Source organism: Bacillus cereus group sp. Sample62 (assembly GCF_036851315.1).
Classification (GTDB): domain Bacteria; phylum Bacillota; class Bacilli; order Bacillales; family Bacillaceae_G; genus Bacillus_A; species Bacillus_A wiedmannii.
The window spans coordinates 597,672-655,342 of sequence record NZ_JAFLPK010000001.1; the positions used below are offsets into that span (position 1 = coordinate 597,672).

A 57,671-nucleotide genomic window follows, 5' to 3' on the forward strand; every position below is an offset into this window, starting at 1 on the left:
TGGAATGCGAGAAGAAGAACTAATTAAAGAAGCTGCAAAATATAGTATTAAAATATATCCTGTTTCTACGTACTATAAAGACGGTACTGCGCCTGAAAATGTAGTTTTACTTGGGTTTGCGATTTTATCAGAAGACGAAATTGCGAAAGCGATTCAATTATTACATAAGGCATGGTATACAAGAAAGTAAAAAACATCCTCCAAGCATGAGGATGTTTTTTATTATTTATTTTCATCTAAGAATAAGACCATATGCTCTTCGTCCCAATACTGTCCGTTATATTTCAGTGAACGTTCTTGTACACCGAATGTTTTAAAACCTAATGATTCATAAAGTTTCTTCGCACCATCGTTGCCAACAACAACATCAAGCATAACTTGTTCTACTTCTAAAGATTTAGCAAGTTCAAGACATTCTTTAATAAGTGCTTTTCCTGCTCCAAGTCCGCGTGCTTTTGGAGACACATATACAGAACCGATTTTAGCTTTATGTTCTTGTTTTACATATGGTTTCGTTTCCAGCGTTGCAACTCCGATTAATTGTCCATCTTTAAATGCACCTAGCGTATAGTTTTCATCTTGTGCTAATTTTTGTGCTTTATATTCAATCGCACACTCTTTATTAATAATATCTTCATAAGAAGAGCTGAAAGCTTCAGGGTTTTGCTTTAATCCTTCTACACGAAGTTCTAAGTAAATTTCTGCTTCGTCTTTTGTTAATACATGGATATCCAATTATATCACCCTCCAAATCTTTGCAAATGTACCTTTATTTTATATTGAAATAAGAATAATTTCAAAAGCTTAGCTTATATTAGCTGATTTTATGAACAAAATAACACCAGTAGTGTTTACTACTACTGGTGTTTTCACACGCATCTTATTCAAAAGGTAGCTCGATTCTAAAGTTTGTTCCTACTCCTAATTGGCTTGTTACTAGGATGGAACCGTTATGCAATTCTACAATTTCTTTTGCAACAGCTAGCCCGATACCTTTTCCTCCAGTAGCTCTCGTTCTGGATTTATCAACACGATAAAAACGATCAAAAATATGTGAGATATCTTCTTCAGGAATACCTTCTCCTTCATCGTCTACATTTATTGTAAAAGAATCTGTTTCCGTGAGTACACGTATCGTAATAGATGTGTTTTCTAGCGAATGTTGATAAGCATTGTGTAATAAATTTAACATAACTTGTTCCATACGTCTTTCGTCTATGCAAACTTCTAAATCATCTTTGCAATATACATGGAGTTGCATTTGTTTGTTAGTTAATGTTGTTTTTGTTTTTTCAACCATGCGTTCTAAAAATGGTTTAAGGATCACTTTTTGTTTTTTTATAACAAACTGATGTTGTTCTAATTGCACTAGCATAAATAAATCTTGGACGAGATCGGTTACACTATCTGTTTCATCCTCAATGATCTGTAAGTATTCTTCACGCTCTTCTTTCGTTAAAGAATCCCTCTTTGCTACCTTCGCATAACCTTTCATGTAGGTCAATGGAGTTAATAGTTCATGGGCAACACTAGCGAGAAATTCATTTCGTTCTTTTTTCATATAAGTCAGTTCACTAGATAAATCTTCAATCGTTTTTGCTAAGCTGCCAAGCTCATCATTCCGTTTAATCCCTAATTGAATTGGTGTATTTAATTTTGACATTTTTTCTGTTGCCCTCTTCATTTTTATAAGCGGTTCTGTAATAACACGAGAAAAAACAAAGACAGAAATAGTCGTTAAAATAATTGTCAAAACACTAATGATAAGAAATTGATTCATGAGTTTAAGTAACATATTTTCTAAGAAAGATGTCTTTAATAACATATACAACTTACCTTGAAATCCTTGAAGTTCCAGCGGGCTTACCGTTGTGATGAATTTTGATTTTTTCCAGTTCTTTTCGACGATTAATCCGCCTTTTGGAATAGGTTCTGTTTTACAAGTAAGTTGTTTCTGCATTGCCTTTGTTACGGGTTCTGAAGTGGAAATGACTTTGCCATTATCGTCCGTTATAATGATAGCTATATCAGAGTTAGCAATTGCTTCTGATTCGACTAAGTGTTCAGCTTCAGTGTTGATATCAAACTCGGGGTATACAGCACGTTTAGGCCGTTTACTGTGTTCAGCGCTTTCTGTGAGTTTCTTTTCTTTAGAATATGTATTCCACTTGGCGCGGTTTTTAATCATGCTACTATAGCGATTACCCTTTTCTAAAAGAGCAAGTGTTTCTTCCTCAATCCGCATTGTTGAAATGCTTTTGTAAAAAGATACAAAAGCAATTGTTTCAATACATAAAGCTAATATTAAAAAGTATGTCCCAATTTTAAGTGAAAGTTTACTCATTTTCTCACCATACCTTATTTCATATAAAGGGTCAGTGGTATACTATTGTCCACTGACCGAAGTAATTATTCACTTTTCCATTTATATCCGACTTTATAAACAGTTTCTAAGTAATTTTCAACTGGAAATCCTTTTTTACGTAATTTATCGCGGATATTGCGAATATGTGAATCGATTGTTCTATATTCAATGTCTGTTTCATAACCCCAAATTTTTTCAATCAAATCATCTCGGCTATAAGCACGGTTTGTATTTAGTAAAAATAGTCCAAGTAACGAAAACTCGATAGGCGTTAGTGAGATTTTTTCATCATATACTGTGACAGTATGTTTCGTTTTATCCCACTCGATACCATTGAAGCTAACAAATCCATCTTTCTTTGTACGGCGTAATATAGCCTCAATGCGTGCAACTAATACATGCTCATCAAAGGGTTTTGTAATATAGTCATCCGCGCCCATAGTGAGGCCTTTCACCATATCGTAATTTTGATTACGAGCTGTTAGCATAATAATTGGAACGTTGGAAATTTGACGGATTTGATAGCAAGTATCCCATCCATCCATATTCGGCATCATAACATCTAACAAAATAATATCGAAGTCTTTTTGTTCTATTAACTTTAGTGCTTCAAGACCAGAGGTAGCTTTCATACAAAAATAGCCACGAGGACTTAAGAACAAATCTAATAATCGTAACATGCGTTCTTCATCGTCTACTAATAAAATTTTAACCATAATCTTGTGCACCCCAAACTTTTCATTCTACTTGTATAGTTTACATGAAAATAATAAAAAACTCTTTTTATGTGATTGAGTCGAAGAGTTATTTTTCGCTTAGAGTAATTGACATAAAAAATGCACTAGTTTTGCACAACTATTTTTTATAATAGAAAACGTAGCGACACAAAATACCCTATGTTGCGACATAACGTCATGTCATTTTATTTATAAAATGACAATTCCATTCTATTGTGTATGTGAGATAGAGAGGGTTTTCGTATTCACCTCGCATCGGATAAGAAAAATTTCCTATCTCACACTTTTTTTAAAAGGAGATCATACACATGAATCCAAAAGAAGAAATTTCAAAAAAAGAAAAGCAAGATCGTAATACGGTTGTCATGTGCATTGCCGTATCTATGGTTATTATTATAAGTTGTGTAAATAAAATTTTGGGGATTTTATAATATAAAAAAGCTTATTGCTTCTTAAGAAGCAATAAGCTTTTTTCGTTATTAGGGGAATAGTTCTATATAATAAACCAAGGTAAAATTGCTAACCCAGAAGTTACAATTGCTGTAGTAAATATTAAAAGCATAGCTCGTTTGTTTTGTTTCATGTCACATTCTCCTCTACCTATCAATTGAATGCTATACGTTCATTTCATAATTGATGCCTTACTAATTAAAGTTTCACTTTATACTTTTAGTATAAGGAATGGAAAGGTTTGGTACGATCGATAAAGGTGACATGAAGATTACATTGTTGTAATGAAAAAAGCACCTTTCTTAATCAAAAGGTGCTTTTAACTATATTGAAGTATTAATCATTTAAGAATAGAACCATATGTTCCTCGTCCCAATATTGACCGTTATGTTTTAATGAACGTTCTTGTACGCCGTAAGTTTGGAAACCTAATGACTCATATAATTTTTTTGCCGCATCGTTACCAACTACAACATCGAGCATAAGTTGTTCTACATGTAATTTATCGGCATTTTCAATAATTGCTTTAATTAGAGCTCGTCCTGCTCCAAGGCCACGCGCTTTTGGGGAAACAAAAACGGAACCGATTTTAGCTTTATGTTCTTGTTTAATGAAAGGCTTTGTTTCTAAAGTAGAAATGCCGATTAAATCGTTATCTTTGAAGACCCCTAGAGTATACTTATCCGGATTGCTTAATCGTTTTGCCATAGCAGCTACAGGATCCTCATGTTTAAGAACATCTTCATAAGAAGAGCTAAAAGCTTCCGGGTTCTTCGTTAAACCTTCCATACAAACTTTTAAATATATTTCTGCGTCCTCTGTCGTTAATAAGCGAATTTCCATAGTTATAACCTCCTTGGTCGATTTCAAATCAAATAAATCCATTACTTCTATAAGATTGTGTATGCGTTTTGTTAACAGTCTCTTTTAATTTGTAAAAGAATGAAAAGATATATGCTACAATGTTTTGTTTTTAATATGTAATGAAATTATATATTAACTTCATTAACTATTCAAGTGTTTAATATATTACATTTTTATAACTAAAATAACTCCTCAACCGAGGAGTTATTTTAGTTATTCGATTGATAACCATCAATTCGATGTGGATGTGTGTAAATATTGCAAGATTCATTTCTAATAAATCCTACGACTGTAATGCCTAAATCATGAGCGAGTTGTAATGCTAATTTTGTTGGAGCGGATTTAGATAGAACCATTTCACATCCGATTTTTGAAACTTTGAGTAAAATTTCGGATGAAATACGCCCACTAAATGCAATGATTTTTCCTTTAACAGATATATCGTTGCGCAAACAATGGCCATATATTTTATCTAATGCATTATGTCTTCCGATATCCATTCTTGATAGGAGGATATTGTTTCGATCACATAGCGCGGTATTGTGAACCCCGCCGGTTTGGCGAAAGGTAGTGGAAGATTGTTGTAAAGTATTCATTAAGTAAAAGCATTCTTCAGGAGTAATTTTTACATGTATATCATGTAAATCTTTTGCTTTTGCTGCATCGTTAACGAAAATAAAACCTTGTCTACCTTTTCCGCAGCAAGAAGTGATGTATCGTTTATTATATAAAGTTTGATAGAGTGGATTTACTTTTGATGATGTTACATGGACAATTCCGTTATCTTTTTGCACCCATAGCTCTTCAACATCTTTATAGGAAGCAATAATGCCTTCAGAAATTAAAAAACCAATTACCATATCTTCAATATAATTTGGTGTGCATACAACTGTTACATATTCTTCACCATTTAATTTAATAGTAATAGGAGATTCTGTAACAATCTCATCCAGTTGTTTTGAAAATGTACCAGATTGATAGCGTACAATTGTATAAGTCTCTTGCGTAGGCCCCATATTTAATTCCCCTTTTATATGTATTTCTCTCCCATATTTATCATAAAACAATGGGGAAATAAAAACACCTATTAGCAAGGAAATCACAGATTATTTTGGTTATTATTGTATATGTACGATATAATAGAACCGTAGAATAGTGATATTTTCAAGCTTTCGTAGTTATACCTTATAACATCTAGAATCGACTTCATAAGAAAAGTATTCGGGCAGAGCGTTTCAAAAATATGTACAGTAATGCGATTTTGAAAACGGATTCATAATTGTGTTGTACAGTTGGTTGTAAGGAGAGGGGAAACTATGGCAGAACAGACAGTCCGTGTAACCGTGGATGGTAAAGAATTTTCCACATCGGGTGAAAAGACGATACTACAATTATTTAACGAGAGTAATTTGGAACATCCTCAAATTTGTCATGTACCAGAAGTAGATCCAATTCAAACTTGTGATACGTGTATTGTAGAAGTAAATGGGAAGTTATTACGTGCTTGTTCAACGAAATTAGAGAACGGTATGCATATCGAAAGACAGTCCCAGCGTGCAAAAGAGGCACAGACTGAGGCAATGGATCGAATATTAGAGAATCATTTATTGTATTGTACCGTTTGTGATAACAATAATGGTAACTGTAAAGTCCATAACACGGTACATATGATGGGAATCGAAGAACAGAAATATCCGTATGAGCCGAAAGTAAGTGCTTGTGAAGTGGATATGTCACATCCGTTTTATCGGTATGATCCAAATCAATGTATTGCTTGTGGACAGTGTGTAGAAGTATGTCAAAACTTACAGGTTAATGAAACTATATCGATAGACTGGAACTTAGATCGTCCACGTGTTATATGGGATCATGGTGTAAGCATAAATGACTCATCTTGTGTGAGTTGTGGGCAATGTGTAACAGTATGTCCATGTAATGCGTTAATGGAAAAATCAATGTTAGGTGAAGCTGGATTCATGACAGGATTAAAACCAGATGTGTTAGATCCGATGATTGATTTTGTAAAGGATGTAGAGCCTGGATATAGTAGTATTTTGGCAGTTTCAGAAGTAGAGGCTGCGATGCGTAAGACGAAAGTTAATAAAACAAAAACAGTTTGTACATTTTGTGGTGTCGGTTGTTCCTTTGAAGTATGGACAAAAGATCGTCATATATTAAAAGTACAACCTGTTTCAGATGCACCTGTTAATGGTATTTCCACATGTGTAAAAGGTAAATTTGGATGGGACTTTGTAAATAGTGAAGATCGAATTACGAAGCCATTACTTCGCCAAGGAGATATGTTTGTTGAAGCTTCATGGGAAGAAGCATTAGAAGTTGTTGCTTCTAACATGCAGCATATTAAATCTCAATATGGCAGCGATGCATTTGGATTCATTTCTTCATCGAAAGTAACGAATGAAGAAAATTACCTTATGCAAAAACTAGCTCGACAAATATATGGAACGAATAATGTAGACAACTGTTCTCGTTACTGTCAGTCGCCAGCGACAGATGGTTTATTTAAAACTGTCGGTATGGGCGGGGATGCTGGAACAGTGAAAGATATAGCTGAAGCAGGACTTGTCATTATCGTTGGTGCGAATCCAACAGAAGGACATCCTGTACTTGCGACGCGTGTAAAACGTGCTCATAAATTACACGAGCAAAAACTAATTGTAGCAGACCTCCGTAAACATGAAATGGCAGAGCGTGCGGATTTATTTGTTCATCCGAGCCAAGGAACGGATTACGTATGGCTTGCTGGTATTACGAAATATATTATTGATCAAGATTGGCATGATAAAAAGTTCATAGCTGAAAACGTAAAGAATTTTGATGAATATAGCAAAATGGTAGAGAAATATACGCTGGACTATACAGAGAAAATTACAGGGATTTCGAAAGAAAATCTGAAAGAAATGGCTCGTATGGTATATGAAGCAGATGGTACTTGTATACTTTGGGGAATGGGCGTAACTCAAAATACAGGAGGAAGTACGACGTCCGCTGCAATTTCAAATTTACTACTTGTTACGGGTAACTATCGTCGTCCTGGTGCAGGTGCATATCCATTACGAGGACATAATAACGTACAAGGTGCTTGTGATATGGCAACATTACCAAACTGGCTTCCAGGTTATCAAGCAGTATCAGATGATACGCTTCGTGCTAAGTTTGAAAAAGCATATGGTACAACTATTCCGAAAGCGCCAGGATTAAATAATATTGCAATGTTACTTGCGGCAGAAGAAGGAAAACTACGTGGTATGTATGTCATGGGTGAAGAAATGGCTTTAGTCGATTCAAATGCGAACCATGTACAACATATTTTATCGAATTTAGACTTCCTCGTTGTTCAAGATATGTTCTTATCAAAAACAGCTCGTTTTGCTGATGTTATTTTACCGGCAGCACCAAGCTTAGAAAAAGAAGGAACGTTTACGAATACAGAGCGCCGTATTCAAAGATTATATGAAGTATTGAAACCGCTTGGTGATTCCAAACCAGATTGGTGGATTTTGCAAAAAGTTGCTCGTGCGCTGGGCGGGAATTGGAATTACGAAAGTCCGAGTGAAATTATGGACGAAATCGCATCACTTGCACCGTTATACTCTCAAGCGACGTATGACCGTCTAGAAGGATGGAATAGTTTATGTTGGGGTAGTCATGATGGTAGCGATACACCGTTATTATATGTAGACGGATTTAACTTCCCAGATAAACTTGCTCGTTTATCATTAGATGAATGGGTACCACCGGTTGTAGCACCAGATGAGTATGATTTACTTTTAAATAATGGACGCATGCTCGAGCATTTCCATGAAGGGAATATGACGAATAAGTCGGCTGGTATTTTATCTAAAGTATCTGAAGTATTCGTTGAAATTTCACCGGAACTTGCTATAGAGCGCAATGTGAAAGATGGTGGTCTTGTGGAATTAGCATCACCATTTGGGAAAATTAAAGTACAAGCGCTTATTACAGATCGTGTAACGGGGAAAGAGCTATATTTACCGATGCATGCAACGATAAATGAAGAAGCGATTAATATTTTAACTGGGACGGCAACAGACATTTATACGTGTACACCGGCGTATAAACAAACGATGGTGAAAATGCGTGTATTACGTGAAAAAGGAAACCGCCCGTTACCATCTTCGAACCCGCGAGATAAAAAGCGTAATCCGCAAAATGGTGTTGAAATCGAGCAAAAGTGGCAAAGAAAACAATACGTATCACTTGTGGACTAGGGGGCGGAGATAGTGGCGAAAGAAATTACGTTAATAAAAAAGAAAGTTGTAACAGAGGAAGAACAGAAACAGCAATTAGCAGATGAACTTCTAAATGAGCTATCTAATAATCGTGAAGCAGTAGAAGAAACGATGCAGCTTTTAGCACAGTTGCAGAAGGCTGGGATATTAGATGCAGCGATTAGTTTACTTGCTGCGAAGGAAGATGTTTCAAAAATCGCTGTGGAGCAATTAAATCGTGAACCAGTTAAAAATGCACTCAACAATATGATGGGAGCGGGGGAAGCGCTATCCGCAGTTGACCCAGAAGTAACAAAGCAAATCACATCGAGTTTAGTTACTGGATTGCAATTTGCTACAGATGAATTAAATAGTGGTAAAAAAACAAAAGTGATGGATTTCTTTAAAGTGTTAAAAGATCCAGATATCAATAGAGCCATTACATTCGGTTTTAGCTTCTTGAAAGCATTTGGACAAGGGTTAGAGAAAAAATAGAGTAGATGAAAAAAGTGATGGGGAGTAACCATCACTTTTTTCATTGTATGTATAAGAGTGTTCATGTTAAGCGGAATATATTATTATTAAAAAGATGGATTAGAAATGGAAATGTGGAATCCATCTCAAATATCGTTTTAGAATGTGGAGGAATATATGCAACACCGTAAAAGACTATCTATACCAGGAGTAATTGGACATTCCTTTCAAACAGTTAGATTTGCTTTTTGGAATGTATTAACCTTTCAACTTGCTTATAAATTATTAGCAGCGATTGTATTTGTCCCGCTATTTGGGATCATTTTTAATAAGTTATTGTATTTTGGTGGTTATGCAAATGCGACGAATGATGAATTATTAGCGTTTTTAAAGACGCCATACGGCATATTGGCAATCGTAATTTTATCATTGTTAGCACTGTTTCTTATCTTTACGGAATTTGCGGTGCTTATTATTATTTCGTACTTTGCTCATAAAAGGCAAAAGGTGAGATTACGTCCGATTTTGTATAAAACAGTAACGTATTTACCTTCCCTTTTTACATATTGCTTACCAGGATTTGTTTTGTACGCAGTTGTGTTATTACCACTATTAAGTACGGGGTATAAATCTGCATTGATTCCTGAGATTCAAATTCCTAATTTTATTACAGGTGAACTATTTAAGACAACAATGGGTCAAGTTGGATATTATACTTTCTTTGCTGTAGTTGCCTATTTGAATCTTCGTTGGATTTTTGTTTTACCTATTATTGTTTTAGAGGAAAAGCCGTTCCGCACCGCAGCACGAAAAAGTGCAAACTTAGTAAAAGAAAGCTTTTTTAAAGTATTATTCTTTTTAGTAGGTTTTTTCATATCTGTAGGAATTGTCTTTCTTTTATTTATAGGAATTTATTTACTTTGTCTGTGGGGAGTATATGAATTTACAAACCCAGCAGGGACATTTGCATTATTAGCGGAATCAACAATGTCTGTGTTTTTAACGAGTACATTGTATTTATTTAGCTTTATCGTGACACCATTTTATATTATGGCGATTACGCGATTGTATTTACAAAAGGTTCCAGTTGAAGATGTTTTATTAGAAGAAGGATTAGATTATTCGAAAACGAAAGCAGATAAATGTTTCTTCCAAAAACATCGTTGGAAATTTATTGGCGTATATATCGTAGGAATTATTACTGCGGGAATGGTTGTTGCCTTCATTGTGACCTTTATTACAAACACATATAAAGAACCAATTATTATGGCTCATCGTGGTTATATTTCAAAAGGTGTAGAGAATACGAAAGAAGCTTTGCAAGGGGCTATTGATGCGAAAGCAGATTATGCTGAAATTGATGTACTGCAAACGAAAGACGGTGAACTAGCAGTTATACATGATTTGAAGCTAAAACGTCTTGCAAATGCTAATGTTCATGTGTCAGATTTAACGATGGACGAGTTAAGACAGCTTACCCTTAGTCAAGATGGGTTTTCAGGACAAATCAGTACACTTGATGAGATCATTAAGCTGTCAAAGGACAAAATCAAACTTAATATTGAAGTGAAGCTTCATGGTGGCGAAAAAGATTTCGTAAACAAAGTATTAAAAGTGATTAAAGATAATGAATTTGAGAAACAATGTGTCATTCAAACGCTACACTATCCGCTTATTAAAGAGTTTAAACGTGCAAATCCAAATATAAAAGTAGGATATATACTGTATGCAAGTAGAGCCAACTTAAAGAATGTGAAAGCTGATTTTTATGTAGCGGAAGAATACATGTTAAATAAGAAATTAGTAAAAGAAGCAAGGAAGTTAAATAAGCCAATTTACGTATGGACGGTAAACGATATGGAAAGTTTAAAGGGATATTATAAGTTAAACGTAGATGGTATCATTACCGATTATCCTGAAGATGCACGTGAAACAATTAAGATGTTAAAAGAACAAGAAGCGGAAGAAAGTGATCTGTTTGATAAAATTAGTGAAACAACAGATGATTTATTTTCCAAGTTATTTATAAGTTATCCAGCTGCTGGCTAAATGCCCGCAGCTGTTTTTTGTATGAAAAGAATATATCCCTAAAGTATTGTGTAAATTAATAACTGTATATGTATACGGCATCCTTGGGGTTTCTTACATTGTTACATTATTGTCGAATAATAAATGAATGCTGCTTATTTTTAAGGAGTATAATAAAAATAGAGTGATAGATAATGGAATGGAGCGAAGATGCTAATAGAATCAATGTTCCATATATTTACACTATTCTAAATATATAAACTTTAAAAAAATGATATGTTAGCGTTTTCATAACTTTTAAGTTATGCTAGAATAAGGACATAAGTTATTAATTATTACAAAAAGAAAAAAGACTTTCTTTTTTCTGTTAATTATAAGGGGGCATTTCATTATGCGTATTGGGGTACCAGCAGAAATTAAAAACAACGAAAACCGTGTGGCAATGACACCAGCAGGTGTTGTACATTTAATTCGTAACAATCACGAAGTATTCATTCAAAAGGGTGCAGGTCTAGGATCTGGTTTCACAGATGCTCAGTATGTTGAAGCAGGAGCGAAAATTGTTGATACGGCTGAAGAAGCTTGGAACATGGAAATGGTTATGAAAGTTAAGGAACCAGTTGAAAGCGAATACAAACACTTCAGCGAAGGTTTAATCTTATTCACATACTTACACTTAGCTCCAGAACCAGAATTAACAAAAGCGTTAATTGAGAAGAAAGTTGTTGCGATTGCATACGAAACAGTACAATTAGAAAACCGTTCTCTACCATTACTTGCACCTATGAGTGAAGTAGCTGGTCGTATGGCTGCACAAATTGGTGCACAATTCCTTGAGAAAAACAAAGGCGGTAAAGGTATTTTACTTGCAGGTGTTCCAGGTGTTAAACGTGGTAAAGTAACAATCATCGGTGGTGGACAAGCTGGTACAAATGCTGCTAAAATTGCAGTTGGACTAGGTGCGGATGTAACAATCATCGACTTAAGTGCAGAACGTCTTCGTCAATTAGATGACATTTTCGGAAACCAAGTAAAAACTTTAATGTCTAATCCTTACAATATTGCAGAAGCTGTAAAAGAGTCTGATCTTGTAATCGGTGCAGTATTAATCCCAGGTGCAAAAGCGCCAAAACTTGTAACAGAAGAAATGATTAAATCAATGGAACCAGGTTCTGTTGTTGTAGATATCGCGATTGACCAAGGTGGTATTTTCGAAACAACTGACCGTATTACAACTCATGATAACCCAACTTACGAAAAACACGGCGTTGTTCATTATGCAGTTGCAAACATGCCAGGTGCGGTTCCACGTACATCAACTCTTGCATTAACAAACGTAACAGTACCATATGCAGTACAAATTGCTAACAAAGGCTACAAAGAAGCTTGCCTAGGCAACTCTGCATTATTAAAAGGTATTAACACATTAGACGGCTATGTAACATTCGAAGCAGTTGCAGAAGCTCACGGTGTAGAGTACAAAGGTGCTAAAGAATTATTAGAAGCAGAAACAGTATCTTGCTAATAGAAGCATTATACAAAACAAAATCGAACAATATATAAACCAACATGATAAGAGCTAAGAGTGAAGATCTCTTAGCTCTTCTTGGCAAAAGGGGGCATACATCGTGGCCAACCTATTTAAAAAGAAATCCGTTACGCAATTGTTAGGGGAAAGTAAAAGTAAAACTTTAACGAAAACACTAGGGGCATTCGACCTAACAATGCTAGGGATTGGTGCGATAATCGGTACAGGAGTTCTAGTATTAACAGGATTAGTAGCAGCAAGAGATGCTGGTCCAGCAGTTATTTTTTCATTCATGATTGCAGCAATTGTTTGTGGATTTGCAGCTTTATGTTATGCAGAGGTTGCATCTACACTTCCTGTTTCAGGTAGTGTGTACACATATTCATATGCAACAATTGGTGAGTTTGTTGCCCATTTAATGGGATGGACATTGTTATCCGTATATGTCGTAACAACTGCCGCAGTAGCTGGCGGATGGACGGGTTATTTCAATAACTTAGTGAGTGGATTAGGACTTGAAATTCCTAAAGCCTTGTTAACGATTCCATCGCAAGGTGGTATGGTGAACTTACCCGCAATTATCGTTACGTTAGTGATAACTTGGTTATTATCACGAGGTACAAAAGAAAGTAAGCGTGTGAATAACATAATGGTATTAATTAAAATTGGTATTGTTGTTTTATTCATTGCAGTTGGTGTATTCTACGTGAAACCAGAAAACTGGATACCATTTGCACCTTACGGTTTAAGTGGAGTGTTCGCAGGGGGAGCAGCAGTATTCTTTGCTTTCTTAGGATTTGATGCATTAGCAACTTCTGCTGAAGAAGTAAAAAATCCGCAACGTGATCTACCAATTGGTATCATTGCTTCGCTAGTTATTTGTACAATCATTTATGTTGTAGTTTGTCTCGTTATGACAGGTATGGTTTCTTATAAAGAATTAGATGTACCTGAAGCTATGGCATATGTGTTAGAAGTTGTAGGACAAGATAAAGTGGCTGGTGTAATTGCTATTGGAGCTGTAATTGGTATTATGGCTGTAATTTTCGCTTATATTTATGCAACAACTCGTGTATTCTTCGCGATGAGCCGTGACGGTTTATTGCCAAAATCTTTCGCGAAAATTAACAAGAAGACTGAAGCACCAACATTTTCAGTTTGGTTAACAGGAATTGGTAGTGCTTTAATTGCTGGATTTATCGATTTAAAAGAATTGTCGAATTTAGCGAATATTGGAGCGTTATTAACATTCGCCATGGTTGGTGTAACTGTTATCATTCTTCGTAAAACGCATCCGAAATTACAACGTGGATTTATGGTACCACTTGTACCGATCTTACCGATCATTTCAGTTGCATGTTGTCTATTCTTAATGGTAAATTTACCGTTAAAAACATGGATATACTTCGGTGTTTGGTTAGCAATTGGAGTAGTTGTATACTTTGTTTATTCGAAAAAACATAGTCATTTAAAAGACGATGGAAGTTCGCAGGATAATTTAGAACAAGCTAATTAAAAGCTTAATTAAAAGGGATATAAGTATAGTAAGCCTTGTGCGTCTAGGGAACGCGCAAGGCTTTTTTCTTGTGTGCAAAATGTACATCCTTTTTTGTATGAGAATGTAATGGATGCGGAAAATATGTGTACGTCTTATTAAAATGTGAACAAAATGTTCGAAAAAATGTATGAGATTTCATTGACACATATGAATAGACGCTCATATAATAAAAGTATAAGATATATGAATGATTGTTCATATGTTCAAATGAAGAGGTGAGCTATAATGGCTGTAAATAAAGTAGAAACACCACAAGAGACATGTTCTCAAACGATAATTCATGAAGAAGTTGTTGATCAAGTAAAACAAACAATTCCAACTGATGAAAGTTTAAGTAAAGTAGCAGAATTATTTAAAGTATTAGGCGATCGTACACGGACGAGAATATTACATGCATTATTTGAAGCTGAAATGTGTGTTTGTGATTTAGCTTATTTATTAGGAATGACACAATCATCTATTTCACATCAGCTTCGTGTGTTAAAGCAAGCGAAACTTGTAAAGAATCGTAAAGAAGGAAAGGTCGTTTATTATTCGTTAGCTGACCAGCACGTAATTCATATCTTCGAGCAAGCGTTTGAACACGTAAACGAGGAAGAATAAAAAGAACGCGAGGAGGGAGAACGATGGCTGAAGCATTAGTGAAAAAGAAACTGGTGTTAGAAGGTTTAGATTGTGCGAACTGTGCAATGAAAATTGAAAAAGGCGTTGGGAATATAGAAGGAGTAAATTCTTGCTCTGTAAATTTCGCGACAAAAACAATGGTTTTAGAAACAGCACAAAATAAAGAAAGTGAAGTTGTTACAGAAGCAAAACAACTCGTTACAAAATTAGAACCGCATATTAAAGTACAAGAAGAACAAAAAAATAAAGTTGCAAAAGAAGTATTTATATTAGAAGGTTTAGATTGCGCGAACTGTGCGATGAAGATTGAAAATAAAGTGAAGGAAATGCCGGCTATTTCAGCAGCAACTGTTGATTTCGTATCAAAGAAATTAAGAGTTGAAGTAGCGAATAAAAGAGAATTAGAAGCGACTGTAGCAAATATAACAAATGTCGTTCAAAAGTTAGAACCAGATGTAAAAGTTGTTCGTGAAGAAAAGGGTGGTCATGACCACGGACATAATCACGATCATGGTGAAGCAAATGTGAAAAAGATGGTAGGACGATTAGTGGTCGGCGGAATTTTGACAGCAATTGCTGCATTAGCTGGCTTACCACAAATGATAACAATTCCGTTATTCGTCCTTGCGTATTTATTGATAGGCGGAGATATCGTTTGGAGAGCGGTAAGAAACATAACTCGCGGCCAAGTGTTCGATGAGAACTTCTTAATGGCAATTGCAACACTAGGAGCTTTTGCGATTCAACAATATTCAGAAGCTGTTGCGGTAATGCTATTCTATCAAGTAGGGGAACTATTCCAAAGTATTGCGGTTAATCGCTCCCGAAAGTCAATTACTTCATTAATGGATATCCGTCCTGATTATGCGAATGTGAAGGTTGGAAATGAAACGAAACAAGTATCACCAGAAGATGTACAAATCGGCGATTATATTATCGTGAAGCCTGGTGAGAAAGTACCATTAGACGGAAAAGTAGTTGAAGGAGCATCAATGGTAGATACTTCAGCATTGACTGGTGAATCTGTACCACGTGAAGTCGAAGTTGGAAATGATGTATTAAGTGGTTTTGTGAACCAAAATGGTGTATTAACAATTGAAGTGACAAAAGAATTTGGTGAATCAACTGTATCAAAAATTTTAGATTTAGTTCAAAATGCAAGCAGTAAAAAAGCGCCAACAGAAAACTTTATTACGAAGTTCGCGCGTTACTATACTCCAGTTGTAGTTATTACAGCTGCAATCATGGCGTTTATTCCACCACTTATTTTAGAAGGAGCTACATTCTCAGAATGGATTTATAGAGCTTTAGTGTTCTTAGTAATCTCTTGTCCATGTGCGTTAGTTGTATCTATTCCTCTTGGATTCTTTGGAGGAATTGGTGGTGCATCTAAAAGTGGTGTGTTAATAAAAGGAAGTAACTATTTAGAAGCTTTGAATGATGTGAAATATATTGTTTTTGATAAAACAGGAACATTAACAAAAGGTGTCTTCAAAGTTACAAAAATGAAGCCAAGCGAAGGTATTGCAAATGAAGAATTATTAGAGTATGCAGCATTTGCTGAAGTGTATTCTAATCATCCAATTGCACAATCTATTCGAAAGGCATATGGAAAATCAATTGATGAAAAAATAATCGATGATTATAACGAAATTTCTGGTCACGGTACAGTCGTAAAAGTACAAGGAAAAGAAATTTTTGCAGGTAATGCTAAATTAATGAGAAAAGAAAACATTACATTTAAGCAACCAGAAACGGTAGGTACATTAGTTCACGTTGCTGTAGATGGGGAATATGCAGGTTATATCGTTATCTCTGATGAGGTAAAAGAAGATTCAAAACAAGCAATTCAAAAATTAAAAGAACTAGGTATTAAGAAGACAGTCATGTTAACGGGTGATGCAAAATCGGTTGGTGAGGCTGTTGGTAAAGAATTAGGTTTAGATGAAGTTCACGCAGAACTATTACCGCAACAAAAAGTCGAAGAGATTGAAAAAATTGATGCGGCGAAGAACGGAAAAGAAAAAGTTGCTTTCGTTGGTGATGGTATTAATGACACACCGGTATTAGCAAGAGCAGATGTTGGTATTGCGATGGGTGGTTTAGGATCAGATGCAGCGATTGAGGCGGCAGACATTGTTATTATGACTGATGAGCCTTCAAAAATTGCGACAGCTTTAAATATTGCAAAACGCACACGACGCATTGTATGGCAGAATATCATCTTTGCATTAGGGGTAAAAGGATTAGTTTTATTACTTGGTGCTTTTGGTATTGCAACAATGTGGGAAGCTGTCTTCTCAGATGTTGGTGTGACACTACTTGCAGTTTTAAATGCAATGCGTGTACTACGAGTGAAAGATTTATAAAAAAGAGGACGCAACCTGCGTCCTCTTTTTTATGTTATTTTGTTGAAATTGACTCAATAAAATAATAACAAATATTATTTTGTAAATAAATAACGTAATATTAAAATTTACAAATAAAAAATATTTTTCTTACTATTTTAATATATTTTTCACAAAGATACATATCGTATTGAAAAAACAGAGAAGGAGAAGCTTCTCTGTTTTATTTTTGTATATTTTTTTCAACTTGCTCTCGAACAGTTTGAATGTAATTCATTTTATGATCCCAGCATTCTTGACTTAAATCGACAGGGTACTCTTCGGGATTTAAAGTTCGCATATATTCTTCCCAAAATAGTGCGAGACTCTGTTCATTATATTTTTGAATATCTAATATGTCTGGTAGTTCATATGTTCTTTCGCCGTTAACGAAAATGTCTTTATGCAGTTCGCGAGCTTCAAAGTTTGTTACAAATTTACTTATATACGTGTGAACAGGATGAAACATTTTTAAACGTTCTTCTTTTCCTGGTTCTTCAAAATCTAATGCAATATAATCGCCTTCTGCATGATTGTTAACTCGATTGATAATGCGATAAATTCGTTTCAGTCCTGGAGTGGTAATTTTTTCAGGGTTAGATGAAATTTTAATTGTATCATTTAACTTTCCATCAGTATCTTCAATCGCAACTAGTTTATAAACGGCCCCTAACGCTGGTTGTTCAAAGGACGTAATTAATTTTGTTCCAACGCCCCATACATCAATTTTTGCGCCTTGAGATTTCAAATGCATAATTGTGTATTCATCTAAATCGCTAGAAGCAATAATTTTTGTATGTGTAAATCCAGCTTCATCTAGTAGTTTTCTTGCCTTTTTAGATAAATAAGCCATATCACCACTATCAAGGCGAATGCCGTAAAAATCGATACGATCTCCAAACTCTTTCGCGACGCGAATTGCATTTGGAACACCTGATTTTAAAGTATCGTATGTATCAACGAGAAAGACACATTTTTTATGAGTTTCAGCGTATTTCTTAAACGCGACATATTCATCGCGATACGCTTGGACGAAAGAGTGAGCGTGTGTGCCGGCTACAGGTATTCCGAAGCGTTTTCCAGCACGAACGTTACTCGTAGACGAAAACCCACCAATAAAGGCAGCTCGTGTGCCCCAAAGAGCTGCATCGAACTCGTGGGCACGTCTTGTACCGAATTCTAAAAGTTCATCATTATTTGCAGCGTGCTTCATACGAGCAGCTTTTGTCGCAATTAATGTTTGGTAATTCACGATGTTTAAGAGGGCAGTTTCAATAATTTGTGCTTCACCGAGCGGTGCATCAACACGTAATAAAGGCTCGTTATTAAATACCACTTCACCTTCTTGCATACTTCGAACGGTCCCAGTGAATTTCATATTTTGTAAATACTGAAGGAATTCTTCTTCAAATTGTAATTCTGCTAAATAAGCGATATCGCTTTCCGTAAAGCTGAAGTTTTCTATGTACTCTACAATCTTTTCAAGGCCAGCAAAAACAGCATAACCGTTCTCGAATGGAAGTTTTCGAAAGTATAAATCAAACACCGAGCGGCGATTATGAATGCCATCTTTCCAATATGTATAAGCCATATTAATTTGATATAAATCTGTATGTAAGGCATAGCTATCGTCTTTATAATAAGTCATCGCGAAAACACCTCCATAATTTGGTTATAGTATACCAATTTTTCACCGCTCGTAGCAAAGAAAGGATATGAAGGTAGAGTCAAGAGGGAAAAAAATGAAATAATGCATATTTTTTAGAAAATTAACATTTATCAATTTATATTTCTCAAGATTTTATGTATTATTAGAGTAATGGGGGTAATGAGAATGGAGGAGGACAATGCAACAAACATTAGAAAAAATAGGCAAACAAGTCTTTTATAAACGGCTACAGCAAAAAATGACACAAGAAGAATTATGTCAGGGCATTTGTTCTGTCTCATACTTAAGTAAGATCGAAAATGGGAAAATCGAAGCATCAGAAGAAATTCTACAATTGCTCTGCACAAGGTTAGAAATTGCCGTGACGGATTTGAGAGATGTAGAAGAAGATGTGAAGGGGAAGCTGGAGGATTGGCATAAAGCTATCGTCCATTTAGAAAGAGAACGAATTGAGCAAATATATGCTGATTTACAAGAAGAAATTGAGCAAGTAACTGATTTTGAAATTATGAATTATTATGAGCTATTATATGTACGTTATCTTATGATTAAGCGTGATATTGATAACGGAGTGGAAAGATTAAATAAATTAAAAAAAGGGTATAAGAAATTATCTCAGTTTCAAAAAATGTTATTCACATATAATGTTTCGTTACTAAATTGTTTACAAAACAAATGGAAGATAGGATTAGAGAGTTTAATTGAAACAGAAAAAATGGCGAAAGAGCTAAATTATCATGAGAATGGTATTTACTATAATTTAGCATTGGCATATAGTCACTTAGAAAATCCCTATAAAGCTATGCATTTCGCTAACATTGCAATCGAGGGATTCCGTAGTGAATATAAATTCCGTAATGTGATAAACTGTCAATTTATTATAGCGATTTGTTTTGTAAGGCAAGGGCAGTACAAAGAGGCTTTGGATATGTACAATAGCATTTTACGTGAAGCGAGTTCGTTTTCTGAAAATGAGGTAATTATGAGTATCGCTTTAAGTAATATTGCCGAAGTCTATGGTAACCAAAAACAATATGAAAAGGCTAAAGAATTCTATTTAAAAAGTTTGCAATATCATCAACATGAAGATGATAATTACTTAGATACTTTATATCATACGGCATTACAGTGTATTCATTTAAAACAAATGGATGAAGCGAACCAGTGGATAGAAAAAGGTATCTCTATTGCTCAGCGACACGAAAAGTATAAAAGGGTATTATATTTACTAATTATTTTACAATATAAATATTTCCGCACATCGGATGAATATAAGAAATTTCTAGAATTAGAGGCTATACCATTTTTTAAAAGTGAAGGTAATTTAGTGTATTTAAAGCAAGTATATTTAGAAATTGCGAATTATTTCGAAGGGATCCGTAATTTCGAAGAGAGTAGTCGTTATTATAAAGAAACTATTTCGCTATTGGAAAAAGGAGAGGAGAAATAATATGAAAAAGGTGATGTTTTTAGGACTTGTTGTTGGAGTTGTATTTTTGACGCAGTTTATTGCACAGTATTCGTCAAGACCAGATGTTTTAACGCAAGGAACACAAATAGTTGAAACGATTGAATCGTAAAAAAACCCCTTTCCAATCGGAAAGGGGTTTTTTCAATATTTGTTCTCCAAAATCCTACAAAACTTGAGAAAATAATTATTTGAATTTTTAGTATATTAATAGTGGAAACATAGTGCTACGATAAAACTACTCTTTTTCAAAAAAATTTTTTATTAGGGGGAAGGTTCATGAAAAAGAAAAGTTTAGCGTTAGTGTTAGCGGCAGGAATGGCAGTTACAACGTTTGGAGGGACAGGCTCTGCGTTTGCAGATTCTAAAAATGTGCTCTCTACGAAGAAGTACAATGAGACAGTACAGTCACCGGAGTTTATTTCTGGTGATTTAACTGGAGCAACTGGCAAGAAAGCAGAATCTGTTGTGTTTGATTACTTAAACGCAGCAAAAGGTGATTATAAGTTAGGGGAAAAGAGTGCGCAAGATTCTTTCAAAGTGAAACAAGTGAAAAAAGATGCTGTAACTGATTCAACAGTAGTACGTTTGCAACAAGTTTATGAAGGGGTACCTGTATGGGGTTCTACTCAAGTAGCCCATGTGAGTAAAGATGGCTCTTTAAAAGTATTGTCTGGAACAGTTGCGGCTGATTTAGACAAAAAGGACAAGCTGAAAAATAAAAATAAGATTGAAGGCGCAAAGGCAATTGAAATCGCGCAGCAAGATTTAGGTGTAACACCGAAATATGAGGTAGAACCAAAAGCGGACTTATATGTATATCAAAATGGTGAAGAAACAACATATGCATACGTTGTAAATCTGAACTTCTTAGATCCAAGTCCAGGAAACTATTACTATTTCATTGAAGCAGACAGCGGTAAAGTGTTAAATAAATTTAATACAATTGATCATGTGACGAATGATGATAAGTCTCCAGTTAAACAAGATGCTCCTAAGCAGGAAGCAAAGCCAGCTGTAACAGGAACAAATAAAGTAGGAACTGGTAAAGGTGTATTAGGAGATACGAAGTCGCTTAATACAACATTATCTGGATCATCTTACTACTTACAAGACAATACACGTGGGGCAACTATTTTCACATATGATGCGAAAAACCGTTCAACATTACCAGGAACATTATGGGCAGATGCAGATAATGTTTTCAATGCAGCGTATGATGCAGCGGCAGTAGATGCTCATTACTATGCAGGTAGAACATATGATTATTATAAAGCTACATTTAATAGAAACTCTATTAATGATGCAGGAGCACCGTTAAAATCAACTGTGCATTATGGAAGTAAGTATAATAATGCATTCTGGAACGGCTCACAAATGGTATACGGAGATGGTGATGGTGTAACATTCACTTCATTATCTGGTGGTATTGATGTAATTGGTCACGAATTAACGCATGCGGTTACGGAAAATAGCTCGAATTTAATTTATCAAAATGAATCAGGAGCACTAAATGAAGCAATTTCTGATATCTTTGGTACTTTAGTAGAATTCTATGATAATCGTAATCCGGATTGGGAGATTGGTGAAGATATTTACACGCCTGGTAAAGCAGGAGATGCGCTTCGTTCTATGAGTGATCCGGCGAAATATGGTGACCCAGACCATTATTCTAAGCGTTACACTGGTTCAAGTGATAACGGTGGGGTTCATACGAACAGTGGTATCATTAACAAACAAGCTTATTTATTAGCAAATGGCGGTACACATTCTGGTGTAACTGTAACTGGTATTGGTAAAGATAAGTTAGGTGCAATTTATTACCGTGCAAATACACAATATTTCACGCAATCTACTACATTTAGCCAAGCTCGTGCTGGTGCAGTACAAGCTGCAGCTGATTTATATGGTGCGACTTCTGCGGAAGTAGCAGCAGTGAAGCAATCATTTAGTGCTGTTGGTGTAAACTAAGGGTTTAAGAGAGTATTATTAATAAAATACTTCAAAAATAAAGAAGGAGCATATGCTCCTTCTTTATTTTTTTCTCCATTTTTTCCACAAATAAAACAATCCAACACACCCCGCTATTGTTACAATCCACTTCGCTTCATTCGTTCCATTCATGACATGATAGGCAGAATATACTTCGATTAACAAAGCCGGTATTTTCCCTATTGTGCTGGCAATACTGAAAGAGAGTAGTGACATTTTGCCTAGAGCGGCAAATAAAGTAACGATACTTGATGGGATGAAAGGTATGAATCGAAACGATAGAACGAGTAGAAAGGCTTCTCTACCTTCTACATAAAGTAGGCGTTCTACCTTTGGATACTTATTTACTTTGTTGTGAGTGAATTTCTGAAGGCCTATACGATAAATATAAAACGAGATAATAGCCCCTAATGCCTCACCAGCGATCGAAATAATAGTTCCGTTTGTTACACCAAAGAGCTGTATGTTAATAGCGGTCAAAAAAATACTAGGGATAAAACCTAGAAGACTGATGATGACGTTAATTAAGATACTAAGTGGAATTGCGATTGAATAATAGTCTGTTAAGAAGTTTTGAATTGTTTCAGCCATTGTTTAAAATCCTTTATCTTTTTTTGCATTACACCATATTTCTATTGTGTAGGCAAGTGCAAATTTACATAATGTAGGAAACTGTTGATAAAACACCGTTTATATACCTTATTAGGGTATTGGGTATATAAAATGAGGGGTATATTTTTATGGTTTAAAAAACACCAAACGAACCCCATATTTACAGGGTTCGTTTGGTGTTTTAAGTGGTGTTTTAAGTCGGGAAATAATCAGTAAAATATAGGGGTATATTTCGGAGGGGGTCCAAAATAGTAGTTTGATGAAACTAGGGTGGTAATATGGCAAAATTGATGAGGAATTTAAAAAGTGTATATGTTTTTTCGTTGTGAAATTGACTTTTAGTGAAGTTACGATAATAATCATGGAAGAGGTGATATGATGAAACGAATAAGTAGTCTTTTCTTGAGTAGTTTATTGGCATTAATGCTGATCTTAAGTGGATGTGCAGGAAAAGAACAAAAAACAGAGAAACAAACAGGGAATCAATCGACATCAGTAGAAAAAATTAGTGATAATATTTTAGATGAAATGGAAGGGCCACCTAAAAATGGTCATACGATTGAAAGACATGTAGGAAAATCAGAAGAGGATTTGAAGAATCGCTTGAAGACAGATAAAGTATCAGCGGCAAGTACATACTATGATAAGGAAACAGCGACGAAAGCTGTAAAAGATAGTTTGAAGCAGCATGAGAAGGAAATTCAAGATTGGTTAAAAAATTCTAAAGAGGCTCGTCTCGTATTAAATACAACTCATTCATTCCCAGTTGGAAAAACGGTAATAAAGAAAAATATGAATGTAAAAGACAAGTTAGTAAAAACTGTTACTGTTTTGGCGAGAGATAAGTCAGGAGATTTAGGATATAAGATCATTACTTCTTATCCATCTGATAAATAAGAAGGGGGAGTAAATATGTATACGACATTACAATATTTTCTCAAATCGTATTGTACGTTAAGTATCCATGAGGATGAAATAGTAGGCGTGATGGAAGAGTTTATAGAGCAAGAAGATGAAGAAATTGTTTTGAAATTACGCGATGAATTATTATATATGAAGAAAAAAAACGCTTGGGAAGAGGCGTGCGTATTAGCTGCGAAGCAAGGAAATCGCATGTGGTCTTTAGAAGAAACGAAAGACCATCTTGAAGCTTTTTTACTATTATTGCAAAAGAAAGAGGCGTGAATAGATCACGCCTCTTTTGTTTGCAAATTTGATAGTGTCTCATTGTGTTGGGGCACTTTTATATACGCTTTTTGAAATTTGTCTATTTGATACTACTTCACCGTTTTGTGTTACTTTTTTATACGTAACCGCTGTTATTTTATCACCAGTTCTACTAACTACTTGAGAAGAAACTTCAACATTTTTACCAGTATTTGTACCAAAAATGCGAGTAGTAATACTACCGCCATTTGAAAATGCTTGAATATAAATATGATTGCCTGTATTGTTTTTAAATTTTAAATCCGGACCATAATCTGCCACTGCTGCATCTTGCCCAAGTGGTAAATAATTTACGGGCATAGAATGATTGCTTCGAGAAACAATTCCTAAATCTGCTCTTAAAGCTGCGCTATATAAAGTGCTACTAACTTGGCAAACGCCTCCGCCTGCACTTTGTATAACTTTACCTTGTGAAAATACTGCTGCGGATTTATAACCATGGGCAGCATCCGTTACGCCAACACGGCCATTAAAACTAAACGTTTCATCAGGTGCGACAATAACTCCACTTAAAGTATTAGCTGACTTATTTACGTTATAGGACTGGTTTCCATTCCGACCAGCCATTGGAGTTGAATATTCAGCAATTACTTCTTTAATCCCCATTTTCTGTATATCTTCTGTAGAACGCTCAGGTTTTAAGAGTGTAACTGGTAATGTAACGTCCGATGAGCCAGAAGTAATGGCTTGCTGCGTTAAATCAGTTAGTTTTCCTTTATCAATTTTTTCTCCATTTTGACTTTGGCTAATATTTACTGTAGAGCCTTCAACACTTAATTCTGCATTAACAGGATTTTTTAATGTGTCATTATATTTATCCTTCATAAAGCTTTCATAAGCAGTTGTATTTAATTGAGCTGTTAATTTATAGTCACGTTTTAATTCACCGCTTTCGGCCTGCTTCCGCATTTGGTAACGATTCATTGCGCTTCCTTCTTGTTCTTTAAAGATTTTGTCGATAATATCTTTTTCTTTATAATTTATCCCTAAATCTTTCCATGTGTACGTTTGTTTATCATTTTGGAATATGTAGGTAAGAGATTTTTGATCTAATTCAGTTACCTTTTGATTAATAATTGCTTGAATATCTTTTTTATTTTTTCCATCGAGAGAAATACCTTCAAATGTAGTATTTGGTAATGCAGTAGTATCTAATTGATTATTTAGTTTGGATACATATTGATATCCACTAACACCGCCTACACAAAGTAATATGCCTCCAGTAATTGCAGAACCGATCAGTATTTTACTTAGCTTCATTTATTTCCCCCCAGAAATTTTTGTATAAATATATGTATTACATTTTTTGTATAAAAATGATGAAAATAACATTATGTACGTACTAGTATACTATTATTTCCACTATGTGTGTAATGTTTTTATAAAAAATGTTACACTGTTGTAATAATTGTCTCTTTTTGTCACAATATGTACGAGAAATATGTTGAAAATTATAATAAAAAGGCTGTCTAGAAAGATCTAGCAGCCTTTTTATTATAATTTTTTATGTTCATTTTTATTCGTAACACCGAGATGTTCTTGTAGTGTTGTCGAAATATTATTGACGCTTGTTTCATTTGGAACGTAATAATAAATACCACCTATATATTTATCAGTACCTTCTACTTGCATTTTGTCCATTTTTAAATTGGAATCCATTGAATTTTTGGCAATTGTCATCATATCATCAAAAGTTAAATTTGTTTTTAAGTCTTTATCGACAGCGTCTAATAGGCCACCGATTTTATTAATAGAATTAAGAGAAAGTGCTTTTGCAGCAATAGCTTCTAAAACAAGCTGTTGTCGTTGACCGCGCATATAATCACTGTCGATATGACGAGTTCTAGCTAGCGCTAATGCCTCTTCTCCATTTAAATGTTGACGTCCTTTTTTTAGATGAATAGCATCTGCTTCGTCTTTACTATTTTGTTCTGAAAACTCAACTGGAACATCGACAGTAATACCACCAAGAGAATCGACAATTTTGATAAACGATTTAAAGTTGAATTTTACATAGTAATCAACTGGAACATCTAAAAATTTCTCCACTGTATCAATTGTGCTATCCACACCACCGAATACGTGCGCATGTGTAATTTTATCGTATTTATCACGTGATTTAATGTAGACACGTGAGTCACGTGGAATACTCACAAGTTTAACAGATTTATCGTTTTTATTAATTGTTGCAAGTAATAGCGCATCCGTACGAGTTGCTTTTCCATAACTCTTGTCCCTAATATCACTTTCATCAACACCCATAATAAGTACGGAAATGTTGTCAGTCATAGGTTTCACGGCTTTTTCACGTTTGCTGGATTTATCCCCGCGGCCCAGTTCAGAATAAGCATTACTTAATACAGACTTTGCTTTACTGTATATATGGAAGGAGTAACCTCCTGCTCCAAGTGCTATAATCAGTAATGGAATAAGAAGGAACCAGAGTAGGCGTTTTTTCTTTGAGTGTCCTTTTTTGGCTCGGGTATCTTTGTTCATATCGGATTTCATCATTTTTCTCCTTTAAAACTATCAAAGTGTATACATCTAGAAGCGCATTCAAACACATAAAAAATATTGTACGCTAAATAAAAGCGATTGTACATGTATAAAAAATAGATGTCTTGATTATTTATAAGACACCTATTCATTATTGTATACAAAAGATAGGGATAAGAAAATGATAAAATTTTACCTAATTACAACATAATGCTTACGATAATTGCAGATAAAATACTAACGAGAGTAGCTCCATATAGTAATTTAAGGCCAAATCTGGCAACGACGTTTCCTTGTTCTTCGTTTAACCCTTTTACTGCACCTGAAATAATACCGATAGAAGAAAAATTGGCAAAAGAAACGAGAAAAACAGAAATGATCCCCACTGTACGGGGAGAAAGGCTATTAGAAATTTTACTAAGGTCCATCATTGCTACAAATTCATTCGTTACAAGCTTCGTTGCCATAATGCTACCAGCTGTGACAATTTCAGAACTTGGTACACCGATAAGGAATGCAACAGGCGCAAATACGTAACCGATTAATTGCTGGAAAGTAATGCCGAATATAATGAAAAATAGGTCATTAATGCAGCTAATTAATGCGACGAATCCGATGAGCATAGCGCCGACAACAATAGCTACGCGAAAGCCATCTAGAATGTATTCTCCAAGCATTTCAAAAAAGCTTTGCTTTTCGCCTTTAATTTCTAAAATATCTTCGTCATCTTTAACGTCGTAAGGATTGATGATGAGTACGATAATAAAACCACTAAATAAATTGAGAACGAGTGCGGTTACTACATATTTAGGCTCGATCATTGTCATATAGGCACCTACGATAGACATAGATACGGTTGACATGGCAGAAGCACAAAGTGTATAAAGACGGTGTTTTGGAATTTGAGCTAATTGCTTTTTAACTGTAATAAAAACTTCTGATTGGCCGACAATGGCAGAGGCGATAGCGTTGTAAGATTCTAATTTCCCAAGACCATTTATTTTGCTAAGGAAGTAACCAGTCCAATGAATAAAAAATGGTAGTATTTTGAAATGTTGTAGTATACCAATTAAGACGGAAATGAAGACAATTGGTAATAATACAGTAAGGAAAAATGACATTTCACCTTTATTGGCAAGACCGCCAAATACAAAGTTTATACCATCAGCAGCGTAATCGAGTAGCTTTGTAAACAGACTGGAAATGACCCGAATAAGTATGAGGCCGATTTCTGTATTTAATAATAAATAGGTTAAAATCAACTGTATAATAAGCATGATGAAAATTGGTTTAAATTTAATATGTTTCTTATTGTTGCTAGCAATATAAGCAAGGAAGAAAACAACGATAAGTCCCACGAAAAAAGTAATAAATTTCATAGTAAGCCCCCTAAAAGAGATATTCTGCTATATATGTTTTTCATTTCAAGGGAGAATATGCATCTTTGGTAAAGAAAGGAATAGAGAGAGCATGAATATATGTAGAGTGCACCACGTTGCAATTATTTGTTCGAATTATGAACTGTCAAAGGATTTTTATACTCGGATATTAGGTTTTAAAGCGATAAATGAAGTATATAGAAAAGAACGAGATTCTTATAAGTTAGATTTATGTGTAGGGGAAGAGTATCAAATTGAATTATTTTCATTTCCTAGTCCACCTGAGCGCCCAAGTTTTCCAGAAGCAGCTGGACTTAGACATTTAGCATTTGCTGTTACAAATATAGAAGAAGCTGTAAACCATTTAAAACAATGCGGTGTGGAGACTGAAGCGATACGCACGGATGAACTTACGGATAAAAAATTTGTCTTTTTCCAAGATCCTGATGGCTTGCCTTTAGAATTGTATGAGACTTGAAATTGGTGAATTTTATATAGGGTTGCTTTCAAATAAATGAAGAAACTAAAGTGAAACTTCTTTTTTAAAGGAGGTGTAACTTTAGCTAAGAAAGCTAAAGGACATATGTGGATATTTTAAAATTACTGATGGTAGCCATCCTTATTGCGTTAACAGCATTTTTTGTGGCTGTGGAGTTTGCAATTATTAAGGTGCGTAGCAGTCGTATTGATCAACTCGTTAGTGAGAAACGACGAGGAGCATTAGCAGCAAAAAAGGTAACTTCGAATTTAGATGAATATTTATCAGCATGTCAGTTAGGTATTACAATTACTGCTTTAGGGCTTGGGTGGTTAGGCGAGCCGACTATAAAACATTTACTCGAGCCGTTGTTTTTAAAACTACACCTATCTCCTGCAATTGCAAGTACAGTTTCATTTATTATTGCCTTTGCAGTTATTACGTTTTTACATGTTGTCATTGGTGAACTTGCTCCGAAGACGCTCGCTATACAAAGGGCAGAGCAAGTTAGCTTATTATTATCGAAGCCAATTATTTACTTTTACCGAGTAATGTATCCGTTTATTTGGGCTTTAAATGGTTCTGCAAGGCTTGTAACAGGGTTATTCGGATTACATCCGGCTTCGGAACATGAAGTAGCTCATTCGGAGGAAGAATTACGATTAATCTTATCTGAGAGTTATGAGAGTGGAGAGATTAATCAAAGGGAATTTAAATATGTAAATAATATTTTTGAATTCGATAATAGAGTCGCAAAGGAAATTATGGTACCTCGTACGGAAGTTGTAGGTTTATATGAGGACGAACTATTTGAAACACATATTAAAATAATCGCACAAGAAAAGTACACGAGATATCCCGTATTTGGTGAAGATAAAGATGAAATTATTGGGATGGTTAATGTAAAGGATTTATTTATTCGTTATATGGATGGTAATCGAGATGAGGAGTGCTCGATTACACCATATACAAGGCCAGTTATTGAGGTGTTAGAAAATATCCCTATTCATGATTTGCTATTACAAATGCAAAGAAAGCGAATTCCATTAGCTGTATTATATGATGAATATGGTGGTACAGCGGGGATCGTTACACTAGAAGATATTTTAGAAGAAATTGTTGGAGAAATCCGAGATGAATACGATGAAGATGAACACCCGCCTATAGAGCATATAAGTGAAGGGTGTAAAATTGTAGAGGGAAAAGTGCTTATTAGTGAAGTAAATGATTTATTCGGCATACATTTAATCGCTGATGATGTAGATACAATTGGTGGCTGGATTATGGTACAAAAGCAAATCGTTGCTGAAGGAGATATTATTGAAAAACACGGCTTTTCTTTTAAAGTTCTTGAAAAGGATGTGCATCAAATTAAACGAGTGGAAATAAAGAAGGTAGAAGAATGATTTTCTATAAATTTTTATAAAAGGTATATATAGAAAAATAAATGTTTGCGCTTTCAAAAAAGGTGCTATATAGTGAAGGTGGATACTGAAAAATTCTTTTAAATGATACTCGTGTTTTTAGAGGCGAATTTTTTAGATAAGGATTTAGAATGAAAAGTATAGGTGATGAAAATGATAGCAACGAAGGATATACGTATAGAGAAAGATTTTTTAGGTGAAAAGGAAGTACCGAGTGTAGCTTATTATGGGGTACAAACATTACGTGCTGTAGAAAACTTCCCGATTACAGGATATCGCATTCATCCGTCACTCATTACGGCAATGGCAATTGTGAAAAAAGCGGCGGCACTTGCAAATATGGATACTGGTTACTTAGCTAAAGACATTGGAGATGAAATTGCAGAAGCAGCGCAAGAAATTGTTGATGGAAAATTCCATGATCAGTTTATCGTGGACCCAATCCAAGGCGGTGCTGGAACTTCTATTAATATGAATACGAATGAAGTAATCGCTAATCGAGCATTAGAACGTATGGGATATGAAAAAGGCGAGTATGCGAAAATTAGCCCAAACACGCATGTGAACATGGCTCAATCAACGAATGATGCGTTTCCAACGGGAATTCATATTGCAACTCTTATGATGTTAGAGGAACTTCTTATTACAATGGAAGAACTTCATGCTGCTTTCCGTGCAAAAGCAAAAGAGTTCGACCACGTCATTAAAATGGGGCGTACACATTTACAAGATGCTGTTCCGATTCGTCTTGGACAAGAATTTGAAGCGTATAGCCGAGTGCTTGAACGTGATATAAAAAGAATTAAACAGTCTCGCCAACATTTATATGAAGTGAACATGGGGGCGACAGCTGTTGGTACGGGATTAAATGCAAACCCTACGTACATTGAACAAGTGGTTAAACATTTACGAACATTTAGCGGATTCCCACTTGTTGGTGCAGAGCATTTAGTTGATGCAACGCAAAATACAGATGCATACACAGAAGTATCTGCGGCATTAAAAGTATGTATGATGAATATGTCTAAAATTGCGAATGACCTTCGTATTATGGCATCTGGTCCACGTGTTGGATTGGCAGAAATTCAATTACCAGCTCGTCAACCAGGTTCATCTATTATGCCAGGGAAAGTAAATCCTGTTATGGCAGAAGTAATTAATCAAGTTGCTTTCCAAGTAATTGGTAATGATCATACAATTTGCTTAGCATCAGAAGCAGGACAATTAGAGTTAAACGTAATGGAGCCTGTACTCGTATTTAATTTAATTCAATCTATTAGTATTATGAATAACGGATTCCGTGTATTCCGTGAATATTGCATTAAAGGAATTACAGCAAATGAAGAATTGTTGAAGCAATATGTTGAGAAAAGTGTTGGGATTATTACAGCAGTTAACCCTCATATTGGTTACGAAGCAGCATCTCGTATTGCACGTGAAGCAATTGAAACAGGAAAATCTGTTAGGGAGTTATGTTTAGAACATGGTGTACTGACAGAAGAAGAATTGGATATTATTTTAGATCCATTCGAAATGACGCATCCTGAAATTGCTGGAGCTTCTTTATTAAAGAACAAGAAAATGTAATGTGAAAAAACACCGATCCATTTGGATCGGTGTTTTATTTTTAAAAGATATTAAATACAGCGTTTAATTGAAGTAAGCTAATAACAGCTAAGAAGATTAAACTGTATTTCATTGCTGTTTTAAATAAGGCAGATTCTTGACCAACTAGTCCAACTGCTGCACAAGCAACTGCTACAGATTGTGGTGAAACCATTTTCGCCATTGTACCACCTACTACGTTTAAAGCAACGAGTGTAGAAGGAACGATGTTTAATTGATCTGCAGTTACTGCTTGAAGTGGTGCGAATAATGAACCACTTGATACTACTGATCCTGTAATGAATACGCCAATCCATCCTAAGATTGGAGAAAGAACTGGGAATGCATTACCAGTAGAAGAGAATGCAAGTCCAAGTGTAGATGACATACCAGAGTAATTCTCTACGTAAGCTAAAGCGATAACGCTACAAATTGTATATACTGGAGCTTTTAGTTCCTTCATTGTTTCAACTATTAGTTCTTTAATCATCTTACCCTTTACGCGGTAAACGATAAGTGAAACGATAATTGCTAATACGATTGCAGTAGTTGTAGAAGAGAATACATCAAACTTGAAAACAGCTGCGAAAGGTGTATCAGCTTTTGTAATTGGTGTAGTTTTCATAACAGCATTATGAAGACCAGGGAACTGAATGTTAAATACTAAGTTTGCTAGTGCGCCATCCGGAGCAAATAAAGCTTTAATTGGTTTTAAATTAAAGATTGTTACGAATGCAGTTAAGAATACGAATGGAGACCAAGCATATAAAATTTGATTGAATGTATGAGATCCTTTTTCTTCTTGTTTTTCTTCTTTAGTAGAAGATTTTGGCTGCCAAACACGTAAGAATAGTGCAAGAGAGACCATACTTACAACAGCTGCGAAAATATTAGTAAGTTCTGCACCTAAGAAGTAAGTTACAAGGAACTGAGTAATGGCGAAAGAAAAACCACTTACAAGAATACCTTGCCAAGTTTCTTTAATACCTTTAATTCCATCGACCATTGAAACAAGTAAGAAAGGTAAAATAATGCTAATGAAAGGTAAAATAAGAACAGTTTGACGACCGATAGTTAATGCATCGAGTTCAGTTAATTGTGCTGGTACTGTAACTGGGATACCCATAGCACCCATAGCACCACCAGCGATGTTAGCTACTAAACAAATACCTGCTGCTTTTAATGGATTAAAGCCCATACCTACAAGTAGTGCAGCTGTAATAGCAACTGGAACCCCTAGACCAGCTGCGCCTTCTAAGAAAGCACCGAAAGAATAAGCAATTAATAATACTTGTAAACGTTGATCATTTGTAATGCTTGAAATACTATCACGAATGATGTTGAATTGCTCTGTTTTAACAGTTAATTTGTAAAGGAAAATTGCTGCGATAACGATAGTACAAATTGGATAAAATCCAGATAAAACACCGAATCCGGCAGATGCTACAGCTACAGTTGCTGGCATTTTATAAACAAATATAGCAAGAATAATAGCGACAATCACACTGTAAAGACCAGCGATATAACTTTTCATTTTCAGTCCCATTAAACAAATGATGAAGCAGAAAATTGGAAGTGCTGCGATTAGTGCAGATAACCAAATATTGTTTAATGGGTCATAAATTTGTGTCCAAGTACTCATAATAATGACAACTCCTATCTATTTTATGTGAAGAAATTCACATTATTTGTGAAACAATTCACAATCAACTTACATGCTTAGTATATTCTCCTTCAACACTATTGTCAACGTAAAAAAGTATAATTATTCCATAATAGTGTTAAAAGGAATACTTTGTTCATAAAGTAGACAAAAAGCGCACTCGAATAGATTTGAGTGCGCTTTTTGAAGTTATTTCCATATTGTTTTATTTGTTCGTATATCATTAATCCTATATGTTAGATGACGTCTTTGCATTAAGTATATAGGATGTTGAAATTTGATAGGTGTCACATGCTGGTCTGAGTTGATCTAGTAAGAAAGAGAAAGTAAATGCATTTAATAGGAAGTTTTGAATAACAGTCTGAGCAAGTACAATACGAATTAAAACAACAATAAGTTAATTTTTAATATTACATTATCTTTTTTACTGAAAATTCCTTTTAGCATAACAAAGAGGTTAAATATGGTTCAACTACGTTACGAGAGGTTATCAATTATGGACGGTATTTTACAATATCATTACTGTACGTTTCAATGAGGTGAAAATATAACAAAAAGCTTGATAAAACAACGTTTGCAAGCAAAGTATTTGCAGCCTGTTGTTTTGCTTTTTCGTTATATCATATAGTATAATATTCAAAATCAGCAAGGATTTATTCCTGAGTTCTTTGCTGGTTAAGATGGAAAAAATTTTCGGCTTTATAAGTTGATAAAGTTATGTCGTAACAGGAAATATAAGAACAGATATATAAATAAATAAAAAGAAAATAAAAACGAAAATGAGGGGAACTTTATGAGCCAAAATCAATTCGAATGTCGTATTTCAGAAGAAGATGTACAAATGTTAAGAGCGTTAGCGCATCCGTTGCGTCTACGCCTAGTAATGGAACTAATGCAACGTGGAACATGTAATGTAACACAATTACAGGAAGTATTAGAAATTCCGCAATCAACAGTTTCACAACATTTAACGAAATTAAAACAAAATAAAGTAGTGCGCTTTGAACGACGAGGATTAGAAGTGTATTATCAAATTCATAATGATAAAGTAAGTGAAGTTGTAAAAACATTATTTTCTTAAAATTTGAATATTATGGAAAAAGACGTGTAGGATATACGTCTTTTTTTATTTGTCAGAAAGGTGATATAAGAGTAAATGTTAGTATGTAAGGAAGAAAAGGCTATCAATTAACATGTTGCTATATGGAATATATTCTAAAGGGAAAAGAAAAGATAGAAAGGAGTGTAGTAAGGAAAAGGAGGAATAGTAGTATGGATGTAAAACGTGCGAAACAGATTTTATCTTCTTCAAGTAGAATTGACGTTACATATGAGGGCGTACCAGTATGGATTGAGAGCTGTGACGAGCAGAGTGGAGTTGCTCAAGTGTATGATGTATCTAATCCTGGAGAAAGCGTTCACGTGAACGTGACGGCCTTAGAGGAGAAGTAATAGAAAAGACGCTTCTAAATGTTTAGAAGCGTCTTTTTTGTGTTATTCCATCATACTTGCAACTTTTTTAGAGCAGAGAAGAAGTACAAATCCTAGGACGATAACGATAATACCAATACTTGCAAATACTTCAAGATAGCCTAATGATTGTGTAAAGGAAGCAAGCTTACCAGCTAACCAGTTAGCCATACCTGAACCAGCTAACCATACCCCCATTAGTAATGATGCTAATTTAACAGGTGCAATTGCACTTACCATTGATAGACCGATTGGTGATAAGAATAGTTCGCCAATTGTATGGAACATATAAGTGATAACGATGAATAATAAGTTTGCTTTAACAGTTATATCAGCTTCACTACTTCCAGTTTTTAGAACCGCTAATGTTAAAACAAGGTAACCTATACCTAGTAAAATCATACCAAATGCCATTTTTGTTGGTATTTTTAAATCGCCACGCTTTGATTTAGAAAGTTTTAACCATAACATAGATACGAATGGTGCAAGTAGTACGATGAACGCTGGATTAACGGATTGGAACCAAGATGTTGGAACTTCCCATCCGAAAATTGTACGATCAACAAATTTATCTGTATAAAGTGTTAAAGAACTACCAGCTTGTTCAAAGCCTGCCCAGAAGAATACTACGAAACAAGTTAAAATTACAATTGCCCAAGTGCGATTTTTTTCTTGTTTTGTTAAAGGTTTCTTTTCGATTGCAGGTTGATTTTTTGTTTTTTTACCAACAACTGTTGTTCCTGCTGTACCAAGATAGCGAGGAGCTAATAAGTTGAAAACAATTTGTCCAATAATCATACCGATACAAGCTGCTAAGAATCCGTATTTATATCCCATAACCATAACGCCATCAACGCTTGTTTTAAAGAAATCTTCTGCTAAAAATCCACAAATAAGTGGAGCGAAGAAAGCACCTACGTTAATACCCATATAGAAGATAGTAAATGCACTGTCACGACGTGAATCATTTTCTTTATACAATTCACCTAACAGTGTAGAAATATTTGGTTTGAAGAATCCATTACCAATAACTAATAGTACTAATCCAAGGAATAGTCCTGTTTTTGTATTCATGGAGAATAGTACAAAGTTACCAATCGCCATAATAATTCCGCCGAGAGTAATGGCATGACGTCTCGTAATATAATGATCAGTTAGCCATCCGCCTATAATTGGCATGAAATATACTGCCGCTGTAAAAGTACCATATAATTGCACTGCGAATGCCTTATCAAATCCTAATCCGCCACTAACGGCAGCTGTTGTTAAATAAAGAACTAAAAGGCCACGCATTCCATAATAACTAAATCTTTCCCACATTTCTGTTAAGAACAACAAATATAATCCTGGTGGATGTTTTTTTGGTGATTGTTGTTCCCCAGCTTTTTCTAATTTTAAAGCTGCATCCATTTTTGTTTCCCCCTAATCCTGTATAACGGATATTTATGTAATTATTTTAATTCACAAAATATTTAGAAGTCAATAGAATTATATGGAAATAGAAAGAAAATTTCTAAAAAAGTTCTATTTTTCTTCAACCGTTACTGTATTTTTCCCTGAAAACCATATAATAAGCGTTTTCAAATGTAATAATTGAATTCTAAAAGAAAATAAAATAATGATTAATCAGAAAATTTAGATTAAAATATTTATTCTAATATAGAGAAAATATATTTTATTTACTTTTTTAATATAACATATTGGGAATAAAAATACAAAACGAAATAATATGACATTTACGTGAAATAGAAAATAACCAGCTCCATAGAAGGGGAGCTGGTTAGAAACATATTATTTAACAAAGCGTTTTTCGATATCATCTAATAGTAGGTTAGCGGCCATTACACCACCAGCTGTATTCCAAATAACGTCGTCAACTTTGTATGCTTTACCATTTTTTACTGCATTTAAATTTCTAAATAGAGGATCATTGATATATTCTTTTTCTAATTCAGAGCCTTTTTTCTCGTTTCCTTTATCGAATGTGAAGTAGAATAATACATCACCATCCATTGCTGAAATACGTTCTTTAGAAACGTTACGTTCTGCAAAGTCATCTTTATTTTGATCACCAGGACGTTTAAATCCAAGTTCTTTTAAAATAACACCAGAGAATGTATCGCCATGATAAATACGAACATCACCAGGCATGAAGCGAACCATAGAGATTTCTTGATTTACTTTATCGCCTAGTTTGGATTTTAAATCTTTCATACGTTTATCGTAATCAGCTAAAACCTTTTGCCCCTCTTTTTCTTTATTTAATGCTTTTGCATAAAATTTGAAGTTATCTTTCCATTCACCACGTAGAGTTTCAGAGAACACAGTAGGTGCAATTGCTGTTAGTTGCTCGTACACTTTTTCGTGACGCATTTTGTTACCGATAATTAAGTCTGGTTTTAAAGAAGCGATTGTTTCCACGTTCACTTGTCCTTCATCACCAACAACTTTTACATCTTTCATTTTATCTTTAATATGTGGATACCATGGGTCACCAGTCCAAGATTTTACAGCTCCAACTGGTTTCACACCTAATTCAAGTAAAGCTTCAGTACCTTCATTTGTTAAAATAACTACACGTTTTGGATTAGCAGGAACTTCTGTTTTACCCATAGCATGTTCCACAGTGATCATTTCTTTTTTCGTATCTTCTTTTGATTCTTCTTTCGTATTTGACTTTCCACAAGCACTTAAAAGTAATGAAAAGGCTAGTAAAAATACAAATACTGTAAACGATTTCTTTTGCATGAATTTCATTATGTACCCCCTACATACTGAGAAGTTTTTTCAATAGCAAGCATGATATTAAGCCTTTATCTTTTGATTGTCAATATATATGGTTGAAAATAATTCTCATTTCCGTTGACAATGAGAATTAAGTTGAAATACACTTACAACGTATCATTATACATTGAAGGGGAAACGCTGCATGTTATTAAAAACAAATCGAGCAAAATGGATTGGATTATTTGTTGGGATCATTGCAGTTATTATTTGTATTTGGGGAAGTATTATTTTCGGATATACAAATACGAGTTGGAAATTAGCGTTAGATGCTTTTTTCCATTTTAATGGTTCCAATGAACATATTATTATTCAAAATGTGCGCCTTCCAAGGGCGTTAATTGCAGCTAGTGTTGGTGCTAGTTTAGCCATTGCAGGTTGTCTTATGCAAACTTTAACGAAGAATCCGCTTGCTTCTCCAGATTTTATTGGATTAAATTCAGGTGCTGCTTTCTTCATAGTTGTAGCAATTGTGATTTTTTCCGTGACATCATTATCAGCTTTCACGTGGATTGCCTTTTTAGGGGCAGCAATTGCAGCGGTGCTTGTATTTGCTTCTAGTTCTTTAGGAAAAGAAGGGACAACGCCTTTGAAGTTAACATTAGCAGGGGTCGCAATTAGTGCGTTATTTTCATCATTAACACAAGGATTACTTGTTTTAAATGAAAAGGCGCTTGAAGAAGTATTATTTTGGCTTGCTGGATCTGTGCAAGGAAGAAAGTTAGAGATTTTACAATCTGTATTCCCATATTTATTAATAGGCTGGATTGCATCTATTATGATGGCAGGGAAAGTAAATACATTGATGATGGGGGAAGACGTCGCGAAAGGGCTTGGACAACGAACAATTTTAATGAAATCATTCGTGTTACTTATTATTGTCCTGTTGTCTGGTGGTTCAGTTGCGGTTGCTGGTCCAATTGGATTTGTTGGAATTATTATCCCGCATTTTGCCAGATTTCTTGTTGGGGTCGATCACAGATGGAGAGTACCATATAGCGGCTTGTTAGGTGCAATACTACTAATCTTGGCTGATATAGCAGCAAGATATGTCATTATGCCACAAGAAGTACCAGTAGGGGTTATGACAGCATTTATTGGTGCACCGTTCTTTATTTATATTGCACGTAAGAGAGGGCTTAGCAAATGAAGAAGTATATTCCGTTTCGTATAGGAAAAGGCGGGCTCTCGTTTTTAATGTATAAACGAGCTTGTCTCGTCTTATTCAGTTTACTAGTTGTTTTAATAGGATTATTTTTTACGAGTGCAGGTATGGGAGACATGAAAATTCCTCCGTATGATGTATGGCAAGCGATTACTGGAAATGGCGATGCGATGTCCAATATGGTTGTAAATAAGTTTCGTATGCCGCGTATTTTAATTGCCATTCTTGTAGGAATCGCACTTGCTGTAGCAGGATGTATTTTACAGGGGCTCGTTCGAAATCCACTGGCTTCTCCTGATATCATCGGGATTACAGGTGGTGCAAGTGTTGCAGTTGTATTATTTCTAGCTATATTTAGTGATAAAAATAATGCGCTAACCGTAAGCATTCATTATATGCCGTTAGCAGCCTTCGCTGGGGCAACGATTGTAGCGCTTTTTGTATATTTATTTGCATGGAGAAATGACGGATTATCACCGATTAGTCTTGTTTTAATTGGTGTTGGTTTTTGGGCATTAACGAAAGCGGCAACGACTTTGTTTATGTTGTTAGCGCCAATTTATCAAGCGAGTCAAGCGAATGTATGGATTACAGGTACTGTTTACGGTTCTTCATGGCAAAACGTTATGGTGCTTGCGCCGTGGGTTCTCATTTTAACGGTAATATCATTTATAGCTGCTAGACATTTAAATGCGCAAGAGCTAGGGGATGATATTGCGGTAGGACTTGGTGTTCCTTTAACGAAGTCACGCGTATTCATGTTATTACTGAGTACAGGTTTAATTGGTGGCGCAGTTGCCTTCGCCGGAGGAATTGGGTTTGTCGGTTTAATGGCACCTCATATTTCACGAAGACTAGTTGGTTCTTTATACGGTGCATTACTCCCAGTTGCGGCTATTGTTGGTGCAATTTTAGTACTTGCTGCAGATTTAATCGGGCGTACAGTTTTCACACCACTTGAAATTCCAGCAGGGGTATTTACATCAGCAATTGGTGCACCTTATTTTATTTATTTACTTTATAAAAGTCGGAATTCATAAAGGGAGATGAATATGCAAAAAGCATTGGAGACGAAACGTTTGACTCTGTCTTATGGTGAAGCAATTATTATTGATGAGTTGAATTTAGAAATTCCAAAAGGCGAAATTACAATCTTTATTGGTTCTAACGGTTGTGGAAAATCAACTTTATTACGTTCACTAGCTAGATTATTAAAGCCAACAACTGGTGACATTTTGTTAGATAATCAAGCCATTCAAAGTATGCAAACGAAGCAAATTGCTCGTCAAATGGCAATTTTACCGCAAGGACCGCAAGCGCCAGAAGGGCTTACAGTATTGCAACTTGTAAAGCAAGGACGTTATCCATATCAAACGTGGCTGAAGCAGTGGTCAGAAAAAGATGAAGAAATGGTACAAAAAGCACTTGCAGCAACAGGTATGACAGAATTTGCTGAGCGTGATGTGCATGCTCTTTCAGGTGGACAACGTCAACGTGCTTGGATTGCAATGACGCTTGCACAAGATACAGATATTATTTTACTGGATGAGCCTACTACATATTTAGATATGACTCACCAAATTGAAGTGCTAGATTTATTATTCGAATTAAATGAAATAGAACAAAGAACAATTGTTATGGTATTACACGATTTAAATTTAGCATGCCGTTATGCAGACAATATTGTAGCCATCCAAGATAAACAAATATATGCACAAGGTAAGCCGGAAGAAGTAGTAGATGAGAAGCTAGTACGTGATGTATTCCGAATGGAATGTCAAATCAGTACGGATCCGTTATTCGGGACACCACTTTGTATCCCGCATGGAAAAGGCAGACGTGTACGTAAAGAGGTTGTTCAGGCAATGAGTTAATGAAAAAAGACGATGAGGGTTCATCGTCTTTTTTTATTTTCGGCAAGAGAATAAGAGGAAGAGGGGAATACGTAAACGTCGTTCATATTCTTCTTCATCTTGAAAACAGTTTCGATTTGGTGTAGCTTCTTTTAAGTTTGTAATTGTAAATCCGGCTTGTTGTAACAATGTAAAATATTCTTCCGTAGTCCGGTGATATTTAATAACTTCTTGATCAATCCATGGCTCAACTCGTTTTCCCGTTTTGAAATAATCATCGACGAGCCAACTAGTTCTTTTACCACTCGTTTGCAAGCTTTCAAATGAAGAAGTAATAACAGGGTGTTGAACACTAAAAGTAAAGGTTCCATTTGTTTTTAAAGCTTCGTACACATTTTGAAAAATGATAGGAAGATGTTCAATATAATGTAAGGCGAGTCTAGACGTTACTAAATCAAAAGTAGAAGGAGGGTATGTGTAGTCTTTGAGGTTTAAACAATGGACGGTTCCATTTTTATTTTCTAGTTGTTTTTTAGCTTTTTCATACATAAGTTCGGAGCCTTCAATACCAGTGTAAGAGTGGCAGCCATTCTCTAATAATTCCTCGCCGAATTTAGCGTCACCGCATCCTAGATCGAGGATTTTCTTTCCTTTAACATCACCAATGAGTTGAAAGAAGGCTGGTTTTTCAAGTGATTCATTTGGGCTATTTTCTCGGTATCTTCGTTTCATATATTGTTCAAAAAATGCTTCGTTATTATATACATCAGATTCAGTAAATGCCATGATTGAAGCCCCCCTTAAATATTTTTTTTATTCTACCAAATATGAAAAGTAAATGATAGATTTCTTGTAATGAATCATATATAATCTAGAATTGTAAGCGGTTACTTTAAACTATTTTTCTATAATAAATTCTGAAAACGTGTTAAGCTAGTAGAGGGATTATTAGAACTATTAAGACAATAATCCGCTTACATGAACGATGGGAGGCTTCACAATGTCTAGTAAAACACTTGCGAAATTTTTAGAAGAAAATTTAGAGGATTTAAAATCAAAGGGGCTTTATAACGTAATTGATCCGCTTGAAAGTTCAAATGGACCGATCATTACAATTGGCGGAAAAGAATATATTAACTTATCTTCAAACAACTATCTTGGATTAGCAACAGATAGCCGTTTGCAAGAAGCAGCAATTGGTGCAATTCATAAGTACGGCGTTGGAGCAGGAGCTGTTCGTACAATTAACGGTACTTTAGATTTGCATATTAAATTAGAAGAGACAATTGCAAAGTTTAAACATACAGAAGCAGCAATTGCTTACCAATCAGGATTTAACTGTAATATGGCAGCGATTTCAGCCGTTATGGATAAAAATGATGCAATTCTTTCAGACGAATTAAACCATGCTTCTATCATTGATGGTAGTCGTCTATCAAGAGCGAAAATTATTGTTTATAAACATTCTGATATGGAAGATTTACGCCAAAAAGCAATCGCAGCGAAAGAATCAGGTCTTTACAATAAATTAATGGTAATTACAGATGGTGTCTTTTCAATGGATGGAGATGTTGCAAAATTACCAGAAATTGTTGAGATTGCAGAAGAATTAGATTTAATGACATATGTAGACGATGCACACGGTTCAGGTGTACTTGGAAAAGGTGCAGGAACTGTAAAGCACTTCGGTCTATCTGATAAAGTTGATTTCCAAATTGGTACATTATCAAAAGCAATTGGGGTAATTGGTGGATATGTAGCAGGGAAACAAAACTTAATTGACTGGTTAAAAGTTCGTTCACGCCCATTCTTATTCTCTACAGCATTAACACCAGCTGATGCAGCTGCATGTATGCGATCAATTGAAATTTTAATGGAAAGCACAGAGTTACATGATCGTTTATGGGAAAATGGCCGCTATTTAAAACAAGGGTTAAAAGAACTTGGCTTTAACATTGGAGAAAGTGAAACGCCAATTACACCTTGTATTATTGGTGACGAAGTATTAACACAAGAATTTAGTAAACGTCTAAATGAAGAAGGCGTATATGCAAAATCTATCGTGTTCCCAACTGTAGCAAAAGGAACAGGACGCGTTCGTAATATGCCTACAGCAGCTCATACGAAAGAAATGTTAGATGAAGCAATTCGTAAGTATGAAAAAGTAGGGAAAGAAATGGGCATCATTTAAGTAACGACATCTTTTGAATAGCTTGCAAATGAGGAGTGGGGAAAATGAAAAAAATTCTAGTAACCGGTTCTTTAGGGCAAATTGGTTCTGAACTAGTAATGAAACTTCGTGATGTATACGGTGCATCAAATGTTATTGCAACAGATATTCGTGAAACAGATAGTGAAGTAGTAACGTCTGGTCCATTTGAAACGTTAGATGTAACAGATGGACAAAAACTACATGATATTGCAAAGCGTAATGAAGTAGATACAATTATTCATTTAGCAGCTTTACTTTCAGCAACAGCAGAAAAAAATCCGTTATTTGCTTGGAATTTAAATATGGGTGGACTTGTAAATGCATTAGAAGCAGCTCGTGAATTAAACTGTAAGTTTTTCACGCCAAGTTCTATCGGTGCATTCGGTCCATCAACACCGAAAGATAATACGCCACAAGATACAATTCAGCGTCCTACTACGATGTATGGGGTAAACAAAGTAGCAGGAGAATTACTATGTGATTATTATCATCAAAAGTTTGGCGTTGATACGCGCGGTGTACGTTTCCCTGGTTTAATTTCTTACGTAGCTCCTCCAGGAGGCGGAACAACTGATTATGCGGTTGAAATTTATTATGAGGCGATTAAAAAAGGCATATACACCTCATACATTGCAGAAGGAACATACATGGATATGATGTACATGCCAGATGCTTTACAAGCGATCATTTCATTAATGGAAGCTGATCCAAGTAAACTTGTGCATAGAAACGCGTTCAATATTACAGCGATGAGCTTTGAGCCAGAGCAAATCGCAGCATCCATTCGTAAACACATCCCGACGTTTACAATGGATTATGCTGTAGATCCTGCTCGTCAAACAATCGCTGATAGCTGGCCGAACTCTATTGACGCAACAGCAGCAATGAACGAGTGGGGCTTTAAAGCAGAATACGATTTAGACAAAATGACAACGGACATGTTGGCTAAGTTAAAAAAAAAGTTCACAGCTGAGTTAGTGATGAATTAATAGGAAGGGTCGATTCTTAGGAATCGACCCTTTTATTTGTAATTTGAGAATATATAAATAATTACAAATGTGATAGAATGAGTTAATTTGTGCATAAAGGGGAGAGATACAATGGAGAAATGGGAATTAGCAAAGGAAATTTATAATACGTCACGTTTAACGGGAACATTTAAGCTTCGATCAGGACAAGTATCAAATCAATACTTTGATAAGTACTTATTTGAATCTAATCCAGTACTGTTATTAGAAATTGCTAAACAATTGAAAGGGCTCATTCCTCCTGATACAGAAGTACTCGCAGGTTTAGAAATGGGAGGAATTCCAGTAGCGACAGCATTATCTTTACAAACAGGTATACCTGTTGTATTTGTAAGAAAAGAAGCGAAGAAGTATGGTACATGTAAGTTAGCAGAAGGCGTTAATATTGCTGGGAAAAATGTTTGTGTTGTTGAGGATGTTATTACGACAGGTGGTCAAATATTATTAAGCACGAAAGATTTAAGAGAACTAGGTGCGAAAGTACATCATGTTCTAGGCGTCATTGAACGAACGAAAGAGGGAAGAGATAACTTATTAGAAGATGGCTTACAGCTACATTCTTTATTTACAATGGATGAGTTAATTGAAGGAGAAAAGCAACATGCAAAGAGTTGATGTCGTATATGCACTAATACATGATGAAGAAACAAATAAAGTATTAATGGTACATAATGTAGAACAAAATGTTTGGTCATTGCCAGGCGGGGCTGTGGAAAAAGGTGAAATATTAGAGGAAGCACTAATAAGAGAAGTAAAAGAAGAGACAGGTTTAACTGCTGTGGCAGGTGGACTTGTTGCGATCAATGAAAAATTCTTTGAAGAATCAGGGAATCATGCGCTATTTTTTACATTCCGAGCAAATGTAGTGACAGGTGAACTTATTGCAGAAGATGAAGATGAAATTTCCGCAATAGAGTGGGTGGATCAAACGATCGCAAATGAACGATTCCCATTCTACGATGGCGGATTCGAGGCATTATTAGAAGTAGCCATTCCATACAAGTTTCAACCAGAAATAAAGTGATTGAAAGAAAAAAAGGAGCGCAAGGCTCCTTTTTTTCTATTCAATCGTCTTCAGTAATAACTTTTTCAATAGTGGTTTAATCTTCAGACGTAAATCTTCAGCGTGATTTGCAACTAAGAAGTGATGGTTATAAATGTTCTTCATTAATTGATAAGTTGCTTCTTTCGCTTCGCCTTCTTCGATGAAGATTCCGATTACTTCCATACCACTTTTACGAGCAAGTTTGACAGCTTCATGCGTATCTAAAATACCGTCTTGTTGATAGTCTAGCGCAGAAGGCTCACCGTCTGTAAAGACAAGTAAGAATTTATGTTTTTCTGGCCTTTTTGCAAGCTTTTCAGAAACGATACGAATAATATATCCGTCGCGGTTATCTTCTTCTTCGCGAAGCTGCATAATTTCTGGACCGACGTTTGGTAACGTTGAGTTTTTATACGTTACAACTTCATGGATAACGTTTGGCTTATCTTCAGGCTTAGCACTAGAAGCATCTTCCCAAAATCCGCTAATAGCGTGCGGGATTTTTAAAGATTTCAATGCCTCATGGAATAGTACAACACTCTTTTTCGTTTCTTCCATTTTGTTATACATAGAACCAGAGCAGTCCACTAGTAGTTGGAATGCAACGTCGAGCTCTTGTGATTCTTGTCCTTTTTTATAAAACATGCGCGGCTGCTTTTCAGTATAAATACGAAGGAATTTCTTACGAAGCCTTCCGTAATATTTATCACTGTTTGCATTCGTTTTATTTTCAATTGTTTTTTCGATAATTTTCTTTAATTCTTTTACATCTTTATTAACGACTGATTTGATAGCTTGGTAATCTTTTTTCTCATCAGGATTTGATTTGCGAGCTTCTTTAAATGTATGAGAAGCTCCCACATTATACTTGCCGTATGCACCGTCGTTTTGGCTAGAAGCATGAGACGCTCTTGCTTCCTCTGTATCAGCACCATCAAAGTTAGATTGTGTACTTTTTTGGGAAGTACCTTGTACAGAACCAAGTGCTTGGTCACCATCTTCTGATTCACGAGCAGTATCACCCATCATATTTGTTTTTGTTCCGCTTTCTAAATCAAAGCGTAAAAAGTTCTCGTTTTCATTGTTTTTATTTTCACGGTGCCATGTCGAGAAGCTTTCATCCATTTTGTTTTTGTTATCATCGTCATCTATGAGCTGCGTATCATCATTTGCTAATTTTTCAGCGCGACTGTCTTTCTCATCTGTAATAACAGATAAATAAAGCGGTGCATGTCCGAAATAATTATTAAGCATGTCACTTTCAAGCAGTCCTTCTAAACGATAGCGAATTTTTTCAACGATATACATAATGTCTTCTGTATTACGAGCTTGGAATGTTTCATGCAAAATTGATTCAATTTGCTCGAAATATTCATTATTAAACATTTCATATTTATCGCTCGTTAATGAAAGATAGCAGAGACAAAATAGACGATCACCGTGATAGTTACGAACACGATTGATTTCATTTTGTGAACTAAAGTAATTGCGATACATTTCTTTTCTTCTTTTAAAAACATGCTTTGTGCCAGGGCGTAAGTTTTTTACGATTTCCTCAACACGTAAATCTTCTAATAGAACAAATAATTGTGTTAAAAACTTTTTTAAGGGTGATTCTTGTAATTCAATCGCATAAGAACGAATTAAAGTCATGTCCGAGTAATGTTTATTACCAAGTGCTTTTAAAAACACTTCGCTTTTTAATCCGATTACTGTATCCTCTTCTTTTCGATCATCCCAAAAGTGACTAATGACAACCTTTTTTTCAATTTCGTCGTAGTATGCTTTATAGCCATACTCAAGGTAGGCATCGTCTTCTTTTAGAAGAGCATACATTAAGTTTTCCATTTGTAGAAACAGCGACGCATCAATTTTTTTGTCACTAAAAATTTGTCTCATGAATTATCCCTCAAAGAAATAACTTTCTGCTAATTCACGGACAGTCATTTGTTCTGTTTCATCGTTTAATTTTGCGATAATACTACGTTCAATTGCACGCATAACAGGAATATATACACCTAAATCACATGCGTCGATAATGCCACGAATACTTGCTGCTTCTTCACTTACACGTCCATCACGAGCTAAAGGCATAAGGTCGCTTGCAAATGCAACGAATTTTTCAATTGTTGCAACATCATTTAATTTTGATTCAGATAGTAATAGTTCTTTTAATGTGTCACCTTGAATGTATGGAACTTCAATAATAACGAAACGGTTTTTTAATGCTTCGTTTAGTTCACTTGTTCCAACGTAACCTTCATTAATTGCTGCAATTACACGATACTCGTCATCTCCATATACAACTTCTTGTGTAAATGGATTTGTAATCATTTTACGGTAATCTAATGCACCGTGAAGAAGTGGTAACGTTTCAGGTTTTGCCATATTAATTTCATCAATATATAGGAAATGACCGTTCTTCATTGCTTTCATAAGAGGGCCGTTAACGAATGTAACTTCAGATGCGCCATCTTTCGTTTGTAGTGTGTTGTATCCTAAAATACCTTCGACATCTAGGTCAACAGAACAGTTAATGCTATGCATTGGTTTTTGGAATAAAGAAGAAAGAGTTTCAGCTAGTACTGTTTTACCACTACCAGTCGGCCCTTTTAATAGAATGTTTTTGCCAAGAAGAAGCGCTGTAATAGCATCTTCAATAATGCTGTTATCAGATGCTTTATATATTTTCTTTCCAATTAAATGTGCATTTTCACCAGCTTCTTGTTTATTTTTTTCGTGAATGGTTGAGAGCTGTTGTTTTAAATCAGCATGTATATGAAATTGTTCTAACATGTATTTCCCACCTAACATTATTTTCATAAAGTAATACATCTTATGATAACTTGTTTTAATATGGTATGCAAAGAAAAGGAGAGAGGGGAAATGGAAAAGAAAAAGCAATCAATATTACATTGATTGCTTACAGTAAAGGAGAAATGAGTCGCATGAAAGACTCTAGTATTCGTTTTTTGATACTTCTTTTTTGGAATGCGTTCCATTTAATTTCAGTGGAATGCTTAAAGTCGTCTTCAAAATCATGTTTAATATCATGAACGGTTTCTGATTCATATAGTACGCTAATAAGTTCATAATTTAATTCAAAGCTGCGTACGTCCATATTTGCCGTTCCAATTGTCGCGATTTTATCATCAACGAGTACAATTTTTGCATGCATAAAACCATCTTTATAACTATAAATGGAAGCACCAGCTTTTAAAAGCGGAGTGAAGTAGGACTGAGATGCCTGATCACTAATAATACTATCACTTTTACCAGGATATAAAATGCGTACATCTATGCCAGATATTGCACTTAAACGTAATAATGTTAAAGTTTCTTGATCTGGAATAAAGTAAGGTGTAGCGATCCAAATCGATTTTTTTGCAGATCCCATAACAGCTAATAATGTATTGCGAATGCTTTTATCATCTGAGCTAGGCCCGCTGGCTACAATTTGCACAGCACCTTCTGCACTTGAAATTTCTTTACCTGGGAAGTATTGTCTATTCATAAATTGATCCCAAGAATAAGTATTCAATCCACTAGAGGCATAGAGCCAATCTTCTAGAAAAATTGCTTGTAATTTATATAACGCTTTTCCTTCTATTTTTAAATGACTATCACGCCAAATGGGAAATTTTTTTGAACGGCCAAGATATTCATCACCGACGTTGAGTCCACCAGTAAAACCGATTTCTCCATCTACAATAACGATTTTTCGATGGTTACGATAATTGACAGTTTCAAGTAACCAAGCTGAAAAAATAGGGTCAAATTCTACAATTTCAATACCAGCTTCTTTCATAGGTTTTAAAAAGCGTCTTCTTAAAGTGTTACTTCCGAGTCCATCATAAAGGAAGCGTACAATAACACCAGATTTTGCTTTGTTTATTAACGCATCCCGAACTTTTGTACCAATTTCATCAGATTTATAAATATAGTATTGAATATGTATGTGATGTTTTGCTTGCTCGATAGCTTGCAAAATTTCTGAAAAGGTTTGATTGCCATTTGTTAAAAGTTTTGTAGTTGTTTTATCTGCGGCAGGACCGCCTCCAAATTTTTGTACGACTTCTGTTAAATGTACAGAACGTTCATGTAAGGGGACTTTGAGTGATAATTTTAGTCGTCTTCCTTCTAATATTTCACGGAATAATTTTCTTTGTTCTTCTGAACGATGGAGATGTTTTTTCCTTCTCCAACGGCTACGACCGAAAATAGAGTATAAAAGCACACCTACAACAGGAAGAAGTGCTAATACTAAAAACCACGCTAAGGTGCTTTGAGGAGATCTATTTTCGATGAAAATAACGAATGAAATTCCTACGATTGTAATAGACCATAGGGCACCGACAAATGTATATAAAGAAATATACGATGTATTTAATAGGAAAAGAACGATAGATATAATTGTAAATACCAATAATAATTGAACGATAGGCTTCTTCATTTCTATAAAATTCCTCTAATCTTTCTTAAATATAGACTTCTTATATAAAAAGGTATAATCCGACATTCTTATTATAAAGTGTTTTGTTTTTTTTACAAAATATAGACATTTTCCCCATGCTTTCCGCATTTGTCCTACATACAGTATATTGTTACGTTATTATCCTGCTATTTGCTGGTTAATAATCAGTGTAGGGGGGACAAAACATTTGTCCTTTATATAGGAACGGGAATAACCATATCATGAATTTGTAACAGGTGCATGATGAAGCCGAGGATATGGTTATTCGTATTATACGGATTCTTCTTATTATATAGGTTACTAACAAAGTCCGTACTATTCATACAATACCTATTAAGATAAGAAAATGGAAAAGGAGAGGGGAAACATGAATTATATAGAAAATAACGGATTGTATTATCGTAATCATCATCCTCATGGAGGGCACAACCATAACGGCGGACATCACCACCACGGAGGGCACAATCACCATGATCATCACCACCATCACGGAGGTGGGTGGGGCTGGGGTGGCGGCTCATGGGGCGGTGGATTTTTCCCAGGAAGTTTTGCTGGAGGCGTGTTAGGTGGACTTACAGCTGGCGCATTAACGGGTGCAGCAAGTGGAGGCTACTATCCAGCACCGTACCCAGTAACTTATCCAGCGCCATACCCAGCACCATATCCAACTCCATATCCGGGGTATCAGCAAATACCATATCCGTATTAAACTAAAAAAAGAGGCTTTCCTCTTTTTTTAGTTTAATAAAGTATTTATAAAATATTTCCAAAACAAAGGTGAAAATATGTTAATATTTTATTATTGTAATTCAAAAACATATAGACTAATTTTAACTTTTATATTATTATCCGTGAATAGTTGTATAGTGTGCTCGAAATTCTATTTCGCTAGTAAAGTAAAGAGGTTAGATATGAGCGGGATTAATAGGGAATAGGCGTTGTATGGAGCTAGTTATAAAGGAATGTAAGAGTATAATAAAGTAAGCTAATCATAGCGATAAGAAACTACTATTTATAATTGAAACGGTATTATATTGCTTTTTATTACAAATAATATTATGTTATTTTAATCGGCATATTTCAAAATGTGATGAATGCAAATAGCCATTATTAAGAAATGAAATATCTCTATTTCTATGAAGAGAAACAAGTTGTGTTTTAGTCAGATAGGAAGCAAGGAGAGATGCGCATGCTAGAACAAAGAGGTCATGCATTATATGACTCTTCATTGCGAGATTTAAAGTTAGCATTAGATGAGTCTTCAATTGTTGCGATTACAGACCGAAATGGTCTTATTACATATGTAAATGATAAGTTTTGTGAAATCTCCAAATATACACGAGAAGAGTTAATAGGGAAAGATCATCGTATTTTAAATTCAGGATATCACCCGAAAACATTTTTTCAAATTCTATGGAAGCGCATTTTGAACGGAAAAGTATGGAGAGGTGAGATTCGAAATCAAGCAAAAGATGGGACGTATTATTGGGTTAAAACAACAATTGTTCCGTTTTTAAATGAAAAAGGAGAGCCGTATCAATTTATCGCGATCCGAAATGATATTAGTAGTAGGAAAGAAGCAGAACAGAGGTTGCGGTTAAGTGAAAGTCGTTATAGGGAGCTTGCGTATCATGATGCTTTAACGAGTTTACCGAACCGATTGCAGCTAATAACGACTGTAAACGAGATGATTGCAGGAAAAAAAGAATTTGGTATGATTTACTTTGATTTGGATCGTTTTAAATTAGTAAACGATACGCTAGGTCATATGATAGGGGATTTACTTTTAAGCGAAGTTGCTTCACGGTTGCATTATGTGCTAGGAGAGAAAGACGTTCTGGCTAGGCTGGGTGGCGACGAATTTGTGCTGTTAACAAAAAATCATAAACAAGATGAAATGAGGCAGTTAGCGACATCTGTGTTGTCGTGTTTTCAGGCACCATTTATGCTTGAAGGTCATGAAGTATACATTTCAGCTAGTCTAGGACTGTGCTCATATCCGCAAGACGGACAAGATGTAGAAACACTATTGAAAAATTCGGATTTAGCTATGTATAGTGCGAAAGAACAAGGCAGAAATGCCGCGTGTTTCTTTACAGATGAGTTACGTGCGAAAATAAATCGTAGAATGAAAATTGAATTCGCTTTGCAAAAGGCAATTCGTGATGAAGAATTAGATGTGGTACTGCAGCCTATTATTGATTTGAAAACGAAGAAATATACTGGTATTGAGGCTTTAGCACGTTGTTCGACAGAAGAAGGGCCTATTTCGCCAGGCGAATTTATTCCAGTAGCTGAAGAATCTGGACTTATTATAAAATTAGGAGACTGGGTATTAGAAAAGTCATGTCGCTTGTTTAAAACATTGCCAGATTACGAAGAAGGACTAAGATTATCTGTTAATTTATCCATACAACAATTAATGCAAAAGCGTTTTATTTTATCTGTACGTAGCATTTTAAGGAGAACTGGCTTTCCACCGAATCGTTTAATTTTGGAAGTAACGGAAAGTATCGCTGTTCGCCATTTTGATTATATTATTGCTACATTACAAGAATTAAGAAATATGGGTATTTTAATTGCTTTAGATGACTTTGGAACAGGTTATTCTTCCTTATATTATTTAAAGCAACTGCCACTGGATATAGTAAAAATTGATCGTAACTTTATTCGTGAATTTCATTATGATCACGCACAGCCAGAGCGAACGATTGTAAAATCTGTTATTGAAATTGCCCATAGCTTAAATTTAGCAGTAGTTGCTGAAGGAGTAGAAACAGTAGAGCAAGAAAGTTTATTACAATCTATGGGCTGTGATTACGTCCAAGGATTTTATTATGCGAAACCTTTATCTGTAGGAGAGTTAAAAGAAAAGTTAATTACAGATTTTTAATAAAAAAGAGAAGCCGGTAGCTTCTCTTTTTTTAATTCGTTTTTTGTGAGTTTTTCATTAGTACTGGATAAAGAATAAGACCTAATACGAACAATCCGATTCCTAAGAAGAACGTTTTTAAATCAGCAGTTCCTGTTTTGATAACCCAAATAGAGTAGACAAATGCTAATGTAGTAATGATCCCATCCTTTATTCGAGAGCCAGGCATTATATCATACGTTTCTCCTGTAATAACCAATTTGAATTGGTAAAGCGTAGAAACAAGGTATGGAATTAAATAAGCTAATGTTGCTACAACGATAGCGAAATTATAAGCTTCTGATACGGTACCAGAAATCGTTGAGAATAAGAAAATTTGCGTCATCACATTTGTAATAAATAATGATTTTGAAGGACTCCCTTTTTTATTTGTTTTCGCGAAAAACTTAGGGAAAAGTCCGTTCTTGGCTGCCTGGTAAGGTACTTCTGAACTAACAACGATCCAGCCAACTGTAGATCCAAATAAAGATACAAGTGCAAGTAAAGCCATGATATAGGCACCTTTATTGCCAATTGCTAAATTTAATGCGTCTACTAATGGTTTTTGAGACTCTTTTAAAGCATCTTGCGAGAGAGCTCCCATTGTAAGTAAAGTAATTGACATGTAAATAAGAAGAGCGATAATTAATCCGAAAATGGTAGCTTTTTTTACATCGCGCTGAGATTTAGCACGGTTAGAAAGCATTACAGCAGATTCAATACCGATAAACGCCCAAAGTGTTGCAATAGCAGCTGAATTGATTTGTCCACCTAACGAAATTGATTGTCCTGCTTCATTCATAAATGTTTGACCGTCTCCAAAATTAGAGGCATTGAAAATGAATAATGTGATTACAATAAACATTGTAAATCCGATAATTTTTGCAATGGTAGCAAGCAGATTCATATTTCCAGCTCGGTCAATATTTTGAGAAAGAATGTATTGAATTCCCCATAACATAAGGCTACATACGAGGAAAGTTAATCCTTTTCCGAGTTCTAATGAAAATCCGTTCGTAGAAAAGAGAATTTGCTTACTTTGTAGAACTGGAAAGAATGTTGATAAATATCCAGCAAAGGAAATAATAACAGATGCGGTTGCAGCCCAGTTCGCAGCCCAATATCCCCATGCCATACTATATCCTGCAACTTTACCCGCTTTTTTTGAAGGGAACATTGCTTGGGCGTAACTTTGTGGTCCAGCCTTTAATTCTGGCTTGCGAATTGCTAAATTTCCAAATACGAGTGCAATCATAAATACGCCAAGGCCTGTAATACTCCATGCGAGTGTAGAACCCATTGGACCTGATACGTGTGCTAAATTTGCTGGGAGCATAAATACGCCACCGCCAACCATATTTCCGATTACAAAAGCCGTTAAAATCCATAATCCCCATTTTTTCGTTTCCATTTTTGTTAACTCCTTTGTAGTAAGTTTTGCTTAAACATCATTTTTCACTAGCTTTTTGACAATAAAAAAAGAGCCATGTAGATAAAAAATACCTACATGGCTCTTCGCCTAACGTAGGTACAACGGGAATAACCCTTGTACCTACGCGTAATTTTTCCGCTAGGTTTCAAGGGTTACGTATGATGATGATGTTTTTGTGCAAATGTAACTACAATTGTTGTATAAGTAAGCATAGTTCTTTGCTCCCTTTCTCCTCTGATTTTGAAGTTAGTATACTACATGTTTTTTTGAATGAAAAGAAAAATATAAAAATTTTTATAAAAATACGTTTTAGAGATTAAATATTTACCTGTATTTTTCCTATACTGGAAAATAAGTGAGAGATTGGCAGAAGAGTATAGCGTGGTATAATACATATAGAATTAGAAGGTGACAAGGGGCTATTGTAGATGATGAGTAAGTATGAGCAAATTTATACAGAAATCAGTAAGTCTATTGACAATAAACAATTAAAAGAGGGATGCAAAATCCCATCAGAAACTGAATTAATGAAGCAGTATGAGGCAAGTCGAGGTACTGTAAGAAAAGCAGTAGATTTATTGCAAGAGCGTGGATATGTTCAGAAAATACATGGAAAAGGTGTTTTTGTTTTAAAGCGAAAAAACATTGAATTCAACTTTGGTGGTATTGTAAGTTTCCAAGAAGAAAATGAACGTTTAGGACGTCATTGTATTACAGAAGTCGTGGAAATAGAGAAAGTAAAAGCGACAAAAGAAGTTGCAAAACTATTAAACGTGAAAGAGAAAACAGAAATAGATCATATTAAACGCGTACGAAATATTGATGGAGAAAAAGTAATTTTGGATATCAATCATTTTGTGTCGGAATATATTCCAGGATTAACGAGTGAAATTGCGGTGGAGTCCATTTATAAATACATTGAGAAAGAACTAGGTCTTCATATTAGTTACTCACAGAGGGTAATTGAAGTACAGCCATGTACAGAGGACGATAGAAAGTATTTAGATTTAAATGGAACAGACTATGTTGTCGTTGTGAAAAACTTTACGCATTTTTATGATGGAAGTCAGTTCGAGTATACAGAATCACGCCATCGTTTAGATATTTTTCATTTTTCGGATGTGGCGCGGAGAAAATAAGGAGATGGAACGAAATAACGTTTCATCTCTTTTTTTATCCCTGCTATTTGTGGAGGCGTGCTGTCCGTAAACGCCCGATTGGTGAGGGCTGATAATCAGTGCGGGATGAACAAAACCCCCACTGATTACAATTTCAATTTATAAAAAAACACAAACTCGTATATACGAGTGTTGACTAACTTATATATACGAGTTAATATGTAAGTGTAAACGGTATCAAAAAAAGAAAAGAGGGACGGGAATATGGGGAAAGACTATCGTAAAACAGCAGAGGAAGTGTTGCAGTATATTGGTGGGAGAGACAATATTGAACAAGCTGCGCACTGTGTAACGAGGCTCCGTATCGCTTTAAAAGATGAAAGTAAAATAGATAACGATAAATTGCAGTCTGTTTCATTAGTGAAGGGAGCGTTTCATAACGCTGGAGTATTTCAAATTGTAATTGGTCCAGGAGATGTTGATCGAGTATATGCGGAATTGATAACGCTTGCAGGTATGAAGGAAGCGACAGTAGCTGACGTGAAAGACTCTGGAAACCAAAAGTTAAACCCAGTTCAAAAGTTTGTAAAAGTATTTTCAGATGTATTTATGCCGATATTACCAGCGATCGTAACAGCTGGTTTACTAATGGGAATTAACAATCTATTAGGAGCGAAGGACTTATTTTTTGAAGGTGAAAATTTATTAGATGTATATCCAAACTTAAGTGGGCTTTGGGATTTAATTAATATGATGGCGAATACAGCATTCGTATTCTTACCAGCACTTGTCGGTTGGTCAGCAACGAAGCGTTTTGGTGGTAGTCCGATATTAGGGATCGTTATGGGATTAATGCTTGTGCATCCAGCCTTATTAAACGCGTGGGATTATGGTAAAGCAGCAACTGGTTTAGATGGACAAAAGATTGAGTACTTCGATATTTTAGGATTATTTCAAATTGAAAAGGTAGGATATCAAGGTCAAATTCTACCGGTTTTAGTAGCAGCATTTGTATTAAGTAAAGTGGAAATTTTCTTGAAGAAACATGTACCAAATGCAATTCAATTATTAGTTGTACCCATTACAACGATTGTCGTAACAGGTGTGTTAGCATTAGGAATTATTGGTCCAGTTACACGTCATATTGGAGATTTATTAACAGCTGGATTAGTAGGTGTATATGAAACAGTACCAGTAGTTGGAGCAGTATTGTTTGGAGCATTATATGCACCGCTTGTAATTACAGGTATGCATCATATGTTTATTGCTATCGACTTACAATTAATTGCACAGCACGGTGGTACATTCATTTGGCCAATGATTGCTCTTTCTAACATTGCGCAAGGTAGTGCGGCACTTGCGATGTTCTGGATTTCTAAAAATCAAAATGATAAAAGCATGGCATCTACATCAGCAATTTCAGCATATTTCGGTATTACAGAGCCAGCTATGTTTGGTGTAAACTTACGAAATAAATTCCCGTTCTACGCAGCAATTATAGGATCGGCTGTGGCAGCGATATTTATTACGTTAAATGGTGTATTAGCACCTGCTATCGGAATTGGCGGATTACCAGCATTTATTTCTATCATTCCGAAATCGATTCCAATATTTATTGTAGGAATGATTATCGCAGTTGTAATCCCATTTACGTTAACATGGTTATTTGCAAAACGAGCAAAACAGAAGTAGGAGGAAGTTAAACATGAAGGATTGGCATAAAAGTGTAGTTTATCAAATTTATCCGAAGAGCTTTAATAGCTATTACAATAAAGAAACAGGTGATATAAAAGGGGTTACAGAGAAACTAGATTATTTAAAAGAACTCGGGGTAGATTATATTTGGTTAACACCGATATACCAATCACCACAAAATGATAATGGATACGATGTAAGTGATTACTACAGTATTGATCCATCTTACGGAACGATGGAAGAGTTTGAAGAGCTTTTAGAAGAAGCAAAGGCACGTAACATTGAAATTATGCTTGATATCGTTGTAAATCATAGTTCGACGGAGCATAAGTGGTTTAAGGAAGCGAAGGAAGATAAAAATAGTCCATATCGTAATTACTATATTTGGCGTGATGAAAAAAATAATTGGCAATCTAAGTTTGGCGGGTCTGCTTGGAAATATAATGAGAAGACAGAGCAATATTTTTTACATCTATTTGATGAGACGCAAGCGGATTTAAATTGGGAAAATGAAAAACTTCGTGAAGAAGTATATGATATGATGCGTTTTTGGCTTGATAAAGGGGTAACTGGATTCCGATTAGATGTTATTAATTTAATTTCAAAAGATCAACAGTTCTTAAATGATGATGGAAGTACGGCGACAAGCGATGGGCGTAAATATTATACAGATGGCCCGCGCGTTCATGAATATTTACAAGAGATGAACCGAAATGTTTTTGAAGGGAAAGATGTAATTACAGTTGGAGAAATGTCATCTACGACAATTGATAATTGTATTAAATATTCAAACCCTGAGCGTAATGAATTAAGTATGACGTTTAGTTTCCATCATTTAAAAGTAGATTATCCGAATGGAGATAAGTGGACGCAAGCGGATTTTGATTTCATTAAATTAAAAGAGATTATGTCTAATTGGCAAATTGAAATGCAAAAGGACGGAGGATGGAATGCGTTATTCTGGTGTAATCATGACCAACCTCGCATAGTGTCACGCTTCGGTGATGATAGAAAGTACCGAAATGAATCTGCGAAAATGTTAGCGACAGCTATGCATATGTTGCAAGGAACACCTTACATTTATCAAGGCGAAGAAATCGGTATGACGAATCCTAAATTCGAGTCCATCGAGCAATATCGCGATGTGGAATCGTTAAATATACACGATATAAAGCTAGAAGAAGGATTATCAAAAGAAGAGAT

General features: G+C 35.2%; 49 protein-coding genes (2 of these 49 cut by a window edge). 31 read left to right on the forward strand and 18 right to left on the reverse strand.

What is annotated here, in order from left to right:
• Window positions 1–190, forward strand: partial view of a MocR-like pyridoxine biosynthesis transcription factor PdxR gene (pdxR, locus tag J0835_RS03030; protein ID WP_087979382.1) — the 3' end only. 1,211 nt of this gene lie to the left of the window's left edge; the window shows 190 of its 1,401 coding nt (coding positions 1,212–1,401); its start codon lies off the left edge, out of view; it ends in the stop codon at window positions 188–190.
• A 32-nt stretch (window positions 191–222) separates the two neighbouring features.
• Here the strand turns inward: pdxR and J0835_RS03035 are convergent, their stop codons facing one another.
• The 3 genes from J0835_RS03035 to J0835_RS03045 all read right to left on the reverse strand — a co-directional run bounded on the left by J0835_RS03035 (window position 223) and on the right by J0835_RS03045 (window position 3,081).
• Window positions 223–735, reverse strand: a complete 513-nt coding sequence (locus J0835_RS03035) for a GNAT family N-acetyltransferase (protein ID WP_000351216.1) — start codon at window positions 733–735, stop codon at window positions 223–225.
• 145 nt (window positions 736–880) lie between these two features.
• On the reverse strand, window positions 881–2,344 hold the full coding sequence (locus J0835_RS03040) for a sensor histidine kinase (RefSeq protein WP_087979383.1): 1,464 nt from the start codon (window positions 2,342–2,344) through the stop codon (window positions 881–883).
• Window positions 2,345–2,409: 65 nt separating this feature from the next.
• Entirely contained in the window at window positions 2,410–3,081 is a 672-nt protein-coding gene (locus tag J0835_RS03045) for a response regulator transcription factor (RefSeq protein WP_063261618.1), read from the reverse strand.
• A 329-nt stretch (window positions 3,082–3,410) separates the two neighbouring features.
• On the opposite strand from J0835_RS03045, the gene J0835_RS03050 reads away from it, so the two are divergent.
• Complete coding sequence (locus tag J0835_RS03050) at window positions 3,411–3,533, forward strand: hypothetical protein (RefSeq protein ID WP_001068388.1); 123 nt, start codon at window positions 3,411–3,413, stop codon at window positions 3,531–3,533.
• Window positions 3,534–3,888: 355 nt separating this feature from the next.
• Here J0835_RS03050 and J0835_RS03055 read toward each other — a convergent pair whose 3' ends face one another.
• Complete coding sequence (locus tag J0835_RS03055) at window positions 3,889–4,395, reverse strand: GNAT family N-acetyltransferase (protein ID WP_000405878.1); 507 nt, start codon at window positions 4,393–4,395, stop codon at window positions 3,889–3,891.
• Between the two features lie 230 nt (window positions 4,396–4,625).
• Window positions 4,626–5,432, reverse strand: a complete 807-nt coding sequence (fdhD, locus tag J0835_RS03060) for a formate dehydrogenase accessory sulfurtransferase FdhD (RefSeq protein WP_000529227.1) — start codon at window positions 5,430–5,432, stop codon at window positions 4,626–4,628.
• A gap of 300 nt (window positions 5,433–5,732) precedes the next feature.
• On the opposite strand from fdhD, the gene fdhF reads away from it, so the two are divergent.
• From fdhF to J0835_RS03095, 7 genes are all read left to right on the forward strand, one after another.
• Window positions 5,733–8,669, forward strand: a complete 2,937-nt coding sequence (gene fdhF, locus J0835_RS03065) for a formate dehydrogenase subunit alpha (RefSeq protein WP_087979384.1) — start codon at window positions 5,733–5,735, stop codon at window positions 8,667–8,669.
• A gap of 12 nt (window positions 8,670–8,681) precedes the next feature.
• Complete coding sequence (locus J0835_RS03070) at window positions 8,682–9,164, forward strand: DUF1641 domain-containing protein (protein ID WP_087979385.1); 483 nt, start codon at window positions 8,682–8,684, stop codon at window positions 9,162–9,164.
• Window positions 9,165–9,320: 156 nt separating this feature from the next.
• A complete protein-coding gene (locus J0835_RS03075; protein WP_087979386.1) occupies window positions 9,321–11,192 on the forward strand; it encodes a glycerophosphoryl diester phosphodiesterase membrane domain-containing protein in 1,872 nt (623 codons plus the stop codon).
• Between the two features lie 370 nt (window positions 11,193–11,562).
• Window positions 11,563–12,696, forward strand: coding sequence for an alanine dehydrogenase (gene ald, locus J0835_RS03080; RefSeq protein ID WP_048562854.1), 1,134 nt, complete (start codon window positions 11,563–11,565; stop codon window positions 12,694–12,696).
• Between the two features lie 103 nt (window positions 12,697–12,799).
• Window positions 12,800–14,215, forward strand: coding sequence for an amino acid permease (locus tag J0835_RS03085; protein ID WP_087979387.1), 1,416 nt, complete (start codon window positions 12,800–12,802; stop codon window positions 14,213–14,215).
• A 267-nt stretch (window positions 14,216–14,482) separates the two neighbouring features.
• Window positions 14,483–14,860, forward strand: coding sequence for an ArsR/SmtB family transcription factor (locus J0835_RS03090; RefSeq protein ID WP_000290207.1), 378 nt, complete (start codon window positions 14,483–14,485; stop codon window positions 14,858–14,860).
• A 23-nt stretch (window positions 14,861–14,883) separates the two neighbouring features.
• Window positions 14,884–17,250, forward strand: coding sequence for a heavy metal translocating P-type ATPase (locus tag J0835_RS03095; RefSeq protein WP_087979388.1), 2,367 nt, complete (start codon window positions 14,884–14,886; stop codon window positions 17,248–17,250).
• A 202-nt stretch (window positions 17,251–17,452) separates the two neighbouring features.
• On the opposite strand, the gene J0835_RS03100 is transcribed toward J0835_RS03095, so the two are convergent.
• Window positions 17,453–18,916: a nicotinate phosphoribosyltransferase gene (locus J0835_RS03100; RefSeq protein ID WP_087979389.1), complete on the reverse strand. Its 1,464-nt coding sequence runs from the start codon at window positions 18,914–18,916 to the stop codon at window positions 17,453–17,455.
• Between the two features lie 199 nt (window positions 18,917–19,115).
• Between J0835_RS03100 and J0835_RS03105 the strand changes: the two genes are divergently transcribed.
• From J0835_RS03105 to J0835_RS03115, 3 genes are all read left to right on the forward strand, one after another.
• Entirely contained in the window at window positions 19,116–20,387 is a 1,272-nt protein-coding gene (locus tag J0835_RS03105; protein WP_087979390.1) for a helix-turn-helix domain-containing protein, read from the forward strand.
• Between the two features lies 1 nt (window position 20,388).
• Window positions 20,389–20,517, forward strand: coding sequence for an NprX family peptide pheromone (locus J0835_RS03110; protein WP_000757387.1), 129 nt, complete (start codon window positions 20,389–20,391; stop codon window positions 20,515–20,517).
• Window positions 20,518–20,684: 167 nt separating this feature from the next.
• On the forward strand, window positions 20,685–22,376 hold the full coding sequence (locus J0835_RS03115) for a M4 family metallopeptidase (RefSeq protein WP_087979391.1): 1,692 nt from the start codon (window positions 20,685–20,687) through the stop codon (window positions 22,374–22,376).
• Between the two features lie 63 nt (window positions 22,377–22,439).
• Here the strand turns inward: J0835_RS03115 and J0835_RS03120 are convergent, their stop codons facing one another.
• On the reverse strand, window positions 22,440–22,988 hold the full coding sequence (locus tag J0835_RS03120) for a TVP38/TMEM64 family protein (RefSeq protein ID WP_046953834.1): 549 nt from the start codon (window positions 22,986–22,988) through the stop codon (window positions 22,440–22,442).
• Window positions 22,989–23,387: 399 nt separating this feature from the next.
• On the opposite strand from J0835_RS03120, the gene J0835_RS03125 reads away from it, so the two are divergent.
• Together J0835_RS03125 and J0835_RS03130 are read left to right on the forward strand one after the other, a co-directional pair.
• Window positions 23,388–23,906 (forward strand): RNase A-like domain-containing lipoprotein, encoded by a 519-nt coding sequence (locus J0835_RS03125; protein WP_140386664.1) that lies wholly within the window; start codon window positions 23,388–23,390, stop codon window positions 23,904–23,906.
• A 15-nt stretch (window positions 23,907–23,921) separates the two neighbouring features.
• On the forward strand, window positions 23,922–24,194 hold the full coding sequence (locus tag J0835_RS03130) for a hypothetical protein (RefSeq protein ID WP_087979393.1): 273 nt from the start codon (window positions 23,922–23,924) through the stop codon (window positions 24,192–24,194).
• Window positions 24,195–24,233: 39 nt separating this feature from the next.
• Here J0835_RS03130 and J0835_RS03135 read toward each other — a convergent pair whose 3' ends face one another.
• The 3 genes from J0835_RS03135 to J0835_RS03145 all read right to left on the reverse strand — a co-directional run bounded on the left by J0835_RS03135 (window position 24,234) and on the right by J0835_RS03145 (window position 28,111).
• The gene (locus J0835_RS03135; RefSeq protein WP_087979394.1) at window positions 24,234–25,496 is read right to left on the reverse strand and encodes a VanW family protein; all 1,263 of its coding nucleotides are present in this window, start codon (window positions 25,494–25,496) and stop codon (window positions 24,234–24,236) included.
• Window positions 25,497–25,730: 234 nt separating this feature from the next.
• Window positions 25,731–26,747, reverse strand: coding sequence for an LCP family protein (locus tag J0835_RS03140; protein ID WP_301331568.1), 1,017 nt, complete (start codon window positions 26,745–26,747; stop codon window positions 25,731–25,733).
• A gap of 185 nt (window positions 26,748–26,932) precedes the next feature.
• Window positions 26,933–28,111 carry a NupC/NupG family nucleoside CNT transporter gene (locus J0835_RS03145; protein ID WP_087979396.1) on the reverse strand — a complete coding sequence of 393 codons (1,179 nt, stop codon included), beginning with the start codon at window positions 28,109–28,111 and terminating at the stop codon, window positions 26,933–26,935.
• 91 nt (window positions 28,112–28,202) lie between these two features.
• Here J0835_RS03145 and gloA2 point away from each other — a divergent pair, with 91 nt between their 5' ends.
• From gloA2 to aspA, 3 genes are all read left to right on the forward strand, one after another.
• Complete coding sequence (gene gloA2, locus J0835_RS03150; RefSeq protein WP_087979397.1) at window positions 28,203–28,589, forward strand: SMU1112c/YaeR family gloxylase I-like metalloprotein; 387 nt, start codon at window positions 28,203–28,205, stop codon at window positions 28,587–28,589.
• Window positions 28,590–28,696: 107 nt separating this feature from the next.
• Window positions 28,697–29,995, forward strand: coding sequence for a hemolysin family protein (locus J0835_RS03155; protein ID WP_087979398.1), 1,299 nt, complete (start codon window positions 28,697–28,699; stop codon window positions 29,993–29,995).
• A gap of 171 nt (window positions 29,996–30,166) precedes the next feature.
• The gene (aspA, locus tag J0835_RS03160) at window positions 30,167–31,600 is read left to right on the forward strand and encodes an aspartate ammonia-lyase (RefSeq protein ID WP_087979399.1); all 1,434 of its coding nucleotides are present in this window, start codon (window positions 30,167–30,169) and stop codon (window positions 31,598–31,600) included.
• A 40-nt stretch (window positions 31,601–31,640) separates the two neighbouring features.
• On the opposite strand, the gene J0835_RS03165 is transcribed toward aspA, so the two are convergent.
• Window positions 31,641–33,260 (reverse strand): L-lactate permease, encoded by a 1,620-nt coding sequence (locus J0835_RS03165; protein ID WP_087979400.1) that lies wholly within the window; start codon window positions 33,258–33,260, stop codon window positions 31,641–31,643.
• 814 nt (window positions 33,261–34,074) lie between these two features.
• Here J0835_RS03165 and J0835_RS03170 point away from each other — a divergent pair.
• Both J0835_RS03170 and J0835_RS03175 read left to right on the forward strand, forming a co-directional pair.
• On the forward strand, window positions 34,075–34,362 hold the full coding sequence (locus tag J0835_RS03170; RefSeq protein WP_000081429.1) for an ArsR/SmtB family transcription factor: 288 nt from the start codon (window positions 34,075–34,077) through the stop codon (window positions 34,360–34,362).
• Between the two features lie 191 nt (window positions 34,363–34,553).
• Window positions 34,554–34,733 (forward strand): acid-soluble spore protein H, encoded by a 180-nt coding sequence (locus J0835_RS03175; RefSeq protein ID WP_087979401.1) that lies wholly within the window; start codon window positions 34,554–34,556, stop codon window positions 34,731–34,733.
• 42 nt (window positions 34,734–34,775) lie between these two features.
• On the opposite strand, the gene J0835_RS03180 is transcribed toward J0835_RS03175, so the two are convergent.
• Together J0835_RS03180 and J0835_RS03185 are read right to left on the reverse strand one after the other, a co-directional pair.
• Window positions 34,776–36,161, reverse strand: coding sequence for a peptide MFS transporter (locus tag J0835_RS03180; protein ID WP_087979402.1), 1,386 nt, complete (start codon window positions 36,159–36,161; stop codon window positions 34,776–34,778).
• A gap of 381 nt (window positions 36,162–36,542) precedes the next feature.
• Entirely contained in the window at window positions 36,543–37,508 is a 966-nt protein-coding gene (locus J0835_RS03185; RefSeq protein ID WP_087979403.1) for an ABC transporter substrate-binding protein, read from the reverse strand.
• 172 nt (window positions 37,509–37,680) lie between these two features.
• Here J0835_RS03185 and J0835_RS03190 point away from each other — a divergent pair, with 172 nt between their 5' ends.
• From J0835_RS03190 to J0835_RS03200, 3 genes are read left to right on the forward strand one after another with little or no spacing between them, the layout of a single operon-like run.
• Window positions 37,681–38,685, forward strand: a complete 1,005-nt coding sequence (locus J0835_RS03190; protein ID WP_087979404.1) for a FecCD family ABC transporter permease — start codon at window positions 37,681–37,683, stop codon at window positions 38,683–38,685.
• A complete protein-coding gene (locus J0835_RS03195) occupies window positions 38,682–39,740 on the forward strand; it encodes a FecCD family ABC transporter permease (protein WP_087979405.1) in 1,059 nt (352 codons plus the stop codon). Before J0835_RS03190 ends, J0835_RS03195 begins: the two co-directional genes overlap by 4 nt.
• A gap of 12 nt (window positions 39,741–39,752) precedes the next feature.
• Entirely contained in the window at window positions 39,753–40,574 is an 822-nt protein-coding gene (locus tag J0835_RS03200) for an ABC transporter ATP-binding protein (protein ID WP_087979406.1), read from the forward strand.
• A 33-nt stretch (window positions 40,575–40,607) separates the two neighbouring features.
• On the opposite strand, the gene J0835_RS03205 is transcribed toward J0835_RS03200, so the two are convergent.
• The gene (locus J0835_RS03205) at window positions 40,608–41,339 is read right to left on the reverse strand and encodes a class I SAM-dependent methyltransferase (protein ID WP_087979407.1); all 732 of its coding nucleotides are present in this window, start codon (window positions 41,337–41,339) and stop codon (window positions 40,608–40,610) included.
• Window positions 41,340–41,553: 214 nt separating this feature from the next.
• Between J0835_RS03205 and J0835_RS03210 the strand changes: the two genes are divergently transcribed.
• From J0835_RS03210 to J0835_RS03225, 4 genes are all read left to right on the forward strand, one after another.
• Window positions 41,554–42,744, forward strand: a complete 1,191-nt coding sequence (locus J0835_RS03210; RefSeq protein WP_000095914.1) for a glycine C-acetyltransferase — start codon at window positions 41,554–41,556, stop codon at window positions 42,742–42,744.
• Between the two features lie 44 nt (window positions 42,745–42,788).
• Window positions 42,789–43,754, forward strand: a complete 966-nt coding sequence (locus tag J0835_RS03215; protein ID WP_087979408.1) for an L-threonine 3-dehydrogenase — start codon at window positions 42,789–42,791, stop codon at window positions 43,752–43,754.
• A gap of 111 nt (window positions 43,755–43,865) precedes the next feature.
• Window positions 43,866–44,408, forward strand: a complete 543-nt coding sequence (gene pyrE / locus J0835_RS03220) for an orotate phosphoribosyltransferase (RefSeq protein WP_140386665.1) — start codon at window positions 43,866–43,868, stop codon at window positions 44,406–44,408.
• Entirely contained in the window at window positions 44,395–44,817 is a 423-nt protein-coding gene (locus J0835_RS03225) for an NUDIX hydrolase (protein WP_087979410.1), read from the forward strand. The genes pyrE and J0835_RS03225 overlap by 14 nt, the downstream gene beginning before the upstream one ends.
• Window positions 44,818–44,853: 36 nt before the next feature.
• Here the strand turns inward: J0835_RS03225 and J0835_RS03230 are convergent, their stop codons facing one another.
• The 3 genes from J0835_RS03230 to J0835_RS03240 all read right to left on the reverse strand — a co-directional run bounded on the left by J0835_RS03230 (window position 44,854) and on the right by J0835_RS03240 (window position 49,291).
• Window positions 44,854–46,737: a vWA domain-containing protein gene (locus J0835_RS03230; RefSeq protein ID WP_087979411.1), complete on the reverse strand. Its 1,884-nt coding sequence runs from the start codon at window positions 46,735–46,737 to the stop codon at window positions 44,854–44,856.
• Between the two features lie 3 nt (window positions 46,738–46,740).
• Window positions 46,741–47,634, reverse strand: a complete 894-nt coding sequence (locus J0835_RS03235) for an ATP-binding protein (RefSeq protein WP_000892965.1) — start codon at window positions 47,632–47,634, stop codon at window positions 46,741–46,743.
• 127 nt (window positions 47,635–47,761) lie between these two features.
• The gene (locus J0835_RS03240) at window positions 47,762–49,291 is read right to left on the reverse strand and encodes a cardiolipin synthase (RefSeq protein ID WP_087979412.1); all 1,530 of its coding nucleotides are present in this window, start codon (window positions 49,289–49,291) and stop codon (window positions 47,762–47,764) included.
• 388 nt (window positions 49,292–49,679) lie between these two features.
• Here J0835_RS03240 and J0835_RS03245 point away from each other — a divergent pair, with 388 nt between their 5' ends.
• Both J0835_RS03245 and J0835_RS03250 read left to right on the forward strand, forming a co-directional pair.
• The gene (locus J0835_RS03245) at window positions 49,680–50,021 is read left to right on the forward strand and encodes a hypothetical protein (RefSeq protein WP_064477104.1); all 342 of its coding nucleotides are present in this window, start codon (window positions 49,680–49,682) and stop codon (window positions 50,019–50,021) included.
• A 480-nt stretch (window positions 50,022–50,501) separates the two neighbouring features.
• On the forward strand, window positions 50,502–52,205 hold the full coding sequence (locus J0835_RS03250; RefSeq protein ID WP_087979413.1) for a putative bifunctional diguanylate cyclase/phosphodiesterase: 1,704 nt from the start codon (window positions 50,502–50,504) through the stop codon (window positions 52,203–52,205).
• 31 nt (window positions 52,206–52,236) lie between these two features.
• Here J0835_RS03250 and J0835_RS03255 read toward each other — a convergent pair whose 3' ends face one another.
• On the reverse strand, window positions 52,237–53,634 hold the full coding sequence (locus J0835_RS03255; protein ID WP_000448430.1) for an amino acid permease: 1,398 nt from the start codon (window positions 53,632–53,634) through the stop codon (window positions 52,237–52,239).
• A gap of 449 nt (window positions 53,635–54,083) precedes the next feature.
• Between J0835_RS03255 and treR the strand changes: the two genes are divergently transcribed.
• From treR to treC, 3 genes are all read left to right on the forward strand, one after another.
• Window positions 54,084–54,794 (forward strand): trehalose operon repressor, encoded by a 711-nt coding sequence (gene treR / locus J0835_RS03260; RefSeq protein ID WP_087979414.1) that lies wholly within the window; start codon window positions 54,084–54,086, stop codon window positions 54,792–54,794.
• Between the two features lie 243 nt (window positions 54,795–55,037).
• A complete protein-coding gene (gene treP, locus J0835_RS03265; protein ID WP_087979415.1) occupies window positions 55,038–56,465 on the forward strand; it encodes a PTS system trehalose-specific EIIBC component in 1,428 nt (475 codons plus the stop codon).
• A gap of 13 nt (window positions 56,466–56,478) precedes the next feature.
• On the forward strand, window positions 56,479–57,671 hold the 5' portion of the coding sequence (gene treC, locus J0835_RS03270; protein ID WP_087979416.1) for an alpha,alpha-phosphotrehalase. Its footprint extends 469 nt past the window's final position; only the first 1,193 of its 1,662 coding nucleotides appear in the window; the start codon lies at window positions 56,479–56,481; its stop codon lies off the right edge, out of view.

Excerpts from the sequence above, each read along its gene's own strand:
- J0835_RS03040 (WP_087979383.1), bottom strand. The coding sequence starts at position 2,344 with ATGAGTAAACTTTCACTTAAAATTGGGACATACTTTTTAATATTAGCT.
- J0835_RS03045 (WP_063261618.1), bottom strand. The coding sequence starts at position 3,081 with ATGGTTAAAATTTTATTAGTAGACGATGAAGAACGCATGTTACGATTA.
- J0835_RS03050 (WP_001068388.1), top strand. The coding sequence starts at position 3,411 with ATGAATCCAAAAGAAGAAATTTCAAAAAAAGAAAAGCAAGATCGTAAT.
- J0835_RS03055 (WP_000405878.1), bottom strand. The coding sequence starts at position 4,395 with ATGGAAATTCGCTTATTAACGACAGAGGACGCAGAAATATATTTAAAA.
- fdhD (WP_000529227.1), bottom strand. The coding sequence starts at position 5,432 with ATGGGGCCTACGCAAGAGACTTATACAATTGTACGCTATCAATCTGGT.
- fdhF (WP_087979384.1), top strand. The coding sequence starts at position 5,733 with ATGGCAGAACAGACAGTCCGTGTAACCGTGGATGGTAAAGAATTTTCC.
- J0835_RS03075 (WP_087979386.1), top strand. The coding sequence starts at position 9,321 with ATGCAACACCGTAAAAGACTATCTATACCAGGAGTAATTGGACATTCC.
- ald (WP_048562854.1), top strand. The coding sequence starts at position 11,563 with ATGCGTATTGGGGTACCAGCAGAAATTAAAAACAACGAAAACCGTGTG.
- J0835_RS03090 (WP_000290207.1), top strand. The coding sequence starts at position 14,483 with ATGGCTGTAAATAAAGTAGAAACACCACAAGAGACATGTTCTCAAACG.
- J0835_RS03095 (WP_087979388.1), top strand. The coding sequence starts at position 14,884 with ATGGCTGAAGCATTAGTGAAAAAGAAACTGGTGTTAGAAGGTTTAGAT.
- J0835_RS03100 (WP_087979389.1), bottom strand. The coding sequence starts at position 18,916 with ATGACTTATTATAAAGACGATAGCTATGCCTTACATACAGATTTATAT.
- J0835_RS03105 (WP_087979390.1), top strand. The coding sequence starts at position 19,116 with ATGCAACAAACATTAGAAAAAATAGGCAAACAAGTCTTTTATAAACGG.
- J0835_RS03110 (WP_000757387.1), top strand. The coding sequence starts at position 20,389 with ATGAAAAAGGTGATGTTTTTAGGACTTGTTGTTGGAGTTGTATTTTTG.
- J0835_RS03115 (WP_087979391.1), top strand. The coding sequence starts at position 20,685 with ATGAAAAAGAAAAGTTTAGCGTTAGTGTTAGCGGCAGGAATGGCAGTT.
- J0835_RS03120 (WP_046953834.1), bottom strand. The coding sequence starts at position 22,988 with ATGGCTGAAACAATTCAAAACTTCTTAACAGACTATTATTCAATCGCA.
- J0835_RS03125 (WP_140386664.1), top strand. The coding sequence starts at position 23,388 with ATGAAACGAATAAGTAGTCTTTTCTTGAGTAGTTTATTGGCATTAATG.
- J0835_RS03130 (WP_087979393.1), top strand. The coding sequence starts at position 23,922 with ATGTATACGACATTACAATATTTTCTCAAATCGTATTGTACGTTAAGT.
- J0835_RS03135 (WP_087979394.1), bottom strand. The coding sequence starts at position 25,496 with ATGAAGCTAAGTAAAATACTGATCGGTTCTGCAATTACTGGAGGCATA.
- J0835_RS03140 (WP_301331568.1), bottom strand. The coding sequence starts at position 26,747 with ATGATGAAATCCGATATGAACAAAGATACCCGAGCCAAAAAAGGACAC.
- J0835_RS03145 (WP_087979396.1), bottom strand. The coding sequence starts at position 28,111 with ATGAAATTTATTACTTTTTTCGTGGGACTTATCGTTGTTTTCTTCCTT.
- gloA2 (WP_087979397.1), top strand. The coding sequence starts at position 28,203 with ATGAATATATGTAGAGTGCACCACGTTGCAATTATTTGTTCGAATTAT.
- aspA (WP_087979399.1), top strand. The coding sequence starts at position 30,167 with ATGATAGCAACGAAGGATATACGTATAGAGAAAGATTTTTTAGGTGAA.
- J0835_RS03165 (WP_087979400.1), bottom strand. The coding sequence starts at position 33,260 with ATGAGTACTTGGACACAAATTTATGACCCATTAAACAATATTTGGTTA.
- J0835_RS03170 (WP_000081429.1), top strand. The coding sequence starts at position 34,075 with ATGAGCCAAAATCAATTCGAATGTCGTATTTCAGAAGAAGATGTACAA.
- J0835_RS03175 (WP_087979401.1), top strand. The coding sequence starts at position 34,554 with ATGGATGTAAAACGTGCGAAACAGATTTTATCTTCTTCAAGTAGAATT.
- J0835_RS03180 (WP_087979402.1), bottom strand. The coding sequence starts at position 36,161 with ATGGATGCAGCTTTAAAATTAGAAAAAGCTGGGGAACAACAATCACCA.
- J0835_RS03185 (WP_087979403.1), bottom strand. The coding sequence starts at position 37,508 with ATGAAATTCATGCAAAAGAAATCGTTTACAGTATTTGTATTTTTACTA.
- J0835_RS03190 (WP_087979404.1), top strand. The coding sequence starts at position 37,681 with ATGTTATTAAAAACAAATCGAGCAAAATGGATTGGATTATTTGTTGGG.
- J0835_RS03195 (WP_087979405.1), top strand. The coding sequence starts at position 38,682 with ATGAAGAAGTATATTCCGTTTCGTATAGGAAAAGGCGGGCTCTCGTTT.
- J0835_RS03200 (WP_087979406.1), top strand. The coding sequence starts at position 39,753 with ATGCAAAAAGCATTGGAGACGAAACGTTTGACTCTGTCTTATGGTGAA.
- J0835_RS03205 (WP_087979407.1), bottom strand. The coding sequence starts at position 41,339 with ATGGCATTTACTGAATCTGATGTATATAATAACGAAGCATTTTTTGAA.
- J0835_RS03210 (WP_000095914.1), top strand. The coding sequence starts at position 41,554 with ATGTCTAGTAAAACACTTGCGAAATTTTTAGAAGAAAATTTAGAGGAT.
- J0835_RS03215 (WP_087979408.1), top strand. The coding sequence starts at position 42,789 with ATGAAAAAAATTCTAGTAACCGGTTCTTTAGGGCAAATTGGTTCTGAA.
- pyrE (WP_140386665.1), top strand. The coding sequence starts at position 43,866 with ATGGAGAAATGGGAATTAGCAAAGGAAATTTATAATACGTCACGTTTA.
- J0835_RS03225 (WP_087979410.1), top strand. The coding sequence starts at position 44,395 with ATGCAAAGAGTTGATGTCGTATATGCACTAATACATGATGAAGAAACA.
- J0835_RS03230 (WP_087979411.1), bottom strand. The coding sequence starts at position 46,737 with ATGAGACAAATTTTTAGTGACAAAAAAATTGATGCGTCGCTGTTTCTA.
- J0835_RS03235 (WP_000892965.1), bottom strand. The coding sequence starts at position 47,634 with ATGTTAGAACAATTTCATATACATGCTGATTTAAAACAACAGCTCTCA.
- J0835_RS03240 (WP_087979412.1), bottom strand. The coding sequence starts at position 49,291 with ATGAAGAAGCCTATCGTTCAATTATTATTGGTATTTACAATTATATCT.
- J0835_RS03245 (WP_064477104.1), top strand. The coding sequence starts at position 49,680 with ATGAATTATATAGAAAATAACGGATTGTATTATCGTAATCATCATCCT.
- J0835_RS03250 (WP_087979413.1), top strand. The coding sequence starts at position 50,502 with ATGCTAGAACAAAGAGGTCATGCATTATATGACTCTTCATTGCGAGAT.
- J0835_RS03255 (WP_000448430.1), bottom strand. The coding sequence starts at position 53,634 with ATGGAAACGAAAAAATGGGGATTATGGATTTTAACGGCTTTTGTAATC.
- treR (WP_087979414.1), top strand. The coding sequence starts at position 54,084 with ATGATGAGTAAGTATGAGCAAATTTATACAGAAATCAGTAAGTCTATT.
- treP (WP_087979415.1), top strand. The coding sequence starts at position 55,038 with ATGGGGAAAGACTATCGTAAAACAGCAGAGGAAGTGTTGCAGTATATT.